We start from the raw sequence: 55,565 nt of genomic DNA, 5'->3' as shown, positions 1-55,565 counted from the left end.
GCGTTTCCAGCAGATCGCCGCGAAAAAAACCTTCGCGACGCAGGCGTGTCAGCTTGCCCGCCATCGCTTCGTCGAGATGGCGCAGCCCGCCGGTGAGACCCGCGTTCATCTCATGGGTGAACATGCAGGCGAAGGACAGGTCGACATTGGCCATGACACTGTCCCAGGCGACGGCCTCGATGGACACTCCGCGCCATGTCCCGATTGTCTGTTGCTTGCGCATCGATAGGCTCCACGTTGCATCCGGGCTTGATCATGTCACGTGCGCAGGCGAGCCCGATGCCATGCACGCCGGCGCAGACCTCGGTCGGCACCCCGGAAATCGGCAACTTCCTGCGGCCCGTGCCAGCGATCGCCGCGCGGGCATCATCGGTCCGCGGTACACCTTGCTCGCCGAGGTCGATGCCACGATGGGCAACGAACAGGACCGCGCGGCGCGAGCCAGCGCAACGGTGTTGTTCAACCGGGGCTGGCGGTCTTCCGAGCCGACGCCAGACGCAAGGCCGGGCTGCCGGTCGACGAGGGCAGGCGCCCAGTTGGCGGGGTCCGGTAGCGGGAAGCTCATGGTGGATTCTCCGATGGAGCGACATGGCGCCGGGCCACTTGAAGGGCCTGCCGCGCTTCATCAGGCCGTGCCGCTCTGCGGACTGCTGGCCTGGATGTCGGGGAGGAAGATCAATATCGCCACCACCGGCGGCAGCACGAAAACCGCCGTGCCGAAACGCATGTAGACCAGCGCCGCCACGCCGCAACCGACGGCGAAGACGCACACGCTCGTGAAAAGCGTGGCGCATCGTTTGCGTGCCGTGAGCCGTGCTTCCGGGGGCAAGTTGCGCCGGAGCAGGTCCGCGAGGTCCAGCATGATCTGGGTGGTGCTTCCCGTCATGAGCGTGGTGGGCGGATCCTTCGGGAAAAAGATGCGATGGATCGCGTTCTGGATGGCCATGCCGGCCACCAGCGTCATGCCGGTGAGGATGGCCATGGCGCTGTCGCCGTCGCGGAACGGGCCGAATCGGATCGCCAGCACCGCCGCCACGATGAAGAGGCCGATCTTCATGGCCGCCAGCACGTTGAGGGACGTGGAGCCCAGCCGCGAAAGGCGGTCGCTGGACAAGCGCACCAGCCCCACCACGATGCAGAACATCGGCAAGGCCAACAGCTTCGCCACGATGCCGGAGGTCCCATGCGTGAGGCTGGCGCCGATGGTGACGAAGTTGCCGGTGACGTGGGCGGTGAAGAGGCCCTGCAGGGCAAGGAAGCCTGCCGTATCGACATAGCCGCCGTTGAACGTCAGCACTTTCGGGATGGAAATCTTCATGCGGGTTCCTTGCTTCGATGGTCGATCCGGGAACGCTTACCAGCCCAGGGATACCTGGAGTCCGATGTAGTTGCTGTCATGCCCGCCTGCCCGGCGTATGACGTCCGAGGCGTCGAAGTGCACCGCTTCGAGCGCGAAGGAGACGGCGCGCGACCAGGCCCAGTCGATGCGCAGTTGCTCGTAGGTCCCGGTATATCTTCCGGGCCGGCCCGCCGTATCCGCCACGGGTATCGCTGGCTGCGCATAGACGGCGTCGCGGGTGGTCTGCCGCCACTGCGGGGCAATGCCGAACATGATCTTGAGCGACCCCGACGGACGCACCGTCAACGACGACTTGACCTGGATGAAGTTCGTGTAGCCGGTGTAGCCGGCCAGTGCGAGGTATGCGCCGTTGGGGAACAACGGGTTGAACGTGCCGAGCGTGTGGCCGTCCGGATGGCGGTTTCCCGAGGCGGCGTCGAACTGGATGCCGATGCGCGGCGTCCATGCCGCATCCGCGAAGGTGTAGCCGGCCAATGAGCCGAATCCCCAGGCCTTCACGTGCTTGCCGCCGACACGCCCGGTCTGCGCCATCCCTTCGATATCCCAGTCCACGGAACCCGCCGTGCCGGTGAAATGGGTGTCGAGGACGTTCCGTCGTTCGTCCCCGTCCACGGTGAGGTAGTGCGCATCCGCCTGGGTGAAGCGCGCATAGTAGGCCGCGAGACTGGTTTTCTCCGTCAGTTGGCGCTCGACACGAAAGCCGCTCAGCGTGCGATTCCCGCTGCTGCCGTCGTCGAAAACGTGCTCGTCCTTCGTCTGCACGGGCTGGCTGTAGAACGTGATGAAACGCCACACGCCTTTCTCGTAGTTCGCCCAGATCGCGTCGTACGACTGGCGCACGTTCGGCCCGTCGCGCACCGACACGAAGCGCTGCATGTCGAACGCGAACTGCTGGCGCCCCAGCCTGACCTTCAACCTGCCGCCGCCCACCGGCTCGGTCAGCGCGACGAAGGCCTGCTCCAGGTCCAGGCGGTTGCGGTCGGCCGGACCCGGCCGTGCCTTCCCCGGCGCGAAGTCGCTTTGCAGCTGCAGGAACATCTGCAGCCGCGGGCCGACATGGAGATCCGCATGCACCTCGGCCCGACTGATCACATAACCTTGGGATTCGTTCCTGCCCGTGCCGAACAGCGCAGCGTCGTTGGATTCGTACCGTTCGCGCAGATTGGCGCCCAGCGACAGATAGGCATCGGTATCGTCCGGGGACAACGGGATGTACTTGAGGCTGTCGAGGGGTCGGCGCGGTACGCGCGGATCGGCGAGCACGGACCAGTCCTCCTGCCAACGGTTGAACATGATCGCGGGGCGCGCGGGCACCGCATCGCCGTCCGCATTGGCCGCGGTTTGCGCCACGCCTTCCAGGGATGCGAGCGCGAGAACCGCGCCGAACCCGATCTTCCGGAGAAGCGGCCCGGCAACCCACGGTTTCGCCCGGCACGTGGCAGACGGCACATCGGCATGTCCTGCCACGCGCCAGTGTGTCATGGTCATCGGACGCGGGCGTGGATCTCGGCGATGTAGCCTCCGGGGAATTGCACGACCGCCGCTTCGCGCTGGTCGGAGGTGAACGGCTGCACCAGTACCTGCACCCCGGCAGCCTTCGCCTTCTGCAGGGTATCGGCGAGGCTCGCCACCTCATAGCCGGTCATCTCGCGGCCGAACGGGTATGGCAGGTGTCCATCCGTCGCCAGCACCGTCACCTTGCCGAACTTCGACTCGATGCGAATGCGGCGATAGGTTTCGTTCGGCCGGCCGATCTCCAGCCCGGGCGCATGGCGGTCGTCGGAAACGACCTTGCCGTGGGCGAAGGCCGTGAAGTCGCGCACCAGGGCATCGGCGCGACCGGGCGACACGTAGACGCGGTTCTCCGGCACGGTCTGCAGGGCATCGTAATGCGGCGCCTGGGTATGCCAGTACAGCTGCATGTGGACGCCGCCCGGCCATTCGATGATGGCGTCGCGACCGATCGGATCGGGGAAAGGCGCCACGGTCACGTCGGCACCGTGCTCCCGGGCGGATTTCACGGCTGCATCCAGGTCGGTGACCAGGTATCCCGTGCGCTCGATGCCGAAGGGATACGGAACCGGCGTCTTGAAGCCGAATACCGACACCGTGCCGACCGGCGTGAAGACCAGCTGGGACATCGTCTGGCTGGGAGTCGGCGTCACCTGGAAAACGCCCTGCTTCGACTTGTGCCCCCCGAACGTCGCCACGAAGCTGTCGGTGAAGCGGTCGAAGTCTTCGGGCGCCACGTAGACATGGGTTGTGTCGTACTGCGGCGCCACGGCCACGTCGGGGCTCGAGGCGACGGTCTGCCTGGCCGAAGCGCCCGAAGCGGCGATCGCGCCACCCAGCAGCAACGCGAGCAGGAACACAGAACCGGGGTTGCGCATGATGACGAAGCTCCTATCAATGAGCGATCAGGGGAAGGTCTTGTTGCCGTTGCTTGTTTTCTTGTCGGCAAGCCGGGTCGCCATCGCCAGTGCGGCGATCAATCCCAGGTGCTCGAAGAAGCTGTTGTAGGCCATGAAGCGGGCCTGGCCGGTGAGGTTCCAGAAGTCGTTGGCGACGACCATCGCCACCGCCGTCAGCACGCCGAGTCCGCCCGCACCCAGCCATACCCAACGATTGACGATGACGCAGAGCGAGCCCGCCAGCTCCACGACGATGGTGACGGCAGCCCACAGCGCCCCCGGATGGAGACCGAAGTGTTCCTGCTCCGCGATGGCGTCCTGGAAATGCGCCAGCTTGTCCACGCCGCCGACGAGATAGGCGGATACCAGCGCGATCCGCAGCGCCGGCGCCACCCACGGACGGGAAAGCAGCATGGCGATCCAGGCAGGGTTTTCGGACTGGGTCGCTGCCATGTCACACCATCCAGCAGGCGCAACCGAGCGCGCCCCAGAAGGAGCGCAGATCGGCGACCGGCGCATCGCTTGCCCACGCCTGCGCGTGGTCATGGCCATGTACCGCGCAGGCCGACGCGCAACCACAGGCGGAGCCCGCGACACGATGCTGGGGCGACGACGCATGGCGGCTGTCCTTCCACGCGCCGAAACCACCGAACTGCCGTACCGGCGACCAGTCCGGCATGGCCGCGGGCGGCTCGTGGTCGTCGTGGCGGCTAAACTCCCCGGCGCCGTAGACCACGCGGCCGCCCACGACAGTCAGGTCGGATGTGGTGTGGGCGATCTCGTCGCTCGGGCAGGCGAAGAAATCGCGGTCAGGGACGATCAGGTCGGCAAGCTGACCTGCAGCGATGTGGCCGCGCTTTCCTTCCTCGTTGGAAAACCACGCGACCTTTTCGGTCCACATGCGCAGCGCGGTTTCGCGATCGAGGCAGTTGCGCTGCGGATAGATGCGCAGACCGGCCACGGTCTTGCCGTTGATGAGCCACGCAAGCGACACCCACGGGTTGTAGGACGCCACCCGCGTCGCATCGGTGCCGGCGGAAACGTGGATGCCCTTGCCCAGCATCCTGGCGATGGGAGGCGTCGCCTCGGCGGCCGCGGCGCCATACCGGTCGACGAAGTATTCGCCCTGGTAGGCCATGCGATGCTGCACGGCGACGCCGCCGCCCAGGGCGGCGATGCGATCCATCGAACGCTCGGAGATGGTCTCCGCGTGATCGAAGAACCAGTGGATGCCGTCGAGGGGAATGTCGCGATTCACTTTCTCGAAGACGCCCAGCGCGCGGCTGATGGTCTCGTCATAGGTCGCATGCAATCGCCAGGGCCAGCGGTTCTCGGCGAGGATGCGCACGACCTCTTCGAGTTCGCCTTCCATCTGGGGCGGCATGTCGGGACGCGGTTGGCGGAAGTCCTCGAAGTCGGCGGCCGAATAGACCAGCATCTCGCCGGCGCCGTTGTGGCGGAAGTAGTCGTCGCCCTGCTTGTATTTGACCGTCCTGGTCCAGTTGAGGAAGTCGTCCTTCTCCGCCTTCGGCTTCTGGGTGAAGAGGTTGTAGGCAAGGCGTACCGTCAACTGGCCCTCGTCGGCCAGCTTCTGCACGACCTGATAGTCCTCCGGGTAGTTCTGCGAGCCGCCACCTGCATCGATGACCCCGGTCACGCCGAGCCGGTTCAACTCGCGCATGAAGTGGCGCGTCGAGTTGACCTGGTAGTCGAAGGGAAGCTTCGGCCCCTTGGCCAGGGTCGCGTAGAGGATCGTCGCGTTGGGCTTGGCGAGCAGCAGGCCCGTCGGATTGCCTTGCGCGTCGCGGGTGATCTCGCCGCCCGGCGGATTCGGCGTGTCCTTCGTGTAGCCGACGACGCGCAATGCGGCGGCGTTGAGCAGGGCCCGGTCATACAGGTGCAGGATGAACACCGGCGTATCCGGCGCCGCGGCATTCAGCTCTTCGATGGTGGGCAGCCGCTTCTCGGCGAACTGCTGGTCGGTAAAGCCGCCGACGACGCGCACCCATTGCGGTGGCGGCGTGATGGCGACCTGCCGCCTGAGCATGTCCATCGCGTCCGCCAGCGAAGGCACGCCGTCCCAGCGCAGCTCCATGTTGTAGTTCAGGCCGCCGCGGATGACGTGGGTGTGGTTGTCGACGAGACCGGGCAGGACCGCACGCCCCTTCAAATCGATCAGCTTCGTGGTCGCCGCCGCCAGGCCCATGACGTCGGCATCGCTTCCGACGGCGACGAACTTGCCGTCCTTGATGGCGACGGCGGTCGCGGTCGGGTTCGACCGGTCCAGGGTGGTGATGCGGCCGCCATGCAGGATGAGGTCGGGGGCTCGGGACGCGGCGGTCATGATCGACCCTCCTCGCGATCGGTTTTGTCGCTGGACGGCTGGTCCACCGTGAGGCGTCCCGGCAATTCGCCGAAGATGTGCTTGTTGCAATGGGCGCGTTGCCATGCCGTCGCCACCGCCGTGCCGGAAAGCATCTGCTTGGCGACCGGGATCATCTGTTCGCCGATCAAGATGCCCAGCAGGCCCACCAGCGCCACCAGCGGCGGCGCCGGCGAACGCACGTTGAGCAGGCTGTAGACGACGCCGACGAGCATGCCCGCCCCCAACGACAACAGATAGAATTTCATGCGTATTGGCCTCGCTTGGTGGTGACGGCAGGAAGGCGACCGGAACCTTGTCCCGCTCCGGTCGCGTGGTCCGTCCTGCGCCGGTCAGTGCCCTTCGGCGCCGCCGAACATGGTCTTGGCATAGACCAGGCCCAGGCCATAGCCGCCGCCATGCTCGACGGAGGTCGCGACGGTCTGGCTGTAGGTTTCGCCGCGGGCCCAGTCGCGCTGCAGTTCCAGCAGGTACTGCAGCGAGGTCATCGGGCGCACGCCGGCCTGGATCATGCGTTCCATCGCGCGCTCGTGGGCTTCGTCGGTAACGTCGCCGCAGGCATCGGCGATCACGTACACCTCGAAGCCCTGATCGAGCGCCGAGAGGGTCGGCCCGACGATGCACACGCTGGTCCACAGCCCGGCGAACACGAGGCGGCCCTTGCCGATCCCGTTCACGCGATCGGCGATGCGCGCGTCTTCCCACGTGTTCATCGTGGTGCGGTCGATGATCTCGTCGTCGGGGAACACCGATTTGATCTCGTCGAAGATCGGGCCGGAGAACGTCTTGGACGCCACCGTGGTGAGGATGGTGGAAACGTTGAATTCCCTGGCGGCCTTGGCGACCAGCGCGGTGTTGTTCCGCAGCAGCACCGGGTCGATCGACTTGGTGGCGAAGGCCATCTGCGACTGGTGGTCGATGAGAACCAGCGTGTGGTCGGCGGGCGAAAGCAGCAGCTTCCCGGGTTTGGCTTGTGCTTGAGGCATCGTCGTTTCTCGCTTGGTGGGAAAGGCGATGGACGCCGACGGCGCCCATCGGGCTGGCGGTCGGCTATCGGGGTGGCTCGAAGGCGGCGGCAAGAGCCGTGGCACGGCGAGAGGGCGCCGGTTGCATGGGCGCAGCCGCATGCCGGGAGCCTTTGTGGGGCGGCGTCCGGGGAATGTCCTTCCCCGTTCCGTTTCCGGCGCCCACCCGGGACCACGTCTTGAGGCGAGCAGCGAAGGAAGATTCCAGCGACATGGCCACATCCCGCATCCGTGATGGCGTGGGCGGAATCGTAGTGACGCAGGAAGAACCAAGGAATAGAATAAATCGAATGTTATCTATTCATATTTTTCATGAATACACTGCCCGACTTTGAAGCCTGGGCCGTCTTCGCACGGGTCGTGGAAACCGGATCCTTTGCCAAGGCAGCCAACGCGCTCGGCATGTCCCAGCCCACCGTGTCCAAGGTCGTGGCGCGCCTGGAGCAGCGTCTCGGCACCGTGCTGCTTTACCGCACATCGCGACGACTCTCGCTTACGCCAACCGGCCAGGTCGCTTTTGAGTCGGCCATGCGCCTGCTCATTGAAGGCGAGACCATGGAAGCGGAGCTATCCGCGCAAGTAACCACGGCACGCGGGGCCATTCGGGTCACCGCACCGATGTCGTTCGGCGAGAAATACCTGGCGCCGCTGCTTCCGGAATTCCTCGACCGCTATCCGGAGATCCAGGTCGATCTTTCCCTGGGCGACCAGGTCGTCGATCTGCTGGCCGGCGGCTTCGACCTGGCAATCCGCATAGCGGAGCTCCCCGATTCCTCCCTGCGTTCACGCATGTTATGCACGGTACGGCGGCCGCTGGTGGCTTCGCCAGGCTACCTGGCCCGCCATGGACGTCCTCGGCACCCGCAGGAACTGGTGCATCACGCATGCCTGATGTACACGAACGTTGCGTCGCCGGAGGTGTGGGTTTTCCATCACGACGACACAAAGGAAGAATGCATCGTGCAGGTTCGGGGGCCCATCAAGAGCAACAACGCGGGCGTGATCGTCCCGGCGCTCCTGTCCGGCCATGGCCTGGCGCTGCAGCCGGAATTCCTCGTCTGGGATGCGCTGTGCCGCGGCGAGCTGGTGGAGGTGTTTCCTCGATGGCACATCGCCCGGATCGATCTGAACCTCGTGACCCCCCTGGGTCGAACAAGGCCCGCGCGAGTGACGATGCTGATGGACTTCCTGGGCGAAAAGCTCGCGGCAGCTCCATGGTTCCAGAGTCCCGCGCAAGACGCGATGCCGCACAGAAACTATCGGCGTTGAAAGACAACTGCACCCGCCTCCGCCATCCGGCTTGCATCTCCACGCTTGCACCGGGCGTTGCGAGTGCTTTTGGCAGCAAGTGCGTCGTGCATGTCGGAAGCGGGACCCTACCCATGCCCCCCGTGCGACTCAACCGCCACCCGCATTGAGAGCGCCCGCAAGCAGGGCTTCCTGGCGGGCTCCCCATTCGGCCAGCCAACCATCGACCTCGGGGCCGGGCATCGGCCTCGCGACAAAGTAGCCTTGGACCATGTCGCAGCCGGCCAGGCGCAGGAGATCCCAATCCTCGCGCTCCTCCACGCCTTCGGCGACCGTGCGCAAGCCCAGCTCGCGAGCCATCCCGATGCTGGATTCGAGGATCACGCGCAGGGACGGCGTGCGGCTCGCGCGGTGGACGAAACTGCGGTCGATCTTCAGCTCGTCGAACGGCAGGTCGCGCAACTGCGCAAGGGACGAGTAGCCGGTACCGAAGTCGTCGATGGAAAGCTTCACCTGCTTGAGCCGCAACCTGGCAAGGACGTCCAGTTGCACCTGTGGATTGTCCATCAGGCGGCTTTCGGTGATCTCCAGTACGAGGTGGCGCAGCGGCACGCCGGCCACCCGCGCCTGCTCGACCAGAACGTCGGGATAATCAAGCGAGGAAACGTCGCCCAGCGGGACGTTCACGGCCAGGTCGATCTCGTGCCCGGCGTCCAGCCAACGGCGCAGGTCGTGCAGGGCTTCGCTCACCACTTCCACGCCCAGGGCGCCGACCAGCCCGTGTTCCTCGGACATCGGCACGAAATGGTCGGGCATGACCAGGCCATCCTGCGGATGCTGCCAGCGCACCAGCGCCTCCAGCCCCACCACCTTGCCCGTCGCCAGATCCACCTTCGGCTGGTAGTGGTTGCACAACTGGCCTTGCCAGATGGCCAGTTCCAGGTCATCCGGCGCATAGCTTGCGGCCGACGGGACCGGGGCTGGCGGCCGGTGCGCGGTAACCGCCTCGTCGAGTACACGGCGCAACGACTCGATGGCTACCGGCTTGCCCAACGTGCCCACTATCTGCAGGCCGTGCGCGTGCGCCAGTTGCTTGACCGCCTGCCGCGTCCGGGATGATTCGCCACTGACCAGCACCAGGCCGCCCGCGTACCTCAGGCGTACGAGATGGCGGACGAACTCCACCCCGTCCATCCCGGGCATCTGCAGGTCGCAGAAGACCAGCCTGATGTCCTGGTCCTGCTCCAGCACATTCAGGGCAGCCTGGCCGTCGGTATGGCAAACCACCTCGACCTGCCCCGACCCCAGGTTGCGCAACTGGATGGAAAGCACCTTCAGGGCGACAGGGTCATCGTCCAGCAACAGGATTTTCATCGTTCCCCCTTCCGATACGTTGGAGTCCGCTTCCAAACGCAGGACCTCGATCGACCACTTTCGGGCCTCTTGGCCCGTCGCGGGCAGTCATGGTGGCCTGGCTTCCAGATAGCTCGCCAGAAAGGCCTTGACGGCATCCGATTCGCGCTCGAGTTCCGGCAGCAATCGGGCCAGCATGTCGGCCGCCCCCGCCTTGCCGGCGCTCTCGATCTGCTCGCAGAGTTCGCCCAGCCCCAGGGCGCCCACCGTGCGCGCGGAGGACTTCAGCCGGTGCGCCTGGCCGACGACGGTGGCCATGTCGCCGATGCCGCACGCAGCCTTCAGCAGTTCGATGGTGCTGCCCGCACTGTCGCGAAAACTCTGCAACAGATCGGCGATGACCATGGGGTCGCTGCCGACCAGATCCTCGAGCACGCCAAGGTTCACAGCGGCGGCGTTCGATCCATCGGGCGCCATACCCCTTCGCGGCCCGAACGGCCACGGAAGGGATGGAAGCAGCTCGGTCAACGCTGCGCGCAGGTCGGCCAACTGCAGGGGCTTGGTCAGATACTTGTCCATGCCGGCGGCGCGACAGCGTTCCGATTCGCCCTTGAGCGCCGTGGCCGTGAGCGCAGCGATGGGTATGCGCCGCTTGCCCCGCTCCTGCGCGCGAATTGCCCTGGCGAGTTCGTAGCCGTCCATCGACGGCATGTGCAGATCGGTCAGCAGCAGCCCGTAATCGCCGCTGCGCCAAAGTTCCAGGGCCTGCTTTCCGTTGGATGCCATCTCGGCGGCAACGCCGAGCAGCGCGAGCTGGCGCAGTATCACTTTCTGGTTGGTTTCGTCGTCCTCGGCCACGAGGACGAGCCGACCGGCCTGGCGGGCCTCCTCGCGCGAGGGCACGTCGAGCTTTCCCGGGTATCTGGCCGCCGGCGCCGGCGCCGCGGCGCGACCGGCAGCCAGGTTGACGGCACGGCAGAGACGGCGACGAGTGAGGACATTGCCGTCCACCCAGACGGCGTCCTGATCCAGCGCCAGGCCCTCGGGGCTTGAACCGCGGCCGATGGCGACGAGCCGCCAGCCATGTTCCGCAGCGCGCTGCCCGAGCGCCCGCAGGGAGGCACCGTCGATGTCGGGATCGCTCGCGCCGATCACGCCGATCCATGGCCCCGGAGGCGACGCTTCCATGAGCAGGCACGCCTGCGCCATGTCGGCGGCTTGCTCCGTCTGCGCACCCTCTGCGGCGAGATAAGCGGCCAGATCGGCGGCGAGCCCGTCCACGCCACCGAGAACGATGCAGCGAACTCCGGCCAGTTCCGGCGCCGACCCGGCGGACGCCTCCTGCCGCGCCGAAGGCAGCGACACGCGCACGCTGAAGGTCGAGCCCTGCCCCACTTCGCTTTCCAGCTCCAGCGTGCCCTCCATCAAGTCCACCAATCGACGCGAGATGGCCAGGCCGAGACCCGTTCCCCCGAAACGCCGCGTGGTGGAGGTGTCTGCCTGGCTGAACGCGGCGAACAGTCGCGCGCGCGTGGGTTCATCGATGCCGATGCCGTTGTCGATGACTTCCAGCACCACGGCGGCGCGGCCGTCCGTACAGCGATGGTCCAACCGGACGCGTACGGCGACCCGACCCGGTCGTTCGCCGCCGCTGGAAAACTTGATCGCGTTGCTTGCCAGGTTGATCAGCACCTGGCGCAGGCGCAGGGCGTCGCCGACGACCGCGGCGGGAATCGCCGGCTCGACGAAGACCGTGAGACGGACGTCTTTCTTCACGGCAAGGTTGGCGAGCATCCCGCAGGCGTTCTCGGTCATCTCGCGCAACGAGAACGGCGCCTGCTCGAGTTCCAGCCGACCGGATTCGATCTTGGAGAAATCCAGAATGTCGTCGATCACGGTCAGCAGCGAGAACGCCGATTCGCGGATCAGGTCGAGCATCTCGACCTGATGGCCTTTGAGGTCGGTCTGCTGCAGGACGTCGATCATGCCGATCACGCCGTTCATCGGAGTGCGGATCTCGTGGCTCATGGTGGCCAGGAAACTCGACTTCGCGCGGCTGGCTTCGTCGGCCGCGGCCTTCGCCGCCGTCAACTCGCGGTTTGCCTGCTGCAGGTCCGAGGTACGCGCGTGCACGCGATGTTCGAGGGTGGCATTGAGCCGCATGATCTCCTGCCGGGCGAACTGACGCTCCTCGGCCTCGCGACGCACGTCCAGGTAGGATGCCTGCAGCGCTTCCGTGCGACGCTCCACCTCGGCGAGCATGTCGTTGAACGAGTCGACCAACTCGCCGACCTCGTCCTGGGTGGTCTTGGCAACGCGCCGCGAGTAGTCCTGCTGCCCGACCACCTCGCGCGCGGTGAACACCACCGCCGCGATGGGCGCGGTGACCAGCCGCTCCATGCGCCGGATCAGGACCAATGCGATCCCGATGGAAAGCAGACCCACCAGCACCGCCACGCCGATGGCTCGCGCGACGATGCCGACGAGGTTGTAGCCGACCTTCAGGTAGACCGTGCCGAGCGGCGTGCCATCGTGGACGATCTGCCGGGTAACCACCAGGGCGCCGCCGTCGATGCGGGTGCTGTCGCGCTTGACTTTCGCGGGAATGGTGTCGTGCTGGCCCTCGGCGACGTAGCTGGCGAAGAGCTTGTCGTCATCGGTGTAGATCGCCGCCGAGCGGACGCTTGGCCGCGCAGCCAGCAGGGCGAGGTTGCCGTGGGCCAGTTGCCGGTCGTCGAACTGGAGCGCGGGCGCGGTCATGCGGCCCAGCAGTTCCGCCGTGGTGCCTACATCGTTCACATGGCGGTAGTGGTACGCAACCACGTTGCCGACGATGTTGCCGAGGGTGGCGCAGACCAGCGCAGCCACCGTGGCGATGACCACGATGGCCTGCAGCTTTTCGCGGATCGAGCCGAAGGTGCTTTTCATGGCGCGCCGCGTACCACGCGCCGGGCAGCGGTGAGCATCAGAGCCCGCAGTTCGAGGCCACTGCTTGCGACGGGTTTGAGCGCCACGTCGAAGCGCAGGTGCCGGTCGATCAGGTCGAAGCTGATCATGCTGTCCAGCGTCCGCTCCTGCCCCGCATCGGAAACCACCAGCACGGGCTTGCCCCTGACGGCATCGCCGATCGCTTGCAGTGTGCGCGTGTCCATGGCGCCCACAAACAACATGTGCACGCCTTGCAGCGGGTCCTGGGCCTCCATCCGCCGCGTCACCAGGGGACGGCGGCCGGCCGTCTTGCCGACGACCATGCGGGAGAGAATCGCCTCGAGCTCGTCGTTTCCGATCACGCCGATGACGATGGGGCTGTCTTCGCTGGCAAAGACCCCTGACGGCCATTCCACGTAACCGGCGAACTTGTACAGGTAGGCCGCCTTGACCTGCAGCGCGGGGTCGCTGGCTTCAACCGCCGACGGCTGCGCGGCGTTGGCCCCTACGGCAACGGTCGCGGGCATGGCCAGGATCGCGCACGCCAGCAGGCAGCTGGCCCGGCGCACCGCGAAGGCGATCGCGGGAGCGGCGGTCACATCGTCCACGCCAGCGCAAATATCACGGTGCGGCCGATTTCGCGTCGCAGTGCGCGTGTCCGGTACTCGCCATGACCACCGGACAAGTTGCGTCCGGTCAGCGAGATCTCGGTGCCGGGCGCCAATTTCCACCCAAGCCGCGCATCGACGGCCAGGTACGCCGGCACATCGTCCCTGGCCAGTTTGCCGACGTGGCGCAAGCCGACATCGAGTTCAGCGTTGCCGCCCAGGTTCCAGCTCGATCGCAGTTGCCAGGTGTGGGTAGGATCGAAGCCCTTCCTGCCGGGTGCGGCCGCGTCGTTGCTGCCTGGCTTCAACCTGAAACGCTCGTTCAGCACCGTGAAGCCGCCGCTCAGGCGCCAGTTTTCGGCGGCCTGGAAGCTTCCCCAGCCCTCGATGCCATCGGCGTGCCCTTCCATCAGGCTGCCGAAAAAGAGGTAGGTGAAGCTGGGCGCGATTTCCTGGGTGCGCAGGTGGTCATAGTCGTTGTGGAATATCGTCGCGGACCATGAAAGCCGCGGCGTCGGCTGCCCGCGGTATCCAAGTTCGTAGACCTTTGCCACTTCCGAGCGCACCTGATCGCCACCGTCGAGCAGATAAGGCGGTGCGGCCGGAACATGGGCATCGCGATCCAGCCGCGACGGGGCCCGCACGGTGCGCGACGCGGCCATCCAGAACAGATGGTTCGGCGTCGCCTTCCAGGCCAGGCGTGCATTGGGCAGGAATTCGGTGCCGGTGTAGTCGTTGCGCTCCAGCCGTGCGCCCAGCGTCAGGCGCAGCCGGGGGGTCAGCGCCAACTCGTCCTGCGCAAACAGGCTGGTCCAGTGCTGGCGCACCCGCGCCGGAAGAAAGGCGAAATAGGGGCTGGTGTTCTCCACCTTGTCCCGGCTTTGCCTGGCGTTCATTCCCCACACCAGCGAATGCACGCCCAGCGGCCGCAGCGAATGCTGCAGCTGGAAGTCGAGGATATCCAGCCGCTCGCCGAACAGCGGCGGTACGGTGCGCCGGGTATGGTCGTAGTAGGCCTGCAGGTCGAGGCTGCCGCCTTCGGCGAGCGCGCGATTCCAGCGTGCGGTCAGGTTGGCGCCCGAGTTGGAGACGTCGCCCAGTATCAGGTCGACGCCGCTGATCGCCAGCGCACCGGGCGCCGGTTGCTGTTCGGAGCCGTCGTAGACATTGCCCTCCACCGTGAGGCCGTCGTTGCCACGCTGCCAATCGGTGCGAAAACCCACCTGGGTCCGATGGCCGGCGTCATCGACCGTGGTCCCGTCCGCGGTTTCGCCCCGATCCCAGCGCGTATGCCTGGCATACACCCGGTAGTTGCCACCCGCGCCGAGCGATCCGCCGTAGCGGAAGCCGATGTCGGAACCGTCGTTGCCCACCGCGGTGGTCAGCAGCGCACCGCGGGTATCTGCGGCCGATCGGGTGATGATGTTGATCACGCCATTGACCGCGTTGACGCCCCACAGGGTGCCCCCTGGACCGCTGATCACCTCGATGCGTTCGACGTCCTCCAGCATCACCTCCTGTGCGTCCCAGAACACGCCGGAAAACAGCGGCGAGTAGACCGAGCGTCCGTCGATCAGGACCAGCAGCTTGTTCGGCGCGCTGCTGTTGCTTCCATTCATGCCGCGCGCCGAGATGGCATGACCCGTGGCGCTGGCCTCGGCCACCTGCAGATTGGGCGCCAGGCGCAGCGCCTCGGGCAGGCTGCGCGCGCCGGAGCGGCGGATGTCCTCCGCGGTAATGACGAACACCGACGCGGCGGCGTCCGCCAGGCGCTCGGGCTTCTTGGAAACCGAGGTGATCTGGATGTTGCCCAGTTCCTCCAGCGACAGCGAGGTCAGGTCAGTGGGCTGCCCGGACAGCTGGGGAATGGAGGCCTGTGCCGACAACGCCGGCAAGCCCAGCATCACGGCAGCGCACAGGGCCTGCCGCAACGGATGTCGACGAATGCCAAGAACCCTGTCATCCGGACTGGCCGGCACATGCATGGCTGGAACCCCCGTCGAGCCACACGCCATCCTTGTCGGCGGAACCCGATGGTCGACGCGCAGGGCTGGCACGATTTGCCGGCCCGTGGCGCACGCAACCCTGAGTCACCACCTGAATGGCTTCCGGCGCCCTTGCGGACGCCGCCCCTGGAGCTCTTCACTCGAAACTTCTTGCGGGAGTTATAAATGCTGCAGCACGGCACTGTCCAGAGGCGGCATCCGTGCTAGCTGCCGACAGCCATCGATTCCGCACCCGTGCGGCGACAACCATGTTCAGATGGCAACGGGACGGCCCCGGAAATGCCTGACCCAAAAACCAAAACCCCCGACACCTCGGGGGTTTTGGATCAAAACCGTACAACAGCGCTCCAAGGCATGTCCTAGAACGGGATGTCGTCGTCCTCGAAACCGCCGCTGCTGGCGGGTGCAGCCGGCGCAGGCGCGCCGCCGCGGGACTGGTTGCCGTAGCCGCCGCCCTGGGAGCGCTGGCCGCCCTGCGGGCGCTCGCGCTGGAAGCCGCCGCCCGAACCGCCGCCCTCGCCGCCGGGGCCGCCCAGCATCTGCATGTCGCTGGCGACGATGTCGGTGGAGTACTTCTCCACGCCGTTCTTGTCGGTGTACTTGTCGGTGCGCAGCGAACCTTCGATGTAGACCTGCCGGCCCTTCTTCAGGTATTCGCCGGCGATCTCCGCCAGCTTGCCGAACATCTTCACGCGGTGCCACTCGGTGCGTTCCTGGCGCTCGCCGCTCTGCTTGTCGGTCCAGCTCTCCGACGTGGCCACGCTCAGCGTCGCGATCGCGGAACCGCTGGTGGTGTAGCGCACCTCCGGATCGTTGCCCAGGTTGCCGACCAGGATGACCTTGTTGACGCCACGTGCCATGGGAATGTCCTCGTTGAGCCAGCCGTACGTTCGGGAGTGGTTACGGCTGGAGTGGTGTTTCGGGCTGGTTATCATACCCGCGCCCCCGTCCCTGTACAGGCACCGGCAACCCGGCGGGCCGCGGGTCCCGGCCATGGGTCGCCGTACGCGTTCAGCGACAGCGGGGTTCATTCCACGAGAAAGCGGTAGCCCACGCCCGGCTCGGTCTTCAGCCAGCGCGGCTGGGCCGGGTCGTCGCCCAGCTTCTGGCGCAGCTTGCCGACCACGATGCGCAGGTACTGGCTGTCGGCCACGTGGCTCGGGCCCCAGATCTCGCGCAACAGTTGCGGCTGGGTGACCACGCGGCCGGCGTGGCGCAGCAGCATCGCGAGCACGGCGTATTCCTTGCGGGTCAGCGCGAGTTCGGCACCGTCCAGCCGCACTTCGCGGCGGCCGAGATCCACGCTGAGCCGGCCATCGTCCCAGCGCGGCGGCGCCGCGGGTTCGCCGGCCGGGCGCTGGCGCAGCAGCGCGCGCAGGCGCGCCATCAGTTCCTGGATGCCGAAGGGCTTGGTCACGTAGTCGTTGGCGCCGGCGTCCAGCGCGCGCACCTTCTCGGTCTCGGCGTCGCGCACCGACAGCATCAGCACCGGCACGCGACTCCACTGGCGGAGTTCGGCCAGCACCTCGTGGCCGTCGCGGTCGGGCAGGCCGAGGTCGAGGATCACCAGGTCCGGGTTGCCGGTGGCGGCCTGCGCGAGGCCTTCGGCGGCGGTGGCCGCGAGCAGCACCCGGTAGCCCTCGGCGCGCAGGCCGATGTCGAGGAAGCGGCGGATCTGCGCCTCGTCGTCGATCACCAGCACGCGGGGAGAAGTGTTCATGCGGGGCTGGCGGGCGCTTCGGGCAGGGACAGGGTGATGCGGATGGTGGTGCCGCCGCCTTCGCGCGGCAAGGCCTCCACGCTGCCGCCGTGCGCGCCGATCATGCCGCGGCAGATCGCCAGCCCCAGCCCCGTGCCCTGCGCAGCGCGATCGCCGCGCGACACCGAATAGAACATGTCGAAGATGCGCGCACGCTCCTCCTCGGGTATGCCGGGGCCGCGGTCGCCCACTTCCAGCAGCAGGCGTTCGCCCTCGACGCGGGCGGCGACCGTCACCGGCTGTTCCGGCGGCGAGAAGCGCGCGGCGTTCTCCAGGATGTTGAACAGCGCCTGCTCGATCAGCGCGGGATGCACATAGAGCAGCACGGTGTCGCGCGGCAGGTCGGTGTCCACGCGCATGGCGGGAAACAGCTTGCGCAGGCGCGTGACCGCGGCGGCCACGATCTCGGCCACGTCCACCCAGTCGCGGTTGAGCTTGAGCGTGCCGTGGCCGAGCCGCGTCATGTCCAGCAGGTTCTGGATGTAGCGGTCCAGCCGCTGGCCTTCGCCGAGGATCGCCTCCAGCAGTTCGCGGCGCTCGGCCGGCGGCAGCTTGTCCTCGTAGTCGATCAGGGTGCCGGCGGCGCCGATCATCGAGGACAGCGGCGAGCGCAGGTCGTGCGATACCGAGGAAAGCAAGGCGCTGCGCAGGCGTTCGGTTTCGCCCTGCACGCGCGCACCTTCCAGTTCCTCGGCGAGGCGGGCGCGGGCCAGCGCCTGGCCGATGTCCTGCACCATCGCGAGCGCGAGGCTGCGGCGATCCGGATCGGGCTCGCCCGCCTCGCCCGGAAAGCGCAGTGCGGCCACGCCGAGCCGCTGCTCCTCGCCGCCCAGCGGCAGCAGCCAGCAGGGCGCGGCGTTCAAGGTGTCGGTGTAGCGGCCCGCCGGCGTGGCATGGCGTTCGCACCAGTCGGCGGCGGCCAGGTCCTGCGGCTGAAGATGCAGGTCGTGCGGCGACGACGCCATCGGCTGCAGGACGCCAGCCGCATCGCGCGCCAGCAGCGCCGCCTCGCACGGCAACGCCTGAGCGAGCGCCGCGGCGCCCACCGTGCGGATGCCGGCGGCATCGGTGCTCGCGGCCAGGCGCTGGCCCAGCAGCAGCAGCGCGCGCGCCTGCACGTGCGTGGCGCGCAACGACTCCACCTGCTGCGCCAGCCGCGTGGCGAGCCGGCTGCACACCAGGGCGGCAAGCAGGAACAGGCAGACGGCCAGCACGTCGTCGGGGCTGGAGATTTCCAGCGAGTACACCGGCGGCGCGAAGAAGAAGTTGTAGGCGACGAAACTGAGTATGGCCGTATAGACGGCCACCGCCATCCGCGTGCGCACCGCCACCACCAGCACGGCGGTGAGGAAGATCAGCGAGAGACTGGCCACCGACAGGTAGCGCTGCCCGACGAAGGCGAGCGCCAGCGCGACCAGTGTGGCCAGGCTGGCATAGATGTATTCGCCGCGCCGCCCGAAGCCGCCCGGCGGCCTCAGCCGCAGGCGCCGGCGCGAGGCTGCGCGCTCGGCCGGCGTGGCGACGATGGTGAGTTCCAGGTGCGCGCCGCGGCGCAGCAGCTGCTGGGTGAGCGAACGACCCACCATGCGGGCGAACAGGCGCTCGCGGGTGCGGCCGAGGATGATCTGCCCGGCCCCTTCGCGCTCGGTGTACGCCAGCAACTCGTCGGCCACGGCGTGGCCGCGCAGCATCACCGCGTCGCCGCCGAGGCGCCGCGCCAGCCGCATCGCGGCGTCCACCCGTTCGCGTCGCGCGTCGTCCATGCCCGCGCCGGTGTCCACGAAGGCCACGCTCCAGGGCACGCCTCGGCGTTCGGCGATGCGCCGCGCCACGCGCACCAGGTATTCGCTCTGCGCGTGGCCGTCGATCGCCGCGAGCACGCGGCGGCGCACCGGCATCGCCACGCCGCGCGCCAGCATGCTGCCGCGCAGGTCGCTCTCCACGTGGGCGGCCACGGTGTCCACCGACAGCTCGCGCAACGCGGCGAGGTTGGTGGGCGAGAAGAACGCATCCAGCGCCGCCGCCGCGGTTTCCGGCACGTAGACCTTGCCCTGCCGCAGCCGCTGGATCAGCTCGCGCGGCGGCAGGTCCACCAGCACGATGTCGCGCGCGCGGTCGAGGAAGGCGTCGGGCACGCGTTCGCGCACGGTGACGCCGGTGATGCGGCGCACCTGGTCGTTGAGGCTTTCCAGGTGCTGCACGTTGAGCGTGGTGTAGACCTCGATGCCGGCGTCGAGCAGCTCGGCGATATCCTGCCAGCGCCGCTCGTGGCGGCCGCCGGGGAGATTGGTGTGCGCCAGCTCGTCCACCAGCAGCACCGCCGGCTTGCGCGCCAGCGCGGCGTCGAGATCGAACTCCCCGAACTCACGACCGTGCAGGTTCACCCGCCGCCGCGGCAGCAGTTCCAGGCCTTCCAGCAGAGCCTCGGTTTCCGCGCGGCCGTGGGTTTCCACCAGGCCTACCACCACATCGACGCCCTGCCGACGCAGTTCGCGGGCGGCGGAGAGCATGGCGCAGGTCTTGCCCACGCCCGGCGCGGCGCCGAGGAAGACCTTCAGGCGGCGCTCGTCCGTGGCCGTCTCCAGCAAGGCGTTCGCGCGGGCCTGACGGGAATCCATGTCAGGGAGTGGCCGGGGTTTTCATGGGCGCATCATCGCCGTTTCGCCTGGCCGGGGGAACGCGTCGCACGAGGGCGCGCAACCGGTTCAATGCGCGACTATCCGGTCCAGCGCCAGGTTCAGCAGCAGCACGTTGACCCTGGGCTCGCCCAGCAGGCCGAACTGGCGGCCCGTGGTGTTCGCCGCGATCAGTTCGCGCACGCGCTGCGGCGACAGCCCGCGGCTGCGCGCCACGCGATCGAGCTGGTAGTCCGCCGCGGCGGGCGAAATTTCCGGATCGAGCCCGCTGCCGGAAGCGCTGACCAGATCCACCGGCACCGGCTGCGTGTTGCCCGGATCGGCGGCGTGCAAGGCGGCGATGCGCTGTCGCGCCGCATCCGTCAGCGCGGGATTGGAAGGACCAAGGTTGGAACCGCCGGAGGCGGTTCCGTTGTCGGGCATCGGCGCGGTAGCCGAGGGTCGCGCCCAGAAGTATTTCGCGTCGCTGAAGTCCTGCCCGATCAGGCTGGAACCGACCGGCTTGCCGGCACGCTCCACCAGACTGCCGTTCGCCTGGCGGGGGAACAGGGCCTGGGCCAGCCCGGTGACCGCGAGCGGATAGGCCACCCCGGTCACCACGGTCAGCAGGATCAACAGGCTCAGTGCAGGACGGACAAGTGCGAACGTGCGCATCACTGGAAACTCCCTTGCAACATCACGAAGCCGCGCGTGCCGCCCACGTCCAGCGTGTCGGCGGCGTTCTGGAAGCTGGCGGTGTGGCGGTAGAAACGGCCGTTGGTGGCGCGGGTGACGACGCCCAGCACGGTCCAGTGCGGATTGATCGTGTACTTGGCGCCCACGCCGATATCGGCGTAGTCGGGATTGCGCGCGCCATCGGCGTTCGGCACGGTCAATCGGGTGCTGTAGTGCGTGTAGCCCAGGTGCAGGGTGAGGCTCCACTGCGGATCCAGCGGCCACGCGCCTTCCAGCATCAGGTAGCTGGTGCCCTTTGAGTTGCCCTGGTAGCCCTGCTCGCGATCCGCCCCGAAGTAATCGGTGAGCGCGTAGTTGTATTTCAGCGTCCACAGCTTCCAGCTCAGCGCCACGTTCGCCTCGCCGGTGTTGAGCGAGCGCGACGGCAGGCCGGCATGGTCGAGATTGGCGCCGGGATAGATATAGCCGTAGAGGCCCGCACGCCACGACCAGTCGTCGTTGATCTGCTTTCCGTAGCTGGCGTAGACATCCCACTCCACCGAACCGCCCGGAAAGCTGCGGTCGCTGATGCTGGACATCCAGGTGCCGACGGCAAAGCCGCTGGCGGTGGCGAGGTCCACGCCGCCCTGCACCGCGGGTTTGCCCCAGCTCTGGGTGAGCCCGCGGAACACGTAGTCGGAGGTGAGTTCCAGGTTGCCGGTGACCGTGGTGGCCGGTGCGTCGTCTGCGCGTGCCGGCGTCGCACCGAATATCGCGACCAGCCCCAGCGTTGCAACGAAATGGTGCATTCGTAGGTTGAGCATGGTGCCCTCTGGTGAGTTCGTGGTGGTCAGATGCCCGCGTAACCGCCGAGAACACAGGCTTCGGCGCCCGTTGGCTCTTCCGGCGTTGCACGGGGCATGCCAGCACGCGCCGGCGGCATCGCGATCGCCACGTCGCATCCGGTGTCGTCGGTCGACACGCGCAGTTCCGTGTCCGGATGCGCGTCGTCGGGTAGCGAAAGCGAGGGCTTGAGCATCCGCACGTTGGAAACCCCGCTCAGGCCAGTCCGCACAGGACCAGCAGCATGTCGATGAGCTTGATGCCGACGAACGGCACGACGATGCCGCCGAGGCCGTACACCAGCAGGTTGCGCCGCAGCAGCGCGCCGGCGCCCAGCGCGCGGTACTTCACGCCTTTCAGCGCCAGCGGAATCAGGAAGACGATGATCAGCGCGTTGAAGATCACCGCCGACAGGATCGCGCTCTGCGGCGTGGCCAGCTGCATCACGTTGAGCGCGTTCAGCGCGGGATAGGTGGTGGCGAACGCGGCCGGGATGATCGCGAAGTACTTGGCGATGTCGTTGGCGATCGAGAAGGTGGTCAGCGAACCGCGCGTGATCAGCATCTGCTTGCCGATCTCCACCACCTCGATCAGCTTGGTCGGATTGGAATCCAGGTCGACCATGTTGCCGGCTTCCTTGGCCGCCTGGGTGCCGGTGTTCATCGCCACCGCCACGTCGGCCTGCGCCAGCGCCGGCGCGTCGTTGGTGCCGTCGCCGCACATCGCCACCAGGCGGTTCTCGGCCTGGATGCTGCGGATCAGCTTGAGCTTGGCTTCGGGCGTGGCCTCGGCGAGGAAGTCGTCGACGCCGGCCTCGGCGGCGATGGCCGCGGCCGTGAGCGGATTGTCGCCGGTGATCATGATGGTCTTGATGCCCATCCGGCGCATCTCGGCGAAACGCTCCTTGATGCCGCCCTTGACGATGTCCTTCAGCTCGATCACGCCCAGCGCGGCGAAACCTTCGGCCACGATCAGCGGCGTGGCGCCGCGGCGCGCGACCTCCTCGGCCATCTGCTTCACGCGCGGCGGCAGCTGGCCGCCGATCGATGCCAGGTGCTTCTCCACCGCGTCGAGCGCGCCCTTGCGGATCGAGCGGCCGTCCACGTCCACACCGCTCATGCGGGTCTGCGCGGTGAACGGCACGAACGCCGCATGTCCCTCCGCCAGCTGGCGCTCGCGCAGGCCGAAGCGCTCCTTGGCCAGCACCACCACGCTGCGGCCCTCGGGCGTTTCGTCGGCCAGCGAGGCGAGCTGGGCGGCATCGGCGAGCGCCTTTTCCTCCACGCACGGCGCCGAATGGAAGGCCACCGCCTGGCGGTTGCCGAGCGTGATCGTGCCGGTCTTGTCGAGCAGCAGCACGTCGACGTCGCCCGCCGCCTCCACCGCGCGGCCGGAAGTGGCGATCACGTTGGCGCGGATCATCCGGTCCATGCCGGCGATGCCGATGGCCGACAGCAGCGCGCCGATGGTGGTGGGGATCAGGCAGACCAGCAGGGCCACCAGCACGGTCAGCGTGATCGGGTGGCCGGCGCCCGCGGCCTGCACGCTGTAGATCGAATACGGCAGCAGGGTGGCGCAGGCGAGCAGGAAGATCAGGGTGAACTTCGCCAGCAGGATGGTCAGCGCGATCTCGTTCGGCGTCTTGCGACGCGCGGCGCCTTCCACCATCGCGATCATGCGGTCCAGGAAGCTCTCGCCCGGATTGCTGGTGATGCGCACCACCAGCCAGTCCGACAGCACGCGGGTGCCGCCGGTGACCGCGCTGCGGTCGCCGCCGGATTCGCGGATCACCGGCGCGGATTCGCCGGTGATCGCGCTCTCGTCCACGCTGGCCGCGCCGACCACCACCTCGCCGTCGCCGGGAACCTGCTCGCCCGCCTCCACCAGCACGTGGTGCCCGTTGCGCAGCTCGCTGGACGGCACGAAGGTGATCGCCGCATCGCGCGCGGGGCCGGCCAGCTTCTTCGCGATCACGTCCTTGCGCGAACCGCGCAGCGCGGCGGCCTGCGCCTTGCCGCGCCCTTCCGCCAGCGCCTCGGCGAAGTTCGCGAACAGCAGGGTGAACCACAGCCACGCGGCGACCCAGAAGATGAAGCCGGTGGGCGCCTCGCCGTGCCCGGCCAGCGCCTGCACCCACAGCAGCGTGGTCAGCACGCTGCACACGAACACCACGAACATCACCGGGTTCCTGAACTGCAGCCGCGGCGACAATTTGCGGAACGAGTCCGCGACGGCGTTGAGGACCAGTTCGCGGTCGAAACTGCGAACTGCATGAGTCGTCGAAGTCATGGTTCAGTGCCCCGTTGCGGACATCAGGTATTCGGCGATCGGGCCAAGCGCCAGCGCCGGAAGAAAGGTCAGCGCGCCGACCACGATCACCACGCAGGCCAGCAGCGCGACGAACAGCGGCGTGTGCGTGGGCAGCGTGCCGGCGGATTCCGGCACGTGCCGCTTGGCCGCCAGCGCGCCGGCCATCGCCAGCATCGCGATCGCCAGCGGGAAGCGCGCGAGGAACATGCACACGCCCAGCAGCACGTTCCAGAACGGCGTGTTCGCGGAGAGGCCGCCGAACGCGCTGCCGTTGTTGTTCGAGGCCGAGCTGACCGCGTAGAGGATCTCGCTGAAGCCGTGTGCGCCGGGGTTGGCGATGCCCGCCACGCCCGCCGGCAGCAGCACCGCGATCGCCGTGCAGATCACCACCAGCGCGCAGGGCAGCAGCACCGCGAGGCTGGCCATCTTCATCTCGAAGGCCTCGATCTTCTTGCCGAGGTATTCCGGCGTGCGGCCCACCATCAGGCCGGCGATGAACACCGCCACCACGGCGAAGGCCAGCATGCCGTACAGGCCCGAACCGACGCCGCCGAAGATCACCTCGCCCAGCTGCATCAGCCACATCGGGATCAGGCCGCCCAGCGGCGTCAGCGAATCGTGCATCGCGTTCACCGCGCCGCAGGAGGCGGCCGTGGTGATCGCGGCGAACAGGCCGCTGGCGGCGACGCCGAAGCGCGTTTCCTTGCCTTCCATGTTGCCGCCGGCCTGCAACGCGGAGGCATGCTGGTCCACCGCCTGCTGCGCCACCAGGCTGTGCAGCGCCGGGTTGCCGGCCTGCTCGGCGGCGACCAACCCCACCGTCAGCGGGACGAAGATCACCAGCATCGTGGCGAGGATCGCCCAGCCCTGGCGGCGGTCGCCGACCATCTGGCCGAACATCACGCACAGGCCGCCGGGAATCAGGAAGATCGCCAGCATCTCGATGAAGTTGGAAAACGGCGTCGGGTTCTCGTAGGGATGCGCCGAGTTCGCGTTGAAGAAACCGCCGCCGTTGGTGCCGAGCATCTTGATCGCCACCTGCGAGGCCGCCGGCCCCATCGGCAGGGTCTGCGTGGTGAGCTGCGCCGGCCTGGTCTCGGGATTGCCGGAAGCATCCTTGACGGGATTGCCGGCCGCATCGGTCACCGGGTTGGCGTAGGTGGTGGTCTGCACCACCGGCACGTCGACGTAGGGCTTGAAGTTCTGCACCACGCCCTGCGAAACCAGCAGCAACGCGATCACCAGCGAGATCGGCAGCAGCACGTAGAGCGTGGCACGGGTCAGGTCGACCCAGAAATTGCCGAGCGCGCCCGCGCCGCGCCGCACGAAGCCGCGCACCACCGCCACCAGCACCGCGATGCCGGTCGCCGCGGAGAGGAAGTTCTGCACCGCCAGCCCCAGCATCTGGGTCAGGTAGCTCATCGTGGTTTCGCCGCTGTAGCCCTGCCAGTTGGTGTTGGTGGCGAAGCTGATCGCGGTGTTCATCGCCGAGTCCGGCGACACGTTGCCGAAGTGCTGCGGGTTCAGCGGCAGCCACTGCTGCACGCGCTGCAGCAGGTACACCAGCAGCAGGCCGAACAGATTGAACAGCAGCATGGCCAGCGCATAGCGCTTCCAGCCCATGTCCTCGTCGCTGCGGACTCCGCCGAGGCGGTACAAGAGGCGCTCGATGCCGCCGCCGAGGCGCGTCACGCGGTTCGGTGTTTCGGCGAACACCAGGCTCATGTAGCTGCCCATCGGCTTGAGCAGCAGCAACAGCACGGCCAGGAACACGCCGATCTGGATGAAGTCGTTGGCGGTCATTCGAACCACTCCGGCTTGAGCAGGGCCACGCACAGGTAGGCGATCAGCAGCACCGCGATCACCGCGGCGATGGCGTAGGCGAAATGCATGCGGACACTCCCGTCAGGCGATGCGGACAAGGTCGGGACGGCGGGCGCGACTCACTTGCGCGGCCCCAGCCGGTCGCAGACCAGCAGGAAACCGAGCACCGCCGCGCTCAGCACGAACAGGAACAGCAGGTAGACCAGGTCCATGGGCGCCGACTCGTGGAAACGACGGCGCGCACTGTAGGAAGTGCCGTATATGAAAGGGGTAGCGATCCGGGGCCGGCGCATATAGAACGCGTAAATTTTCAGTCCGGCGGGACCCTGCACCCGGGCCAGGTGCGACCCCGCGCCCCGGGTCGAGCGGGAACGGACGCACATTCCCGTGCGGTGGTCCGCGTCCGCTGCCCCTATAATCATGCGACCCGGACCGTGAGCGCCCATGAACTCGATCCCCGCCGCCGACGCCAACCGCCCCGCCGACTTCGCCGCCGTGCGCGCGCTCGCCGATGCCGACATGCGGCGCATCGACATGCTGATACGGGCGCGGCTGGCCTCGGACGTGGTGCTGATCAACCAGATCGCCGACCACATCATCGCCGGCGGCGGCAAACGGCTGCGCCCGATGCTGCACGCGCTGGCCGCGCGCGCCGCGGGCTACCACGGCGAGCAGCACGTCAAGCTGGCCGCGGTGATCGAATTCATCCACACCTCCACCCTGCTGCACGACGACGTGGTGGACGAGTCCGGCCTGCGCCGCGGCCGCCAGACCGCCAACGCGCTGTGGGGCAACGCCGCCAGCGTGCTGGTGGGCGACTTCCTCTACTCGCGCTCGTTCCAGCTGATGGTGGAGCTGGACGACATGCGCGTGATGCGCATACTCGCCGACACCACCAACACCATCGCCGAGGGCGAGGTGCTGCAACTGCTCAACATCGGCAACGCCGACGTGGACGAGGCCGCCTACCTCGCGGTGATCGAGCGCAAGACCGCGGTGCTGTTCGCCGCCGCCACCGAACTCGGCGGCCTGCTGGGCGGCCTGCCCGCGGAACAGGTGGCCGCGCTGCGCCGCTACGGCATGGAGCTTGGCTACGCGTTCCAGATCGCCGACGACCTGCTGGACTACACCAGCGACGCCGATACCCTGGGCAAGAACATCGGCGACGACCTCGCCGAGGGCAAGCCCACGCTGCCGCTGATCTACGCGCTGCAGAAGGCCACGCCGGAACAGGTCGCGTCGCTGCGCCACGCGATCGAGCACGGCGGGCTGGATTCGCTGGACCGCATCGTCGCCGCGATCCGCGACTCCGGCGCGCTGGAGCGCACCCGCGAGCGCGCCGTGGCGCATGCCGACGCCGCGCACGAGGCGCTGGCCGCGCTGCCCGCCTCGCCGTATCGCGACGCGCTGGCGACGCTGGCGGACTACTCGGTGCAGCGCACGTTCTGAACCTCGCCGCGCTTGTGGACGATCCGTCGCCGCGGCACCATGCCGCGACCACTCCAGCGACGCGATGCCGATGAACCCACTCGACCACTCCCTGCCCGCCGATGCCGACGCGCCGGAGGAAACCCTGTACCAGGGCCGCTGGCTCAGCCTGCGCAAGCGCGGGCGCTGGGAGTATGTCGAGCGCAACAACCCCGGCGGCGCGGCGATCGTGATCGCGGTGACGCCGGACGACCGCGTGCTGTTCGTGGAGCAGTACCGCGTGGCGATAAGGGCGCGCACCATCGAGATGCCGGCCGGCCTGGTGGGCGACCTCGCGGGACAGGAGGACGAGGGCATCCTGCTGGCCGCGCAGCGCGAACTGGAGGAGGAAACCGGCTGGCGCTGCGGGCGCGTGACGTTCCTGCACCAGGGCCCGTCCTCCGCCGGCATGAGCACCGAGATGATCGCCTATGTGCGCGCCCACGACCTGGTGAAGGTGGGCGCGGGCGGCGGCGACGCCAGCGAGGACATCGTGGTGCACGAGGTGCCGCGCCGCGAGGCGGGCGGCTGGCTGTTCGCGCGCGCCGCCGAGGGTTATTCCATCGACCCGAAGCTGTTCGCGGGCCTGTGGCTGCTGGAGCACGCCGCCACGGATTGATGGTCGCGGAGACGCGGCCTCGCCCGGCTCACTTCGCGCCGGCACGCTCCTTCGCCAGCTGCGCGTCCAGGTTCTTCGCCGCACCGGCCGCGTAGTTGCGACAGGCCTGCGAGTCGACCAGCGGAGCCACGTCCGTCGGCGACTTGCGTTGCGCCACCTTTTCCCAGAAGCCGCTGGCGTCCGGATGCGGGGTCACGAGGATGTCGCAGGGCAGCGCGGCCACGGTGGCAAGCCCCTTGCGGAAGGCGGCCACGTAGGCGGGATGGTCGATGAAGCGGTAGCCCGGCGCGGCGATGGCGCTGAGGCTGTCGGCATAGGCCATGTGCAGGCAGCGCCCGCCCTCGCAGGCGTCCCAGGTCCACGAGGTGCTGCCCGGCGTGTGGCCGGGGGTGTAGTGCGCGGTGATCGCCACCCGCCCGAGTTGCAGGACTTCCCCGTCGCGCACCACGCGCACCTGCTTCACGGGCTTGTACTGCGGCGCCGAACCGTATTGGGGATCGCCGGGATCGGCGCCGCCCAGTTCCAGTTCATGCGCGCCGGCCGCGCTTGCGAGCACCTGTGCGCCGCTGGCGGCCCGCAACGCGGCGATGCCGCCGGCATGGTCGCTGTGCGCGTGCGAATTGAGTATCCATTTCACGTCGCGCACCCGGAAACCGAGTGCGCGGATGTGCGCCTCGATCTGCGTCGCGGATTCGGGCAAGCCGCCGTCGAACAAGGCCAGCCCCTGCCCGGTATCCACCAGGACCGAGGAGAGGCCGTACGGCCCCACGTACCAGGTGTTGCCGTAGATGCGGAACGGCTTTTGCGGCGCGTTCCACTCGCTGTGGGGGATGTCGCGTACGGCCTGTGCCGCGCGGGCTCCGGGCAGGATCAGGCCCAGCGCCAGGATGGCGCCGGCAAGAAGACGCAGATGCATGGAGGGACTCCGTGGTGGCGGCTGTGCAGCATCGCCGCCACGACAGGCTGGCCGCTGGCGCGATCCTGACATTTTTCCGACGGATTCAGCGCACGGGCGCACGACGGCGCCACACCAGCAGCCCCACGCCGGCCAGCGCGGCGACCAGCCACAGCACGGCCGCCAGCGTGCTGCTGCCCAGCCACGGCAGCGCGGCGAACACGCCCACCACCAGCAGGCCGCCACCCAGCGCCGCCGTCGGATCGATGCGCGGCGTGCCGCGCCACTGCAGCAACAAGCCAGCGCCCGCCGCGGCCAGCAGCACGGCGAGGATGCGCCGCAGCCACGCCATGCCCGGCTGCGCCGCCATGTCGGGGCGCATGTCCAGCAGCGCGCTGTCGCCGACGTTGACGCCGTAGTCGCCGCCATCGGCCGCGTTCGGCGCCGCCACCAGGCGGTCGCCGGCCACGCGGGCGATCATTGTCACTTCCTGCAGCGGCACCGCGCGCCAGCTCACCCGCAGGTCGCCCAGGCGCGGGGAGCCCGGCTTCGCGCTGGTCACCAGCGCCTTGTCGTGCAGCGAGAAACTCGCGGCCAGGTTGGCCGGCAGCGCCTTCATGTCGGGCGCCACGGCTTCGCTGCCCGGCAGCGAGCGCACCAGCGCAGCGTCCAGCATGTAGCCGCCCAGTTGCACCTGGCCTGCCTCGAAACGCTTGCCGGCGATGGCGAACGGCCCCGGGTTGGCGTGGCCGTTCGGCTGCGCGAAGCGGCTGGAATCCTGCGGCTTGTCCGCCCAGTCCAGCTCGTAGGTCACGCTGTTGCCCAGGCGCAGTTCGCGCCACTGGAACATCTCGACGTGGCGCGCCAGCAGCGGCGTGTCCGCGTGCTGGCCGAAATCCGCATCCAGCGGGGGCACCACCACGCGCGGCGTGCCGCTGATGCGCACCAGTTTCCCCTGCAGCTCGGGCTGCGGTTCCGCGTCGGCGCCCAGGTCGGTCACCGCGCCGCCGTGCTGCTGCAGCGCAGCCCGGTAATTCGCCAGGCTGCGCTCGGTCCACACCGCCAGCGCGATGCCCAGCACGAGCAGGAGCAGGCCGGCTGCCACGGCCGGCGCGCCGCGCAACGCCGCGATGCGGCGGGCGGGCATCAGGCCAGGCTCCCGCGCAGTTCGGCCTGTTCGTCCGCGCAGCCGTAGCGGCCGCGCTCGTCGCGCTGCACGCGCGCCGCGGCGCAGGCGTGGTCGTGGGTGAAGAACAGCCGCACGCCGCGCGCCAGCTTGTCGTCGAGGAACGCGCGCTTCTCGTCGATCAGTTTCTCGGGGTAGCGGTCGTAGCCCATCGTGATCGGCAGGTGCACCCAGGCGCGGCCCGGAATCAGGTCGGCGCAGAACACCACGTCGCCCACCTCGGCCAGCATCAGCCCCGGCGTATGGCCGTCCGAATAGCTGAAGCGCACCGCATCGCCCAGCGCCTGCGCATGCTCGCCCTCGACCAGTTCCAGCCGCCCGCTGTCCGTGAGCAGTTGCGGCAGCTCGGGGATGAACGAGGCGCGGTCGCGCGGATGCGGCTGCAGCGCACGCCGCCAGTGCGCGGCGCCCACGATGTAGGTGGCGTTGGGGAACAGCAGGCGCGGCGGATGGCCTTCGCGCCACGTCGCCAGCAGGCCGCCGGCGTGGTCGAAGTGCAGGTGCGACAGCACCACCGCGTGGATGTCCTCGTGCAGCAGGCCGATCGCGGCGAGCGAGTCCAGCAGCACGTGGCGATCCTCCACCACGCCGTAGCGCTCGCGCAGCGAGGGTTCGAAGAACGCGCCTATGCCGGTCTCGAACAGCACGTTGCGGCCCGGCACGCCGTTCACCGTCACGCCCTTCGCCAGCAGGCAGCGGCAGGCCAGCGGGATGCGGTTCTGTTCGTCCGGCGCGATCCAGCGCGACCACACCGCTTTGGGAGCGTTGCCGAACATCGCGCCGCCATCCAACTGCTGGGAATTTCCGGCAAGCGAGAAGAGTTCCATGTCAGTCACCTCGCGTTGCCACGGATTCGCCGGGAGCGAATCCGGACGCCATCGGCGGCCCCGCGCGACGCGCGGGGCGAGGCCCATGGATGGGCCGAGCCAACATGGCGCCGCCGTCGAGCTGCTGCGAATTGCCGATCAGCGAAAAGAGTCCCATGCAAAACACCTCATTGCCGCGCGCCCACCGTACGCGACCCCGGGCGCCGCATCCACGCCCCGGTCACCCGTTCTTGCCCGCCATTCCGGCACAGGCCGGAATGGCGAACCTCATCACTCCACCTTGCCCAGCCCCGACGGCCGGCGCGGATCGCTGGCGGCGTCGAGCTTGTTGTCGCGATGGTCCCAGGTGACCACGTTCATGTAGCCCCAGGGCTCGCGCGGCTTGAGCGTGTAGCCCATCTTCTTCAGTTCCGCGCTGGTGGCGGCGTCGAACACGCCGTCTTCCACGTAGACCACGTCGGGCAGGAACTGGTGGTGGAAGCGCTTGGCGGCGGCGACCTGCTGCGCGCTGTCGCCGTCGATGAAGTGCAGGATGCCTTCCAGCACCTGGGTGATGATGGTGGAGCCGCCGGGCGAACCGATCACCGCGCTGCGGTCCTTGCCGACCACGATGCTGGGCGACATCGAGGACAGCATGCGCTTGCCGCCCTGCGGCGCGTTCGCCTTGCTGCCGAGCAGGCCGTAGACGTTGGGCTGGTCCGGCACCAGCGCGAAGTCGTCCATCTCGTCGTTGAGCAGCACGCCGGTGCCCTTGGCGACGAAGGTGGAGCCGAGGACGTAGTTCACGGTGGAGGTGATCCCCACCATGTTGCCGTCCTTGTCGATGATCGAGAAATGCGTGGTGTGCATGCCTGGATCGTGCGCGGGCCCGTGCGGCAGCATGGACGAGGGCGTGGCCTGGTCGGGCAGGATGTTCTGGCGCAGGCCGTCGGCGTAGAACGGCGACAGCAGCATGTCCAGAGGCATCTTCACGAAGTCGGGATCGCCGAGGTAGTCGTTGTGGTCGCGGAACGCGCGGCGCATCGCCTCGATGATGTAGTGCGCGCGATGCGCCTGGTCCATCTTCGCGAGGTCGTAGCCGCGCAGGATGTTGAGGATCTCAGCGATCGCCACGCCGCCGGAGGACGGCGGCGGCGCGGTGACGATCCTGTAGCCCCGGTAGTCGACCACGATGGGCGCGCGCTCCTTGGCGCGGTAGTTCGCCAGGTCCTGCAGCGACCAGTTGCCGCCGGCGGCATGCACGGCATCCACCAGCTTCTGCGCCGTTTCGCCGTGGTAGAAGCCGGCATCGCCCTTCTCGGCGATCAGCTCCCAGGTGCGCGCCTGTTCCGGGTCGCGCCAGATTTCGCCATCCGCGGGCGGCTGGCCGTTCGGCAGGAACTTGGCCGCGGAGGCGGGCCAGCGTTCCAGGTTCTTCTGTTCTTCCCGGATCGCGCCCAGCAGGCGCGAGTCGGGCTTGAAGCCGTCGCGGGCGGTGCGGATCGCGGGCGCCAGCGACACGCTGAGCGGCAGCCTGCCGTAGCGCTTCGCCAGCAGCACCAGGCCGGCCGGCTCGCCGGGAATGCCCGCCGAGAGCGGCCCCTTCAGCGCCGCGTCGCGGTTCGGCGTGCCGTCGGGGTTGAGGTAATCCCTGGGGTTCACCGCCATCGGCGCGGTCTCGCGCGCGTCGATGAACACGTCGCGGTTGTCCTTCGCGATGTGCAGCGTGGCCATGAAGCCGCCGCCGATGCCGGAACTCTCCGGCTCCACCACCGACAGCGTGGAGGCCACCGCCACCGCCGCGTCGAATGCGTTGCCGCCCTTGGCCAGCACCTCGAAGCCCGCGTTGGTGGCAAGGAAGTTCGCGCTGGCGATGCCGGCATGGCCGGGACGCACGGCCGGGGCCGTGCTGGCCGGCGCGGTCTTGGGCGCGCCATCGGCGGCGAAGGCTGCGCTGCCCGTCAACATCAGGGCCAGCAGCAGGGCGCGGCTGTGCAGGGGGAAGTTCATGCGGCGGATTCCTTGCTCATCAAGTGCCGGTACTTGAGCTCGAGCGCTTCGCGCGACTCGGTGTGTTCGGGGTCGACGATGATGCATTCGACCGGACACACCTCCACGCACTGCGGCTCGTCGTGGTGACCCACGCATTCGGTGCACAGGGCGGGGTCGATCACGTAGTACTCCTCGCCCAGCGAGATGGCCTTGTTCGGGCAGACCGGTTCGCAGACGTCGCAGTTGACGCAGGTGTCGAGGATCTTCAGGGACATCGGTACATGCGGCGGGCCGGGAGGCGGGCGTTGCACCCGCGCAGCCCGGCCTGCCGTTCGATCACATCTGCACGAAGCGGAACGTGGCGCCGCTGGGATTGACCACGTCGGCGACGCGCTGCTGGTCGGCCTGGTCGCCGATGAACACCACGATCACGCCCTTGAACGTGCCGGGCTTGGCGTCCTTGAACGCGGCCACGACCAGGTCGGCGGTGGTGGCCGACACCGGGCCGGCGAACGCCATCAGGTTGCCCGGCAGCACGCCGCGGGCCACCGCATCCTGCACGTTCTGCAGTTGGCGGTCGTTCTGCGCCTTGTCGTCGTCGGTCTGGCCCGGGGTCACCAGGTAGGCGTACGGCTGCTGCGCGGCCATGCCCTGCAGGTTCTTCTGCACCAGCTGGCCGAGGTAGGCGTTCCAGCCTTTGGCGTCGGTGATGCTGGTGGGCTTGGTGGCCGCCTGGGTCTTCTGCGCCGCCTGCTGGTCCTGTTCCTGACCCTTCGAGCAACCGCCCAGCACGAGGCCGGCGGTCAGCGCGATGGCGGCGATGAGTACGAACTTACGCATGATGGTCACCTTCTGTTTCGGGTTGCTTGGGTTGGCCGCCGTAGCGGCCCTGGTGCCAGCGCTGACGCATGGCCTGTTGCACCGCCGGATGCACGAAACCGGAGATGTCGCCGCCGAGACGGCCGATCTCCCGCACCAGCGACGAGGAAATGAAACTGTATTGCTCCGCCGGGGTGAGAAACAGCGTCTCCGCCTGCGGAATCAGATGCCGGTTCATGCTGGCCAGCTGGAATTCGTATTCGAAATCCGACACGGCGCGCAGGCCGCGGATGATCACGCCCGCGCCGGTCTCGGCCACGAAGTCGGCCAGCAGGCTGTCGAAACCGCGCACCTCCACGTTGCGCAGGTCGGCCAGCGCGAGCCGCGCCAGCGCGATGCGCTCGTTGAGGCTGAAGCCCGGCCCCTTGCTGGAGCTGTCGGCCACCGCCACCACCACGCGGTCGAACAGGGGCGCGGCGCGCGCCACCAGGTCGGCATGGCCGTTGGTGATCGGATCGAAGGTGCCCGGATAGACGGCCAGGCGGGGATTGCCGGAAGGTTTGTTCACGAGCCGGGAATGCGCAACGGGATCAAGCCCTAGCTTAGAGCCTGTGCAAGGCCCGCGCATAGCTTGCGTCGCGCCGCCCCGCCTGTCAGGGAGCGCCGGCCGCCCCGCGCCGGTACAGCGCGAACCGCACTTCGCCGGCCCGCCCTTCCCGGTGCAGCGACCAGTTCGCGGGCACGGCCGGCGCCGCCGCGCGCGGCGACTCCACGTAGACCCATGCCCCGGCAGCCAGCCAGCCGCCCTGCTCCAGTTGCCGGGCCAGCGCGCTCCACAGCTCCAGCGCGAACGGCGGGTCGAGGAAGACCAGGTCGAACGGCCGCGCCGTGCCGCGCAGGAACGCCTGCGCCTCCAGCGCAGCCACCGCGCCGCCCGCCGCCTTGAGCCGGGCGAGGTTGTCGCGCAGCGCCTGCGCCGCCCGCGGGTCGGGCTCGACGAAGCAGGCCTCGGCGGCGCCCCGCGACAGCGCCTCGATACCCAGCGCGCCGGTGCCGGCGCACAGGTCCAGCACCCGGGCGCCCGCGATCATGGGCGCCAGCCAGTTGAACAAGGTCTCGCGCACCCGCTCGGGCGTGGGCCGCAGGCCGGGCAGCCCGGGCACCTCCAGCCGCGAGTTGCGCAGGCTGCCGCCGATGATGCGGATGCGTCCGGGGCGCGGGCTCACGCGGCCTGCCATGGCTCAGCGGCCGGTACGGGTGGGGGTGTTAGCATGCCGCCCATTGTCTTTGAATCGCCCCCGCAATGCTCAAGTTCTGGAAGAAGAAGCCCGCCGAACCCGCGCCCGCGCCGCCCGCCGAGGCGCCGTCCGCGGACGTGCCGCCGCCGCTGCCGCCCGCGCCCGCGGCCACGACGATGGATGCGCCGGCGCCCGCGCCGGAGATTGAATCCCCCGGGGCCGACGAAACCGGAGCCGCTGCCGCCGAAACCGAGGCTCTCCCGGCCAAACGCGGCTGGCGCGAACGCCTGGCCGGCAGCTCGCTGGGGCGTGGCCTGGGCGCGTTGTTCCAACGCAACCCCAAGCTCGACGACGATCTGCTGGACGAGCTGGAAACCACCTTGATCAGCGCCGACGTGGGCGTGGAGGCCAGCACCGCGCTGGTGGAAGACCTGCGCAAGCGCATGCACAAGCGCGAGTTCGCCGACGCCGCCGCACTGCGCAAGGCCTTGCGCGAGGCGCTGGTCGCCCTGCTCAAGCCGGTGGAACGGCCGCTGGACATCGCCGGCCGCAAGCCGTTCGTGGTGCTCACCGTGGGCATCAACGGCGTGGGCAAGACCACCACGATAGGCAAACTGGCCCGCCGCTGGCGCGACGAGGGCCGCAGCGTGCTGCTGGCCGCCGGCGACACGTTCCGCGCCGCCGCGGTGGAACAGCTCAAGACCTGGGGCGACCGCAACGGCGTGCCGGTGATCTCGCAGGGCCAGGACGCCGACGCCGCCAGCGTGATCTTCGACGCGCTGCAGGCCGCCCGTTCGCGCGGCGCCGACGTGCTGGTGGCCGACACCGCCGGCCGCCTGCACACCCAGGGCGGCCTGATGGACGAGCTGGGCAAGATCGCCCGCGTGCTGAAGAAGCTCGACCCGGACGCGCCGCACGAAGTGCTGATGGTGATCGACGGCACCACCGGCCAGAACGCGGTGAACCAGGTGCGCCAGTTCCGCCAGGTCGCGGGCGTCACCGGCCTGGTGGTCACCAAGCTGGACGGCACTGCCAAGGGCGGCGTGGTGTTCGCGCTGGCGCGCGAGTTCGGCCTGCCGATCCGCTTCGTGGGCCTGGGCGAAACCGCCACCGACCTGCGCGCGTTCGATGCCGCGGCGTTCGTCGACGGCGTGCTTCCGGCGACCGGCCATGGCTGAGCGCCGCCCGGTGCGAAGCTGACATGACACGCGGATGGCGGCGGCTGCTGATAGGCGCGGGCGCGCTGGCGCTGGGCGCACTGGCGGCGGCGGTGGTCTCGGTCTACCTGCTGCTGCAGCCCGACCGTTTCACCGCAATGCTGCAGGAGCAGGCGCACGGCGCCGGCCTCGAACTGAACCTGGCCAGCCCCGCCAGCCCCACGCTGTTTCCGCGCCCCGCGCTGGGCCTCAGCGGCATCACGCTGAATGCCGAGGGCGACGACAGCCCCATCCTGTTCGCCACCAGCGGCCGGCTGGTGCTGCCATGGAGCACCTTGCTCGGCGGCCCCACCGCGATCACCCAGATGGAAGTCGATTCGCCGCGGGTCGACCTGGACGCGCTGCAAAGCTGGATCGCGGCCCGACCGGCGCAGTCCCCTGACGCCACCCCCACCATTCCGCGCATCGACGCCGGCGTCATCATCGAGCACGGCAGCGTGGTGCGCGGCGACCAGTTGCTGCTCAACAACGTGATGCTGACCACGGGCTCGCTCGCCGCCGACCAGGTGTTCCCGCTCAGCATGTCGGCCACCGCGCCCGCGGGCGCGCCGCTGCAACTGCGCTTCGCCGCCACGCCGCACATGCAGGGCGATGCGCTGCAGCTCAACGCCATCCAGCTGCACCTGTCGCAAGGCCCGGGCACCACGCTCACGCTGACCGGCAACGCCCGCTGGCACGGCGCGGCGGACGCATCCGCGCAACTCGGCGGCAAGCTGGACCAGGCGAACGCCGGCAACTACGACATCGCGCTGACGCTCACCCCCGCGAACCAGACCGACCCCCTGCTGATGCGCATCCAGCTCACCGGCCCCGACAACGAGGCCGACCTGCGCCTGCCGCCGCTGGCGCTGGCGGCCTGGTGGAATACGCTGAATTCCCCGGTCGCCCCGCATGCCGGTCCCCAGCCCGACCTGCCGCCCGGCAGCGGCACGCTGCAGCTGGCGAAGCTGCAGCTGGGCAGCCTCAGCATCGAAGGCCTGAGCGTGCAGGCCGGCGACGCCGCACCCGCCGCCGCCGCGACCACCGCAAAGCCCGCTGCCGCCCCGGCCAAGCCGCGCGCCGGCAAGTCGAAGTGAATCCGTTCGCCGCCGCCCTGCTGGCCTGGTTCGACCGCCATGGCCGCCACGACCTGCCGTGGCAGCGCGCGCAGGACCACGGCCAGCGCGACGCCTACCGCGTGTGGCTGTCGGAAATCATGCTGCAGCAGACCCAGGTGGTCACCGTGGTTGGCTACTTCGAGCGCTTCGTCGCCGCGCTGCCCAGCCTGCCCGCGCTGGCCGACGCCAGCGAGGACCAGGTGCTCGCGCTGTGGTCGGGCCTGGGCTACTACCGCCGCGCGCGCTTCCTGCAACGCGCTGCCCGGCTCTGCGTGGAACGCCACGACGGCGAACTGCCGCGCGACTTCGACGCGCTGGCCGCGCTGCCCGGCATCGGCCGTTCCACCGCGGGCGCCATCCTCGCCCAGGCGCACGGCCTGCGCTTCCCCATCCTCGACGGCAACGTGAAACGCGTGCTCGCGCGCTACCACGGCATCCACGGATACCCTGGCGAAAGCGCGGTGGAGAAGCAGCTCTGGCGCCACGCGGAAGCGCACACGCCGGCCACGCGCACCGCCGACTACACGCAGGCCATCATGGATCTTGGCGCCACCGTGTGCACGCGCGCACGGCCGCGCTGCGACGCCTGTCCGCTCGCCCCGGATTGCGCCGCGCGGCGCGACGACCTCACCGCCGCGCTGCCCTCGCCCCGACCCGCCAAGGCATTGCCCGAACGCGAAACCGTGATGCTGGTGCTGCGCGACGCCAGCGGCCGCGTGCTGCTCGAACGGCGCGGCCCGCAAGGCGTGTGGTCCGGCCTGTGGAGCCTGCCCGAAGCCGCCGACCACGACGCGGCCTGGCGCAGCGCGCGCCGGCACGCGGACATCGACGACGCGCGGTCGCTCGCCCCGTTCACCCACGTGTTCAGCCACTACCGGCTGCGCATCGCGCCGCTGCTGTTCGAAGGCGCGACAGCGCGGCGCGGCATCGCCGATAATCCCGACCTGCGCTGGTGCGTCGCCGGCGAACTGGCCCGGCTGGGCCTGCCCGCGCCCGTGCGCAAGCTGTTGCAGCAACTCGAGGAACCCACCGCATGAGCCGCATCGTCCACTGCGCCAAGCTGGGCACAGACGCCGAAGGCCTGGACTTCGCGCCATGGCCCGGCCCGCTGGGCCAACGCATCTACGCCCATGTCTCCAAGGCCGCGTGGCAGCAATGGCTGGCCCACCAGACCATGCTGATCAACGAGAACCGGCTCAATCCGCTGGACCCCAAGGCGCGCCAGTACCTCGCCGGACAGATGGAGAAATTCCTGTTCGGCGGCGAGGTCGACGAGGCCGTCGGCTTCACCCCGCCCGAACGGGAATCCTGACCGCAGGCCAGGCATCGGGCGTGATTTGCCGCCGCCCCGTTCGCGCAGCGCAGACATGAACGCCGAAGACCTCGCGGCGACGCGAAGTCGGTGAGCGCCGCCGTGTCGGAATTTCACGCGCTCCCATGCCGTCGGGAGCCGCCTTCGTCACGTCCATACAACACACGGTCTTCGACACTCGCGAGATTCCGTCAATGATCGAAAAGGTGTACCCATGGACAGCGATTCGACGATGGAAACCCACACCCTGGATGCCCTTTCCGCGCAGAAATTCCGTTCGCTGGTGGAGGCGATCGCGGACATCGCGATCTACATGCTGGACCCCGACGGCTACATCATCAGCTGGAACGCGGGCGCCGAACGCTTCAAGGGCCACGCCAGGGAGGAAGTGCTGGGCAAGCACTTCGGGATGTTCTACACCGATGACGACCGCGCGGCGGGCATGCCGGACCGGACCTTGTCCATCGCCCGCAACGAGGGGCGCTTCGAAGGCGAAGGCTGGCGCCTGCGCAAGGACGGACAGCGCTTCTGGGCGCACGTGATCATGGACTGCATCACCGACGAGGAAGGCACGGTGATCGGCTACGCCAAGATCACCCGCGACGTCACCTCGCAACGCATCGCCAGCGAGCAGCTGGAACAGGCGCGCCGGGAGCTGTCCCAGGCGCAGAAGCTCGAAGCGATCGGCCAGCTCACCGGCGGCGTGGCGCACGATTTCAACAACCTGCTGATGGTCATGCAAAGCACGCTGGACATGATCCGGCTCAAGAGCGCCGATCCGGACCAGGTGGTGAACCTGGTGGGCCTTGCCCAGGCGGCGGTCAAGCGCGGCGCGACGCTGACCCAGCGCATGCTGGCGTTTGCGCGCAAACAGGAACTGCACACCGAGGTCATCGACGTCTACGACCTGGTCAACGGCATGGGCGACATGCTGCAGTGGGTGCTGGGCCAGCGCATCCACCTCATCATGACGCTGTCGAAGGAAACCGACAAAGTCCTGATCGACGCGAACCAGCTCGAGCTGGCCTTGATGAACCTGACGGTGAATGCGCGCGATGCGATGCCGATGACCGGCACCGTGACGTTTTCCGCGCGCAACGTGAGGGTCGCCCAGGCCCATCCCACCGAACTGCCCCCCGGCGACTACGTGTGCCTGTCGGTGGTCGACGACGGCACCGGCATGGATGCGGACACCCTCGCCAAGGCGGCGGATCCGTTTTTCACCACCAAGGGAGTCGACCGGGGCACGGGCCTGGGCTTGTCGATGGTGCACGGCCTGATGGAGCAATCCGGCGGCCGCATGGTGATCAGGAGCACGCAGGGGGCGGGCACCCGCATCGAACTGTGGCTGCCCACCGCCTCCGCCCAGGCGGACGCCGCTACGTCGCCGGCGCCCGCCAGGCGGCCTGCGCCGTCCCCGGGCGCAGGCTCGCAGCGCATCCTGGTGGTGGACGACAACCCGCTGGTGCGCTCCACCACCAGCGCGGCGCTGGAGAGCATGGGGCACAGCACCCTGGAGGCGGCTTCGGCGGAAGAGGCGCTTGCCACCATCGAACGCGACGGAGCGGTGGACATCCTCCTCACCGACCACGTGATGGCGGGCATGACCGGCGCCCAACTGACGAACCTGGTCAAAAGCCGCTGGCCCGGGATGCCCATCGTGCTCGCCAGCGCGTTCGCGGACATCCACGACAACCTCCCCGACGGCGTGGTGCGGCTGGCCAAACCCTACGGACGCGACGACCTCGTCCAGGCGATCAACGCCGTGCTCGGCAAACAGGCCAGGCAAGCCCGCGGTTGAACCCCGCCCGAAACAGACCGCGGCACCGACAGGCGCGGCGCGCGCCTTTTCATCGCCGGCTGCCCGGGTCGCATGCAGCAGGCGGATAGCCTCACGCAGCGATTCCGCTGCACGCCGCCGCGACGCCAATGCCGGTTCCCGAACACGCCCCGGGCTTGACGCCCAAGCCTTCATCCGCTTAAATGCCCGGCTCAACCGCTTCATCCGGCCGGGTAGCTCAGTTGGTAGAGCAGGGGATTGAAAATCCCCGTGTCGGCGGTTCGATTCCGTCCCCGGCCACCACGCAATTCAAGAACATGGCTCGCCATCGTGGCGAGCCATGTTTTTTTGTGCCGCAAGCCCTCCCACCAGGCGGACGCTTCAAAACTCCCCTCCAGGCGGACACTTCAAAACTTCCCTCCAGGCAGACACTTCAAAAGCGGAACCGCGGCGGCCTGCCGATGGTTCCCGGCTGGCGTCAGGTTGCCGGGCGGCTGGACCGAATCAACGGAATCCCATGATCCCTGGCAAGGCGCGACCGTGCCTGCGTGCGGCCTCCTACCCTCTGTCCCCGGCCGTGACCACGACGACACCCGCTACACTTGGCTGCTGCAGGACAACCACGTGGACACAGGCAAGATGAGCAAGCAGACGATCGCACTGGTGGGGGCGCCCACCGACATCGGCGCAGGGCATCGCGGCGCCTCGATGGGGCCGGAGGCGCTGCGCGTGGCGCAGATCGCCGAGAAGCTGCGTGCGCGCGGGCTCGACGTGGTCGACCGCGGCAACCTGCACGGTCCGCACAATCCGTGGCTGCCGCCGGTGAACGGCTATCGCCACCTCGCCGAAGTGACGGCGTGGAACCAGGCGGTGCATGCGGCGATCCACGACGAACTGGCGCAGGGCAACCTGCCGCTGATGCTGGGCGGCGACCACTGCCTGGCGATCGGCTCGATCAGCGCGGTGGCGCGCCATTGCCGCGAACAGAACCGGAAGCTGCGCGTGCTGTGGCTGGACGCGCACGCCGATTTCAACACTGCCGGCATCACGCCCTCGGGCAACATCCACGGCATGCCGGTGGCCTGCCTGTGCGGCAACGGACCGGCCGAGCTGGTGGAGATCGGCGGCCAGGTGCCGGCGACCCCGCCCGAGGTGTTCCGCCAGATCGGCATACGCTCGGTGGACGCGGGCGAGAAGCGGCTGCTGCGCGAGGCGCAGATGGCGGTGTACGACATGCGCCGCATCGACGAGGGCGGCATGCGGGGAGCGATGGAGGCGGCGCTGGCCGGCATGGACGGCGACACCCACCTGCACGTGAGCTTCGACGTGGACTTCCTCGACCCGGCCATCGCCCCCGGCGTGGGCACCACGGTGCGCGGCGGCCCGAACTACCGCGAGGCGCAGCTGTGCATGGAAATGATCGCCGACAGCGGCAAGCTGGGCTCGCTCGACATCGTCGAGCTGAACCCCGCGTTCGACAAGCGCAACCAGACCGCGAAGCTGGCGGTGGACCTGGTCGAAAGCCTGTTCGGCAAATCCACCCTGCTGCGCTGATCCGCGCACCATCACACAAGCTCACGACATGCAGACCCGAGTCCTCACCGGCATCACCACCACCGGCACCCCGCACCTTGGCAACTACGTGGGCGCGATCCGCCCCGCCATCGCCGCCAGCCGTCGTGCGGACGTGGATGCGTTCTTCTTCCTCGCCGACTACCACGCGCTGATCAAGAGCGACGACGCCGCGCGCATCGAGCGTTCGCGGCTGGAGATCGCGGCGACCTGGCTGGCCGCGGGCCTCGATCCGGCGCGCGTCACGTTCTACCGGCAGTCGGACATCCCCGAGATTCCCGAGCTCACCTGGTTCCTCACCTGCGTCACCGCCAAGGGCCTGCTCAACCGCGCGCACGCCTACAAGGCCGCGGTGGACAAGAACGCCGAAGGCGGCGAGGACCCGGACGCCGGCATCACCGCCGGCCTGTACATGTACCCGGTGCTGATGGCCGCCGACATCCTCGCCTTCGACGCGCACCAGGTGCCGGTGGGCCGCGACCAGATCCAGCACCTGGAGATGGCGCGCGACATCGCGCAGCGCTTCAACCACATCCATGGCCGCGACTTCTTCGTACTGCCCGAGGTGGTGATCGAGGAACAGGTGGCCACGCTGCCGGGCCTGGACGGCCGCAAGATGTCCAAGAGCTACGACAACACCATCCCGCTGTTCGCCGGCGGCGCGAAGGCGCTGCGCGAGGCGATCATGCGCATCGTCACCGACTCGCGCGCGCCGGGCGAGCCCAAGGACCCGGACAGCTCCTCGCTGTACACGATCTTCCGCGCCTTCGCCGACGCGACGGAAAGCGCGGCGTTCCGCCAGTCGCTGGTCGACGGCATCGGCTGGGGCGAGGCCAAGCAGCGCCTGTTCGAGCGCATCGAGGCCGACGTGGCGCCGATGCGCGAACGCTACGAGACGCTGATCGCCAAGCCCGGCGAGATCGAGGAAACCCTGCGCGAAGGTGCGGCCAAGGCGCGTGCCATCGCCACGCCCAAGCTCGCGGCGATCCGCGACGCGATCGGCCTGCGCGCGATGGGCGCGACGGCCGCCGCCAAGGCGACGAAACCGACTGCCGCGAAGGCCGGCAAGGGGCCGCGCTTCGCCAGCTTCCGCGACGGCGACGCCGGCTTCCGCTTCCGCCTGCTGTCCGCCGACGGCGAGGAACTGCTGCTGTCGATGCCGTTCGCCGATCCCAAGGCGGCGGGCGCGCTGCAGCAGCGCGTGCGCCAGTTGGGCCAGGCCGCGGTGCTGCGCGAGGACGGCGATGCGCTGCTGCTGGAACTGGACGGCGAGGCCGTGGCGCGCACCCCGCAGGCCGGCGACGAACTGCTGGGCCGCCTGCGCGAAGCGCTGGAACAGCTGGCCGCGCAGGACTGAGGCCACTCCGCCGGAGCCGCTACCGATGCGCTATCTCGCCCTGCTGCTGCTCGCGCCCTGGCTGCTGATCCTCGGCTGGGCCTATGCGAACTATCCGAAGTCGCTGACGCGCACGCCGGCGCGACGCCTGTTCGATGCGCTGGCGCTGCTGCTGGCCTTCGGCGCAGCGATCTGGGCCGGCCTGCTCGGCTTCGATGCAGTGCAACTGCCCGTGCCCGACGAAACCGGCCGGCGCGCGAGCGGCGCGATCTGGCAACAGGTATTGCCGGCGCTGTGCGGCTACGGCGCGTTCGCCGCCGTGCTGGTGCTGGCCTTGCCGCTGCGCGCGCGGCTGTGGCGGCGCCGCGGCTGAATCGCGGACGCCGCGGCATCAATCCCAGCGATTGAGGTGCGGGCCGAATTCGTCGCGCTGTTTGCGCACGACACAGAAACGCTGCCCGCTGGGCGCCTCCATCACCCACCAGCGCTGGCGCACGAAGGCGATGCGCTTCGCACCCAGCTGCTCCAGCCGTGCGGCCTCGGCTTCGATGTCGTCGGTCTCGACGTCCAGGTGCACGCGGCTCTCGTGGTCGACCTTCTGCAGCAGGATCAGCGGCTCGTCGGTGGCGGTGCGCAATTCGGCGTAGCGGCCGTCGCCATCCTGGTCGAGCGCGGCAATCGGCTTGCCCAGCGCCGCGCTCCAGAATCTCGCGGCATCGCCCAGGTCGTCGACCTTGCAGTCCAGTACCAAGGCGCACAAGCGGCTGTGATGCATGGGACACCTCGCGGCAAACGGGGAAGCCAGTGTGCGCCGGCAGGCAAGCCGGCGCATCCCTCGTGCCGCGATGAGCGAGCCGGCAAACAGCAGGCAGCACGATCCACGCCTGGCGCTTGCCGCGATGCGGCCCCTGGGATACGCGCCGTTCGATCAGCACGGCCGCCGACGCTGCGACGTCGCGCCCCATCGTTCGCTGCTGGAGCGCCGACTAGACTGCGAGCCGCAATTCGCACCAGGGAACAGGGACCCATGGCCGAGAACTACGACGACCTGCAAGCCAGTTTCGGCCGCTGCCTGCGCAACGGGCAATTCATCGCGCACTTCTACGACATCTTCATGGCGAGCCATCCGGACATCGCGCCGATGTTCGCCAGGACGGATTTCGGCAAGCAGCACCTGGCACTGCGGCGCGGCATCAGCTCGGCCATCTCGCATGCCGCAGGCAGCCGGCTGGCCGAGCACACCATGGTCGACATGGCGAAGGTGCATTCGCACGCCGGCCATGCGCCGGTACCGCCGGAACTCTATCCGTACTGGGTGGAAAGCCTGCTGACCGCGGTGGCCGAACACGACCCGCAATACACGCCCGCGCTGGGCGCGCGCTGGCGCCAGGCGATGAACGCCACCACGACGTTCTTCGCCGGCCACTACTGAGCACGGCCTGATCCTGCTCGTCATCCCGGCGAAGGCCGGACCAGCGCAAAGCGCGCAGGATGCCCGCAGGGCGGCCCCGAAGGAGCGAGCGCAGCGAGTCATCCAGTGCCTGCAGCCACGGAACACGACGGCGCCGGATGACCGGCCTCGCTGTCGTGAAGCGCCTCCTGCCTGCGCAGGAAGGACGAGCAGGCAGTCGATCGACAGACCTTCCCTGACCGCCGATGACGTTCAGCGCACCAGCGGCGCGATGCGCTGCTCGATCGCGCCGAAGATCGACGCGCCGTGCGCGTCGGTGACCTCGATGCGCAGCGTGTCGCCGTACTTCAGGAACGGCGTGCCGGGCTTGCCGTCGCGCAGCGTCTCCACCGTGCGCTGCTCGGCAAGGCACGAAGCACCCTTGCCGGTGTCCTCGTTGGCGATGGTGCCGGAGCCGACGATGGTGCCGGCGGTGAGCGGCCGCGTCTTCGCCGCGTGCGCCACCAGTTCGGCGAAGCTGAACTGCATGTCCACGCCGCATTCGGCCGCGCCGAACCACTGGCCGTTGAGCCAGGTGCGCATCGGCAGGTGCAGCTTGTCGCCCTGCCAGGCGTCGCCCAGCTCGTCCGGCGTCACCAGCACCGGCGACAGCGCCGAGCGCGGCTTGGACTGCAGGAAGCCGAAGCCCTTGGCCAGTTCGCCGGGAATCAGCCCGCGCAGCGAGACGTCGTTGACCAGGCCGACGAGCTGGATGTGTTCCGCCGCTTCGGCCGGCGTGGCCGCCATCGGCACGTCGTCGGTGACCACCACGACCTCGGCTTCCAGGTCGATGCCGTAATCCTCGCTGGGCACCACCACCGGATCGCGCGGACCCAGGAAGCCGGCGCTGGTGGCCTGGTACATCAGCGGGTCGGTGTAGAACGAGGCCGGCACCTCGGCGCCGCGCGCCTTGCGCACGCGCTCCACGTGCGGCAGGTAAGCGCTGCCGTCCACGAACTCGTAGGCGCGCGGCAACGGCGAGGCCAGCGCAGTCATGTCCAGCGCGAACGCGCCCGCCGCGTGGCCTGCGTCGAGGTCGGCGGACAGCGCATTGAGGCGCGGCGCCACGTTCGCCCAGTCGTCCAGCGCGGCCTGCAGGGTGGCGGCGATGCCGGTGGCCTTCACCGCGTGCTTCAGGTCTCGGCTGACCACGACCAGCGTGCCGTCGCGGCCGCCTTCCTTCAGGGAACCCAGTTTCATCGATCGCTCCACGGACCGCGCGATGGCGCGTATCCCTTCATTCTCGGTTGATGTGGTGCCCGGTGCCCAGGAGCCTGTCGGGCTTTGATGGTCGAGGCGAGGATCAGGCTGTGTGAGGACAGATTTTCGACAATTCGCCGCCCCATAGTGGTTCTATGGGGCAAGAAATGGCGGAAATATGGACCACACAGCCGGATTCGCAGACCGGCCAATCAAAGTCCGGCAGGCTCCTTGTTGCCGGTGAAATGCTTCTGCAGCCCCTGCCAGCATTCGTGGTAGTTGCGCTGCAGCTCCTTCGACTCCAGCGCCTGCCGGGTCGGATGGAGCACGCGGCGCGCCTCGAACATGAAGGCCATGGTGTCGGCGATCACGTCCGGCTGCGACAGGTCGCGGGTGGAGGCCTTCTCGTAGGTCGCCGCGTCCGGGCCGTGGCCGGTCATGCAGTTGTGCAGCGAGGCGCCGCCCGGCACGAAGCCTTCGGCCTTGGCGTCGTAGGCGCCGGTGATCAGGCCCATGAACTCGCTGGCGATGTTGCGGTGGAACCACGGCGGCCGGAACGTATGCTGCGCCACCAGCCAGCGCGGCGGGAAGATCGCGAAATCCATGTTGCTCACACCCGCGGTGTCGCTGGGCGAATGCAGCACCAGGAAGATGCTGGGGTCCGGGTGGTCGTAGCTGATCGAGCCTATGGTGTTGAAGCGGCGCAGGTCGTACTTGTACGGCGCGTAGTTGCCGTGCCATGCCACCACGTCCAGCGGCGAATGGCCGATCTTCGCGCGCCACAGCGCACCCTGGAACTTCGCCACCAGCTCGAACTCGCCCTCGATGTCCTCGTACGCCGCCACCGGGGTGAGGAAGTCGCGCGGATTGGCCAGGCCGTTGCTGCCGATCGGACCGAGGTCCGGCAGGCGCAGCAGCGCGCCGAAGTTCTCCGCGATGTAGCCGCGCGCGGTCCCGTCCAGCAACTCCACGCGGAAGCGCACGCCGCGCGGGATCACCGCGATCTCCTGCGGCTCCAGCCCGATCACGCCAAGCTCGGTGGCGATGCGCAGGCGGCCCTGCTGCGGCAGTATCAGCAGCTCGCCGTCGGCGTCGTAGAAGTAGCGGCCCTGCATCGACCGGTTCGCCGCATACACGTGGATGCCGATGCCCGACTGCTCCCCCGCGCCGCCATTGCCGGCCATGGTGACGATGCCGTCGACGAAGTCGGTGGGCGCGGCCGGCAGCGGCAGCGGATCCCAGCGCAACTGGTCGGGGCTGGTCGGCACTTCGCCGAAACGGTTGTGGAACGCACTCGGCGCCATCGCCTCGAACGGCTGGTGCATCGCCGCCGGGCGGATGCGGTACAGCCAGCTGCGCCGGTTGCTGTGGCGCGGCGCGGTGAACGCGGTGCCCGACAGCTGCTCGGCATACAGGCCCAGCGGCGCGCTCTGCGGCGAGTTCTGCCCGTCCGGCAACGCGCCGGGGATCGCTTCGGTGGCAAATTCGTTGGCGAAGCCGGATTGGTAGTTCATGCGTCGCTGTCCTGATCGGGTTGACGCGCGCCGGCGACATCACCGTTCGCGCTGAGCGTAGCTCGCGCAGCGAGCGGAGTCGAAGCGCCCTCGCGCGCCAGCTCGTGCCTGTGTCTGCCCTTGGCCAGGGCACTTACCGCGCCCCAGTCTCCGGCGATGTACGCCAACTTCTTCGCGCGGCTCCAGCCTTTGAGCTTCCGCTCCATGGTCAGGGCTTCGAAGCGCGTTTCAAATCCTTCCGCATGGATCAGTTTCACCGGGCGGCGGCTGGCGGTGTACGCACAGCTACTGCCCTGCTTGTGCTGCTCCATCCGCTTGTCCAGATTGTCCGTATGGCCGATGTAGAAACTGCCGTCCGCGCACTCGAGGATGTAGAGGACGAACTCCATTTCCGCCTCCTGACCGGGTCCTTCGACTTCGGCCCTGCGGGCCTACGCTCAGGACGAACGGCTTGCGTTGATCGATCACCCCGAGCGTAGCCGCACAGCGGCGAAGTCGAAGGGCTCAAGAACCTCAAAGCACCCCGCGCTTCATCTGGTCGCGCTCGATCGATTCGAACAGCGCCTGGAAGTTGCCTTCGCCGAAACCTTCGTTGCCCTTGCGCTGGATGATCTCGAAGAAGATCGGGCCGATGTTGTTCTGCGTGAAGATCTGCAGCAGCAGGCGCTTTCCGGTTTCCGCATCGGCGTCGATCAGGATCTTGTTCTTCGCCAGCCGCGGCACGTCCTCGCCGTGGTCGGGGATGCGCAGGTCGACCACCTCGAAGTACGTATCCGGCGTGTCGAGGAATTCCACGCCCTGCGCGCGCATCGCCTCCACCGTGTCGTAGATGTTGTCGGTGAACATCGCGATGTGCTGGATGCCTTCGCCGTGGTAGGCGTCGAGGTATTCGTTGATCTGCGACTTCGGGTCGTTCGACTCGTTGAGCGGGATGCGCACGATGCCGTCCGGCGCGGTCATCGCCTTGGACACCAGGCCGGTCTTCGCGCCCTTGATGTCGAAGTAGCGGATCTCGCGGAAGTTGAACAGGCGCTCGTAGTAGTCCGACCACTTCTGCATGTTGCCGAAGTAGAGGTTGTGCGTGAGGTGGTCGATGAAGGTGAGGCCGAAGCCCTTCGGGTGCTGGTCGGCGCCCGGGATCGGCGCGTAGTCGTCGCCGTAGATGCTGCCGTTGTCGCCGTAGCGGTCGACCAGGTACAGCATGCAGTCGCCGATGCCCTTCACCGCGGGCGCGTTCACCGCCTTGCTGGCCTCGGCCTTCGCGTCCACCGCCTCGCCGCCGTTGCGCAGCACGGTGGCGCGCACTTCCGCGGCCGGCTTGCGGAAGCGGATGGCGAAGCCGGCGGCGCAGGGGCCGTGGGCCTTGGCGAATTCGGCGGCGTGGGAATCCGGGTCCTCGTTCACCAGCAGGTTCACGTCGCCCTGGCGGTATACGGTGATCGGACGGGTCTTGTGCCTGAGCACGGCGGTGAAGCCCATGCTCCCGAACAGCGCGTGCAACTCGCCCGCGCGGCCGGCCGGGGCGGCAAATTCGACGAACTCGAAGCCATTGATCCCCATAGGGTTTTCGAAGGTGGTGACGTGCATGCCGAGGTTGGGCTGGGCGTTCATGGATGATCTCCGCCGGGCTACGATGGAAAAACGGGCCACGCCGCTGGAATGCTTTTGGCACGGCGGGCGCTAAAGTGATGCGTGCTTTTCGTGAGCAGTGCCGCCATGGCTGGCCGCTTCCCTGCCCTCCGCGGCCACCACGGGCCGCGCGAGCCAGCGCCCTTTGTAGTTTCAATTGAAACCATTTGCAAGGAACACCGCAGCATGTCCCCCGGACGCCACCCCGACCACGCGCCGCTGGAGCTGGAGCGCTTCGTCCCCTACCAGCTTTCCATCGTGTCGAACACGGTCAGCCAGACCATCGCCGACGACTACCAGGTGCGCCACGACCTCAGCGTCACCGAGTGGCGGGTGATGGCGGTGCTGGCGCGTTTCGACGGCCTATCGGCGCGCGAGGTGGCCGAGCGCACCGCGATGGACAAGGTGGCGGTGAGCCGGGCGCTGGCGCGCCTGGTGGCGGCCGGCCGCGTGCGCCGCCACACCCACGCGAACGACAAGCGCCGCTCGGTGCTGGGGCTCACCGCCAAGGGCTGGGCGATCCACGACGAAGTGGCGCCGATGGCACGGCAGCGGGAACGGGAATTGCTGGCGCGGCTGGACAGCGACGAGCAGGCGTGGCTGGCGCGGATACTGGACAAGCTGATGCCCGGGGACCAGGCCAGAGGCTGACTGGCGCCTTCGTCAATGTCCCGGGCGGGCTTCCTGGCCTCCCGGCCCTCGCCACGCCCGGAACGCGGCCGCGCCGCTCACCCGCCGCAGCGGCGGTACTCGAACGGGATCCTCATCTCCTTGCCGTCGCGGCCCGGCCCGGCGATCCAGGCGTGCAGCACATCGCCCTCGCGCCGGTATTCGATGCGGTTCGGGAAATCATGCGCGGCATTCTCGAAGCGGACGCGCTGCTCCCCGCGCTCGGCGATCGCGAACCGCGTCGGCGGCACGCCGTTCGGCTGGACGTGGAAACCCGCCTGCTTGCCGGCCGCCACGATGCGCATGAACTCGAACGACTCGGTGCGGCCATCGCGCAGCGTGCGCGACATGCCCAGCAACATGCCGCCGCCCTCGGGCAGCCACACCTCCTCGATCTGGCGGTTGGCGGTGCCGCCGCACCAGTGGCCGGCCAGCCAGTCCAGTTCCGGCGCCGCGGCAGCCGCCGTACCCGCGCCCAGCGCCAGCCCCGCGGCCAGCATCCTCTTCATGCATCGCATATCCGCCTCCCCTTCGATGGTCGGGCGCAAGCTAGCATCGCCTCGTCCGGGACCGCTTGTAAAAACACGCAACGCGAGGTTCCATACCGCGATGGACTACGTCGAGCACGCACCCCCGGACGATCTGCGCAGGTACGTGCAGTGCCTGTGGATGCTGCGCGACGACGCGCCGGACGAAGCGGTCCAGACGATCTACCCCGACGGCCGCTGCGAACTGCTGGCCGAACTGGGCGTGCCGCTGCACTTCCGGGGCGCCGACGGTGCGGTCCGTGCCGACAAGGCGCTGTGCTTCGCGGGCCAGCAGCTGGGCCCGATCCGCCTGCAGGCGGTGGGGCCGGTGCATTGCATCGGCATCCGCCTGCAGGCGGCCTGCGGCGGACTGGTCGCGGGCGCGCGGCTGCCGGAACTGCGCGACCAGGCACCCGACCTGCACACGCTGGACACGGCGTTCGCCCGCGCCTTCCACGCGGCCGCACGGGCCAGCATCGACAGCGCGTCGCCGGAACCCCTGTGGGCGCTGCTGCGCAAGCGTTGCAGCGGTTTTGCGCCGGACCCGCTGGTGGAAGACGCGGCCGGCATGCTGGACGCCGCGGATGGCGACCTGCGCATCGCCGACCTCGCGAAACGCCTCGGCGTCGCCTTGCGCACGCTGCAGGCACGCTTCCTCGAATGCGTCGGCATGACGCCGAAGGAGTACGCCCGCGTGCGCCGCCTGCAGGCGCTGCTGCGCACGCTGGACGCCGAACGCAGCGCGATTGCCGATGCCGCCGCGCGCCACGGCTACAGCGACCAGGCGCACGCCACCCGCGACCTGCAACGCTGGACCGGCACCACGCCGGCCCGGCTGGTGCGCGCGTTGCGCGGCGATGCCGGCGGCGCGGAAGCGCTGCGGCTGGCCGTCGCGTTCGTGCGCGGCGCCTCCTGTCGCTGACCGCCGGACGCCCCGTCGCTTATTTCACCCCGTGCATCAGCCGGTTCACCAGCGGCGCGATCAGCAGCAGCAGCACGCCCGCGCCCAGCAGCAGCCAGAATCCGAACGTGAAGCCCGACAGCGCCGAGGCGGCGGTCATGCCGCTCTCGCCGGCGATGCGGCTGGCGAGCAGGCCGGACAGGTTGCCGCCGGCCGCGGTGGACAGGAACCAGCCGCCCATCGCCAGGCCCACCAGCCGCGGCGGCGCCAGCTTGGTCACCATCGACAGGCCGATCGGCGACAGGCACAGCTCGCCCACGGTCTGCAGCACGTAACACGCCGCCAGCGGCCAGAACGGGATCTGCCCCTGCGTGTCGATCAGGCGGCTGAGCGCATACATCAGCACCAGGAAGCCCAGCCCGTTGAAGATCAGGCCGAAACCGAACTTGCGCGGGATCGACGGCTCCGCGCGCCGCCGCTGCAACCCGGCCCAGACCAGGCTGACCACCGGCGCCAGCAGGATGATGGTGAGCGGGCTCACCGACTGGAACCAGCTGGTGGGAAACACCCAGCCGAACATCTTGCGGTCGACCAGGTTCTCAGCGAGGAAGTTGAACGAGCTGCCGAGCTGGTAATAGAACATCCAGAACAGAACGTTGAAGCCGAAGATGATCAGCATCGCCCACACGCGGTCCAACTGGATGCGGTCGTGGCGCAGCGCCTCGCCGATCAGCAGCGCCGAGACGCCCACCGCCAGCAGGCCGATCACCCACTGCAGGCCGATGGTGCCCATGCGGGACAGCAGCAGGTACACCACGGGCGCCGCCAGCAACGAGCCCGCCAGCACCAGCAACACGCGGCCGCGGCCTTCCATGCCGGGCAGCGGCCGGCCCACGGCGCCCAACTGGCGCCGGCCGAACCAGAACCACACCAGGCTCAGCAGCATGCCCACGCCTGCGGCGAGGAACACCACGCGGTAGTTCTGCTGCGCGGGCGTGCCGGTGAAATGGCCGGCCATCCAGCCGGTAAGCAACGGCGCGACAAAGGCGCCGGCGTTGATGCCCATGTAGAACAGGGTGAAGCCGCGGTCGCGGCGCGGGTCGTCGCGGCCGTAGAGCTGGCCCACCATCGAGGAGATGTTCGGCTTGAACAGGCCGTCGCCCACGATGACCAGCGACAGGCCCAGCAGGAACACCGGCTTGGTCGGCACCATCAGGGCGAACAACCCCACCGCCATCACCAGCGCGCCGACCAGGATCGCGCGCTGGTAGCCGATCACCTTGTCGGCCACGTAGCCGCCGAAGATGCCGGTGCCGAAGATCAGCGCGGTGTAGGTGCCGAAGATCGTGCCGGCCCAGCCCTGGCCCGCGGGGTCGCCGTGGTAGAACTGCGCCACCACGTACAACGCCACCGCCCAGCTCACGCTGTAGAACGCGAAACGTTCCCAGAACTCGGTCATGAACAGCATCCACAGCGGGCGCGGATGGCCGAACAGTTGCGGGTAGTCCGGCGCGGCGCCGGCCTCGATGGTCTGGCTCATGGGTTCCCCGGTGGTTCCTGGCGCGTGGGTGGATGTCGTGAAGAGTGCGGCCATGCACGGCCGCCGGTTTGACCCTCGCGATCAGGAAGATCGCAAAGACCGGGCCATCAGGTGCCCAGCACCGTGCGCACGTCCAGCAGTTCCGGGAAGAAGCTGAGGTCCAGCGCCTTCCGCAGGAAGCCCACGCCGGAGGAGCCGCCGGTGCCGCGGCGATGGCCGATGATGCGCTCCACCGCCTTCATGTGGCGGAAGCGCCAGAGCTGGAAGCTCTCCTCGATGTCCACCAGGGTCTCGCACAGGTGGAACTCGGCCCAGAACCGCTCCGGCGCCTCGTAGATGCGCCGGAACACCGGCAGCAGCGCCTCGCTGTGCTGCCACGGCCGGGTCACGTCGCGCTCCAGCAGCGCCGCCGGCACCGCGTGGCCGCGCCGGGCCAGCCAGCGCAGCACCTCGTCGTACAGGCTGGGCGCCTCCAGCGTGGCGCGCAGGCCGGCCTGGATCGCGGGATCGTGCGCGAACACCGCGAGCATGCCGGCGTTCTTGTTGCCGAGCAGGAACTCCACCGTGCGGTACTGCGCCGACTGGAAGCCGGACGACGGCCCCAGCGCGTCGCGGAACGCCAGGTATTCGTGCGGCGTCATCGTCTCCAGCACCGCCCACTGCTCGAACAGCTGGCGCTGGATCTGCTTCACCCGCGCCAGCACCTTGAGGCAGGGGTCGATGCGGTCGCCGCGGATGGATTCCAGCGCCGCGTGCAGCTCGTGCACCAGCAGCTTCAGCCACAGCTCGGCCACGTGGTGCTGCACGATGAACAGCATCTCGTCGTGGTACGGCGGGTCGGACACCGGCCGCTGCGCGGACAGCAAGGTATCCAGGTGCAGGTAGCCGGCGTAGGTCATGCGCCCCGAGAGGTCGCGCTCGATGCCCGCCTCGAGCTCGCGCTGGTTGTCCGTCATGGTCTGCCGCGGTGGCCGAAAGGACGCATGGTACCCGCTCCGCGCGGCGCACCGAAGCCGCAGGCGCACCGCCATTTTTTGCGGCCTCCCGTACCCGCCCGCATGCTGCGGCGTGCCTTGCGACGCAACATGCCCGCCTGTTATTTATGTACGGCTTTCCCCGGCCGTTTTGACCGCCCCGGCGGTCGCCGGCGGGGAATCCCCAGCGCGTCAGGCCCCACTGGATGGGCCGCCGCCCCCACCCATTCGTCCAAACGGGAGCGAGTCGTGTCCATCGCCGCCAAGTTCGAAATCGAGTACCTGCAATACCTCGATGCCGAAGGCAAGCAGGTCCGCAAGGATCTCCCCGCCTTCGCCAAGGACCTCGACCACATGGTCGAGCTGTACAAGCTGATGATGTCCACCCGCGTGTTCGACGCGAAGTCGGTGGCGCTGCAGCGCACCGGCAAGCTGGGCACCTACGCCAGCTGCCTGGGCCACGAGGCCGCCCACGTCGGCATCGGCAGCGCGATGAAGCCGGAAGACGTGCTGGCGGTCAGCTACCGCGAATACGGCGCCCAGCTGTACCGCGGCGTGCAGCCGCGCGAGGTGTACATGTACTGGGGCGGCGACGAGCGCGGCAACGACTACCAGAACGAGCCCGCCCGCCACGACTTCGCCTGGAGCGTGCCGATCGCCACGCAGTGCCTGCACGCCGCCGGCTCCGCGCTGGCGTTCAAGATCCGCGGCGAGAAGCGCGTGGCCGTGTGCACGATAGGCGACGGCGGCTCGTCCAAGGGCGACTTCTACGGCGCCATCAACATCGCCGGCGCGCAGAACCTGCCGATGGTGGCGGTGATCGTGAACAACCAGTGGGCGATCTCGGTGCCGCGCAAGATCCAGTCCGGCGCGCCCACGCTGGCGCAGAAGGGCATCGCCGCGGGCCTGCACTGCATCCAGGTGGACGGCAACGACATCATCGCCGTGCGCAAGGCGATGGAGGACGCGCTGGAGCGCGCCCGCAACGGCGAGGGCGGCAGCGTGATCGAGGCGGTGACCTACCGCCTCGGCGACCACACCACGGCCGACGACGCCCGCCGCTACCGCGGCGAGCAGGAAGTGAAGGACGCCTGGGCGAAGGAGCCGATGAAGCGCCTGCGCGCGTGGCTGGTCGACAAGGGCGTGTGGGACGACGCCAAGGAAGAGGCCTGGAAGGCCGAGTGCGACGAGTGGATGGACAACGAGGTGAACGCCTACCTCGAAACCAAGACGCAGCCGGTGACGGCGATGTTCGACTACATCTTCGCCGAAGTCCCCGCCGATCTCGCGAAGCAGCGCGAGTACGTCCTCTCGCTCGAAAAGAAAGGTCACTGAGCCATGGCACAGATCACCCTCATCGAAGCCGTCACCCAGGCGCTCGCCTACGAGATGAAGCACGACGACAGCGTCGTGGTGCTGGGCGAGGACGTGGGCGTCAACGGCGGCGTGTTCCGCGCCACCCAGGGCCTGCAGGAAAAGTTCGGCGAACTGCGCGTGCTCGACACGCCGCTGGACGAAACCACCATCGCCGGCGTCACCGTGGGCCTCGCCGTGCAGGGCATGAAGCCGGTGGCCGAGGCGCAGTTCGAAGGCTTCATCTACCCGATGATGGAGCAGATCGCCTGCCACGCCGCGCGCATGCGCAACCGCACCCGCGGCCGCCTCACCGTGCCGGCCGTGTGGCGCGCGCCGTGGGGCGGCGGCATCCGCGCGCCGGAGCACCACTCCGAGGCGAACGAGCACCTGTTCACCAACATCCCCGGCCTGCGCGTGGTGCTGCCCTCCTCGCCCGCGCGCGCCTACGGCCTGCTGCTGGCGGCGATCCGCGATCCCGATCCGGTGATCTTCCTCGAACCCAAGCGCATCTACCGCCAGTACAAGGAAGAAGTGCCCGACGACGGCGAGGCGCTGCCGCTGGATGTGTGCTTCGTGCTGCGCGACGGCACCGACGTGACCCTGGTGACCTGGGGCGCGCAGGTGAAGGAGACGCTGGAAGCCGCCGACGAACTCGCCAAGCAAGGCGTCAGCGCCGAAGTCATCGACGTCGCCACGCTCACCCCGCTGGACTTCGACACCATCGCCGAATCGGTGCAGAAGACCGGCCGCTGCGTGATCGTGCACGAAGCCCCGAAGACCGCCGGCTTCGGCGCCGAGATCGCCGCCCGCGTGGCCGAGGAATGCCTGTACGACCTGCTCGCCCCGGTCGAGCGCGTCACCGGCCCCGACACCCACATCCCGCTGTTCCGCCTGGAAATGAAGTACCTGCCCAGCACCGAACGCATCGTCGAAGCGGCAGAGCGCGCGCTGGCTGCCAGCTGACCCCCTTCTCCCCGCCGGGGAGAAGGTGCCCCGAAGGGGCGGATGAGGGGACAAGGCTTGCGGCAAGACTCATCGAAAAAGGTTCGATAAAGTTCAAGGCAAGCCCCGCTCCCCCCCCCCCCCCCCCCCCCCCCCCAAAAAGGGGGGGGAAAAAACAA

The 55,565-nt window shown here is 68.7% G+C and carries 53 protein-coding genes and 1 tRNA gene (1 of these 54 cut by a window edge); 17 read left to right on the top strand and 37 right to left on the bottom strand.

Annotation, left to right across the window (positions count from 1 at the left end; translation table 11 throughout):
- The 8 genes from PCA_RS02365 to PCA_RS02330 form a co-directional block, all read right to left on the bottom strand.
- Positions 1–223: the 5' portion of a M17 family peptidase N-terminal domain-containing protein gene (locus tag PCA_RS02365; RefSeq protein ID WP_181300596.1), read on the bottom strand. Its footprint begins 389 nt before the window's first position; the window shows 223 of its 612 coding nt (coding positions 1–223); the start codon lies at positions 221–223; its stop codon lies off the left edge, out of view.
- Positions 224–625: 402 nt separating this feature from the next.
- Entirely contained in the window at positions 626–1,318 is a 693-nt protein-coding gene (locus PCA_RS02360) for a YoaK family protein (protein ID WP_181300594.1), read from the bottom strand.
- Positions 1,319–1,354: 36 nt separating this feature from the next.
- Positions 1,355–2,842 carry an alginate export family protein gene (locus PCA_RS02355; RefSeq protein WP_219918479.1) on the bottom strand — a complete coding sequence of 496 codons (1,488 nt, stop codon included), beginning with the start codon at positions 2,840–2,842 and terminating at the stop codon, positions 1,355–1,357.
- 2 nt (positions 2,843–2,844) lie between these two features.
- Positions 2,845–3,750, bottom strand: a complete 906-nt coding sequence (locus PCA_RS02350) for a glyoxalase (RefSeq protein WP_181300592.1) — start codon at positions 3,748–3,750, stop codon at positions 2,845–2,847.
- Between the two features lie 27 nt (positions 3,751–3,777).
- Positions 3,778–4,224, bottom strand: a complete 447-nt coding sequence (locus PCA_RS02345) for a DoxX family protein (protein ID WP_181300590.1) — start codon at positions 4,222–4,224, stop codon at positions 3,778–3,780.
- A 1-nt stretch (position 4,225) separates the two neighbouring features.
- Positions 4,226–6,115 (bottom strand): amidohydrolase, encoded by a 1,890-nt coding sequence (locus PCA_RS02340; protein WP_181300588.1) that lies wholly within the window; start codon positions 6,113–6,115, stop codon positions 4,226–4,228.
- Positions 6,112–6,402 carry a XapX domain-containing protein gene (locus tag PCA_RS02335; protein WP_181300586.1) on the bottom strand — a complete coding sequence of 97 codons (291 nt, stop codon included), beginning with the start codon at positions 6,400–6,402 and terminating at the stop codon, positions 6,112–6,114. The genes PCA_RS02340 and PCA_RS02335 overlap by 4 nt, the downstream gene beginning before the upstream one ends.
- Positions 6,403–6,486: 84 nt before the next feature.
- On the bottom strand, positions 6,487–7,140 hold the full coding sequence (locus tag PCA_RS02330) for a hydrolase (protein WP_181300584.1): 654 nt from the start codon (positions 7,138–7,140) through the stop codon (positions 6,487–6,489).
- A 351-nt stretch (positions 7,141–7,491) separates the two neighbouring features.
- Between PCA_RS02330 and PCA_RS02325 the strand changes: the two genes are divergently transcribed.
- The gene (locus PCA_RS02325; RefSeq protein WP_181300582.1) at positions 7,492–8,448 is read left to right on the top strand and encodes a LysR family transcriptional regulator; all 957 of its coding nucleotides are present in this window, start codon (positions 7,492–7,494) and stop codon (positions 8,446–8,448) included.
- A gap of 129 nt (positions 8,449–8,577) precedes the next feature.
- On the opposite strand, the gene PCA_RS02320 is transcribed toward PCA_RS02325, so the two are convergent.
- From PCA_RS02320 to kdpF, 13 genes are all read right to left on the bottom strand, one after another.
- Entirely contained in the window at positions 8,578–9,801 is a 1,224-nt protein-coding gene (locus PCA_RS02320; RefSeq protein WP_181300579.1) for an EAL domain-containing response regulator, read from the bottom strand.
- A gap of 87 nt (positions 9,802–9,888) precedes the next feature.
- Positions 9,889–12,708, bottom strand: a complete 2,820-nt coding sequence (locus tag PCA_RS02315) for an ATP-binding protein (protein ID WP_181300577.1) — start codon at positions 12,706–12,708, stop codon at positions 9,889–9,891.
- Positions 12,705–13,316, bottom strand: coding sequence for a YfiR family protein (locus PCA_RS02310; protein WP_181300576.1), 612 nt, complete (start codon positions 13,314–13,316; stop codon positions 12,705–12,707). Before PCA_RS02310 ends, PCA_RS02315 begins: the two co-directional genes overlap by 4 nt.
- Complete coding sequence (locus PCA_RS02305; RefSeq protein WP_219918478.1) at positions 13,304–15,301, bottom strand: TonB-dependent receptor; 1,998 nt, start codon at positions 15,299–15,301, stop codon at positions 13,304–13,306. The genes PCA_RS02310 and PCA_RS02305 overlap by 13 nt, the downstream gene beginning before the upstream one ends.
- 380 nt (positions 15,302–15,681) lie before the next feature.
- A complete protein-coding gene (ssb, locus tag PCA_RS02300; protein ID WP_181300573.1) occupies positions 15,682–16,182 on the bottom strand; it encodes a single-stranded DNA-binding protein in 501 nt (166 codons plus the stop codon).
- 167 nt (positions 16,183–16,349) lie between these two features.
- Positions 16,350–17,042 (bottom strand): response regulator, encoded by a 693-nt coding sequence (locus PCA_RS02295; protein ID WP_181300572.1) that lies wholly within the window; start codon positions 17,040–17,042, stop codon positions 16,350–16,352.
- Positions 17,039–19,699, bottom strand: coding sequence for a sensor histidine kinase KdpD (locus tag PCA_RS02290; protein WP_181300570.1), 2,661 nt, complete (start codon positions 19,697–19,699; stop codon positions 17,039–17,041). Before PCA_RS02290 ends, PCA_RS02295 begins: the two co-directional genes overlap by 4 nt.
- An 87-nt stretch (positions 19,700–19,786) precedes the next feature.
- Positions 19,787–20,371: a potassium-transporting ATPase subunit KdpC gene (gene kdpC, locus PCA_RS02285; protein WP_181300568.1), complete on the bottom strand. Its 585-nt coding sequence runs from the start codon at positions 20,369–20,371 to the stop codon at positions 19,787–19,789.
- Complete coding sequence (locus PCA_RS02280) at positions 20,371–21,195, bottom strand: TorF family putative porin (protein ID WP_255436607.1); 825 nt, start codon at positions 21,193–21,195, stop codon at positions 20,371–20,373. Before PCA_RS02280 ends, kdpC begins: the two co-directional genes overlap by 1 nt.
- Before the next feature lie 26 nt (positions 21,196–21,221).
- Positions 21,222–21,410: a hypothetical protein gene (locus tag PCA_RS02275; RefSeq protein ID WP_255436625.1), complete on the bottom strand. Its 189-nt coding sequence runs from the start codon at positions 21,408–21,410 to the stop codon at positions 21,222–21,224.
- 20 nt (positions 21,411–21,430) lie between these two features.
- Entirely contained in the window at positions 21,431–23,503 is a 2,073-nt protein-coding gene (gene kdpB, locus PCA_RS02270) for a potassium-transporting ATPase subunit KdpB (RefSeq protein WP_181300564.1), read from the bottom strand.
- A 3-nt stretch (positions 23,504–23,506) separates the two neighbouring features.
- On the bottom strand, positions 23,507–25,327 hold the full coding sequence (gene kdpA / locus PCA_RS02265; RefSeq protein ID WP_181300562.1) for a potassium-transporting ATPase subunit KdpA: 1,821 nt from the start codon (positions 25,325–25,327) through the stop codon (positions 23,507–23,509).
- Complete coding sequence (kdpF, locus tag PCA_RS02260; protein WP_181300560.1) at positions 25,324–25,416, bottom strand: K(+)-transporting ATPase subunit F; 93 nt, start codon at positions 25,414–25,416, stop codon at positions 25,324–25,326. The genes kdpA and kdpF overlap by 4 nt, the downstream gene beginning before the upstream one ends.
- 376 nt (positions 25,417–25,792) lie before the next feature.
- On the opposite strand from kdpF, the gene PCA_RS02255 reads away from it, so the two are divergent.
- On the top strand, positions 25,793–26,797 hold the full coding sequence (locus PCA_RS02255; RefSeq protein ID WP_181300558.1) for a polyprenyl synthetase family protein: 1,005 nt from the start codon (positions 25,793–25,795) through the stop codon (positions 26,795–26,797).
- A gap of 70 nt (positions 26,798–26,867) precedes the next feature.
- Positions 26,868–27,434, top strand: a complete 567-nt coding sequence (locus tag PCA_RS02250) for an NUDIX hydrolase (RefSeq protein ID WP_181300556.1) — start codon at positions 26,868–26,870, stop codon at positions 27,432–27,434.
- 28 nt (positions 27,435–27,462) lie between these two features.
- On the opposite strand, the gene bla is transcribed toward PCA_RS02250, so the two are convergent.
- The 8 genes from bla to rsmD form a co-directional block, all read right to left on the bottom strand.
- Complete coding sequence (gene bla / locus PCA_RS02245; RefSeq protein ID WP_181300554.1) at positions 27,463–28,350, bottom strand: subclass B3 metallo-beta-lactamase; 888 nt, start codon at positions 28,348–28,350, stop codon at positions 27,463–27,465.
- Positions 28,351–28,435: 85 nt separating this feature from the next.
- On the bottom strand, positions 28,436–29,476 hold the full coding sequence (locus tag PCA_RS02240) for a TMEM43 family protein (RefSeq protein ID WP_181300552.1): 1,041 nt from the start codon (positions 29,474–29,476) through the stop codon (positions 28,436–28,438).
- Positions 29,476–30,342, bottom strand: coding sequence for an MBL fold metallo-hydrolase (locus PCA_RS02235; protein ID WP_181300550.1), 867 nt, complete (start codon positions 30,340–30,342; stop codon positions 29,476–29,478). Before PCA_RS02235 ends, PCA_RS02240 begins: the two co-directional genes overlap by 1 nt.
- A gap of 270 nt (positions 30,343–30,612) precedes the next feature.
- Positions 30,613–32,331, bottom strand: a complete 1,719-nt coding sequence (gene ggt / locus PCA_RS02230; RefSeq protein ID WP_181300549.1) for a gamma-glutamyltransferase — start codon at positions 32,329–32,331, stop codon at positions 30,613–30,615.
- Complete coding sequence (locus tag PCA_RS02225) at positions 32,328–32,588, bottom strand: YfhL family 4Fe-4S dicluster ferredoxin (RefSeq protein ID WP_181300548.1); 261 nt, start codon at positions 32,586–32,588, stop codon at positions 32,328–32,330. The genes ggt and PCA_RS02225 overlap by 4 nt, the downstream gene beginning before the upstream one ends.
- Before the next feature lie 61 nt (positions 32,589–32,649).
- Positions 32,650–33,153 carry a hypothetical protein gene (locus tag PCA_RS02220; protein WP_181300547.1) on the bottom strand — a complete coding sequence of 168 codons (504 nt, stop codon included), beginning with the start codon at positions 33,151–33,153 and terminating at the stop codon, positions 32,650–32,652.
- A complete protein-coding gene (gene coaD / locus PCA_RS02215) occupies positions 33,146–33,700 on the bottom strand; it encodes a pantetheine-phosphate adenylyltransferase (RefSeq protein ID WP_181300546.1) in 555 nt (184 codons plus the stop codon). The genes PCA_RS02220 and coaD overlap by 8 nt, the downstream gene beginning before the upstream one ends.
- Positions 33,701–33,785: 85 nt before the next feature.
- Positions 33,786–34,370: a 16S rRNA (guanine(966)-N(2))-methyltransferase RsmD gene (gene rsmD / locus PCA_RS02210; RefSeq protein WP_181300545.1), complete on the bottom strand. Its 585-nt coding sequence runs from the start codon at positions 34,368–34,370 to the stop codon at positions 33,786–33,788.
- A 65-nt stretch (positions 34,371–34,435) separates the two neighbouring features.
- On the opposite strand from rsmD, the gene ftsY reads away from it, so the two are divergent.
- The 9 genes from ftsY (at position 34,436) to PCA_RS02165 (ending at position 43,057) form a co-directional block, all read left to right on the top strand.
- Positions 34,436–35,548, top strand: a complete 1,113-nt coding sequence (gene ftsY / locus PCA_RS02205; RefSeq protein WP_181300544.1) for a signal recognition particle-docking protein FtsY — start codon at positions 34,436–34,438, stop codon at positions 35,546–35,548.
- Positions 35,549–35,571: 23 nt separating this feature from the next.
- Complete coding sequence (locus PCA_RS02200) at positions 35,572–36,663, top strand: membrane assembly protein AsmA (RefSeq protein WP_181300543.1); 1,092 nt, start codon at positions 35,572–35,574, stop codon at positions 36,661–36,663.
- Positions 36,660–37,721, top strand: a complete 1,062-nt coding sequence (gene mutY, locus PCA_RS02195; RefSeq protein WP_181300542.1) for an A/G-specific adenine glycosylase — start codon at positions 36,660–36,662, stop codon at positions 37,719–37,721. Before PCA_RS02200 ends, mutY begins: the two co-directional genes overlap by 4 nt.
- Positions 37,718–37,996: an oxidative damage protection protein gene (locus tag PCA_RS02190; RefSeq protein ID WP_181300541.1), complete on the top strand. Its 279-nt coding sequence runs from the start codon at positions 37,718–37,720 to the stop codon at positions 37,994–37,996. Before mutY ends, PCA_RS02190 begins: the two co-directional genes overlap by 4 nt.
- A 214-nt stretch (positions 37,997–38,210) precedes the next feature.
- Positions 38,211–39,797, top strand: coding sequence for an ATP-binding protein (locus tag PCA_RS02185; protein ID WP_181300540.1), 1,587 nt, complete (start codon positions 38,211–38,213; stop codon positions 39,795–39,797).
- Positions 39,798–40,003: 206 nt separating this feature from the next.
- Positions 40,004–40,079, top strand: a tRNA-Phe gene (locus PCA_RS02180).
- A 336-nt stretch (positions 40,080–40,415) separates the two neighbouring features.
- Positions 40,416–41,330, top strand: coding sequence for an arginase (rocF, locus tag PCA_RS02175; protein WP_181301110.1), 915 nt, complete (start codon positions 40,416–40,418; stop codon positions 41,328–41,330).
- 28 nt (positions 41,331–41,358) lie between these two features.
- Entirely contained in the window at positions 41,359–42,705 is a 1,347-nt protein-coding gene (locus tag PCA_RS02170; RefSeq protein ID WP_181300539.1) for a tryptophan--tRNA ligase, read from the top strand.
- A gap of 25 nt (positions 42,706–42,730) precedes the next feature.
- Complete coding sequence (locus tag PCA_RS02165) at positions 42,731–43,057, top strand: hypothetical protein (RefSeq protein WP_181300538.1); 327 nt, start codon at positions 42,731–42,733, stop codon at positions 43,055–43,057.
- A gap of 18 nt (positions 43,058–43,075) precedes the next feature.
- On the opposite strand, the gene PCA_RS02160 is transcribed toward PCA_RS02165, so the two are convergent.
- Entirely contained in the window at positions 43,076–43,459 is a 384-nt protein-coding gene (locus tag PCA_RS02160; RefSeq protein ID WP_181300537.1) for a VOC family protein, read from the bottom strand.
- 252 nt (positions 43,460–43,711) lie between these two features.
- Between PCA_RS02160 and PCA_RS02155 the strand changes: the two genes are divergently transcribed.
- Positions 43,712–44,116, top strand: coding sequence for a globin (locus PCA_RS02155; RefSeq protein WP_181300536.1), 405 nt, complete (start codon positions 43,712–43,714; stop codon positions 44,114–44,116).
- A gap of 231 nt (positions 44,117–44,347) precedes the next feature.
- Here the strand turns inward: PCA_RS02155 and PCA_RS02150 are convergent, their stop codons facing one another.
- From PCA_RS02150 to hppD, 4 genes are all read right to left on the bottom strand, one after another.
- Entirely contained in the window at positions 44,348–45,334 is a 987-nt protein-coding gene (locus PCA_RS02150) for a fumarylacetoacetate hydrolase family protein (protein WP_181300535.1), read from the bottom strand.
- Between the two features lie 212 nt (positions 45,335–45,546).
- Complete coding sequence (gene hmgA, locus PCA_RS02145) at positions 45,547–46,848, bottom strand: homogentisate 1,2-dioxygenase (protein WP_181300534.1); 1,302 nt, start codon at positions 46,846–46,848, stop codon at positions 45,547–45,549.
- A complete protein-coding gene (locus tag PCA_RS02140; protein WP_181300533.1) occupies positions 46,845–47,237 on the bottom strand; it encodes a GIY-YIG nuclease family protein in 393 nt (130 codons plus the stop codon). Before PCA_RS02140 ends, hmgA begins: the two co-directional genes overlap by 4 nt.
- A gap of 124 nt (positions 47,238–47,361) precedes the next feature.
- Positions 47,362–48,459, bottom strand: coding sequence for a 4-hydroxyphenylpyruvate dioxygenase (gene hppD, locus PCA_RS02135; RefSeq protein ID WP_181300532.1), 1,098 nt, complete (start codon positions 48,457–48,459; stop codon positions 47,362–47,364).
- A 204-nt stretch (positions 48,460–48,663) separates the two neighbouring features.
- Here hppD and PCA_RS02130 point away from each other — a divergent pair, with 204 nt between their 5' ends.
- Positions 48,664–49,128, top strand: coding sequence for a MarR family winged helix-turn-helix transcriptional regulator (locus PCA_RS02130; RefSeq protein WP_181300531.1), 465 nt, complete (start codon positions 48,664–48,666; stop codon positions 49,126–49,128).
- 77 nt (positions 49,129–49,205) lie between these two features.
- On the opposite strand, the gene PCA_RS02125 is transcribed toward PCA_RS02130, so the two are convergent.
- Positions 49,206–49,655 carry a DUF6265 family protein gene (locus PCA_RS02125; RefSeq protein WP_255436605.1) on the bottom strand — a complete coding sequence of 150 codons (450 nt, stop codon included), beginning with the start codon at positions 49,653–49,655 and terminating at the stop codon, positions 49,206–49,208.
- Between the two features lie 100 nt (positions 49,656–49,755).
- Between PCA_RS02125 and PCA_RS02120 the strand changes: the two genes are divergently transcribed.
- The gene (locus tag PCA_RS02120; RefSeq protein WP_181300529.1) at positions 49,756–50,595 is read left to right on the top strand and encodes a helix-turn-helix transcriptional regulator; all 840 of its coding nucleotides are present in this window, start codon (positions 49,756–49,758) and stop codon (positions 50,593–50,595) included.
- Between the two features lie 19 nt (positions 50,596–50,614).
- Here PCA_RS02120 and PCA_RS02115 read toward each other — a convergent pair whose 3' ends face one another.
- Positions 50,615–52,114 carry a peptide MFS transporter gene (locus PCA_RS02115; protein ID WP_181300528.1) on the bottom strand — a complete coding sequence of 500 codons (1,500 nt, stop codon included), beginning with the start codon at positions 52,112–52,114 and terminating at the stop codon, positions 50,615–50,617.
- A gap of 107 nt (positions 52,115–52,221) precedes the next feature.
- Positions 52,222–53,070 (bottom strand): tryptophan 2,3-dioxygenase family protein, encoded by an 849-nt coding sequence (locus tag PCA_RS02110; RefSeq protein ID WP_181300527.1) that lies wholly within the window; start codon positions 53,068–53,070, stop codon positions 52,222–52,224.
- Between the two features lie 267 nt (positions 53,071–53,337).
- Between PCA_RS02110 and pdhA the strand changes: the two genes are divergently transcribed.
- Entirely contained in the window at positions 53,338–54,423 is a 1,086-nt protein-coding gene (gene pdhA / locus PCA_RS02105) for a pyruvate dehydrogenase (acetyl-transferring) E1 component subunit alpha (RefSeq protein ID WP_181300526.1), read from the top strand.
- A 3-nt stretch (positions 54,424–54,426) separates the two neighbouring features.
- A complete protein-coding gene (locus PCA_RS02100; protein ID WP_181300525.1) occupies positions 54,427–55,407 on the top strand; it encodes an alpha-ketoacid dehydrogenase subunit beta in 981 nt (326 codons plus the stop codon).
- Positions 55,408–55,565: the final 158 nt, after the last annotated feature.

Origin of the sequence: Rhodanobacter sp. PCA2 (genome assembly GCF_013620825.1) — a bacterium.
Taxonomy (GTDB): Bacteria; Pseudomonadota; Gammaproteobacteria; order Xanthomonadales; family Rhodanobacteraceae; genus Rhodanobacter_A.
This window is presented reverse-complemented; position numbering and strand designations above follow the sequence as displayed.

Excerpts from the sequence above, each read along its gene's own strand:
- PCA_RS02360 (WP_181300594.1), bottom strand. The coding sequence starts at position 1,318 with ATGAAGATTTCCATCCCGAAAGTGCTGACGTTCAACGGCGGCTATGTC.
- PCA_RS02355 (WP_219918479.1), bottom strand. The coding sequence starts at position 2,842 with ATGACACACTGGCGCGTGGCAGGACATGCCGATGTGCCGTCTGCCACG.
- PCA_RS02350 (WP_181300592.1), bottom strand. The coding sequence starts at position 3,750 with ATGCGCAACCCCGGTTCTGTGTTCCTGCTCGCGTTGCTGCTGGGTGGC.
- PCA_RS02345 (WP_181300590.1), bottom strand. The coding sequence starts at position 4,224 with ATGGCAGCGACCCAGTCCGAAAACCCTGCCTGGATCGCCATGCTGCTT.
- PCA_RS02340 (WP_181300588.1), bottom strand. The coding sequence starts at position 6,115 with ATGACCGCCGCGTCCCGAGCCCCCGACCTCATCCTGCATGGCGGCCGC.
- PCA_RS02335 (WP_181300586.1), bottom strand. The coding sequence starts at position 6,402 with ATGAAATTCTATCTGTTGTCGTTGGGGGCGGGCATGCTCGTCGGCGTC.
- PCA_RS02330 (WP_181300584.1), bottom strand. The coding sequence starts at position 7,140 with ATGCCTCAAGCACAAGCCAAACCCGGGAAGCTGCTGCTTTCGCCCGCC.
- PCA_RS02325 (WP_181300582.1), top strand. The coding sequence starts at position 7,492 with ATGAATACACTGCCCGACTTTGAAGCCTGGGCCGTCTTCGCACGGGTC.
- PCA_RS02320 (WP_181300579.1), bottom strand. The coding sequence starts at position 9,801 with ATGAAAATCCTGTTGCTGGACGATGACCCTGTCGCCCTGAAGGTGCTT.
- PCA_RS02315 (WP_181300577.1), bottom strand. The coding sequence starts at position 12,708 with ATGAAAAGCACCTTCGGCTCGATCCGCGAAAAGCTGCAGGCCATCGTG.
- PCA_RS02305 (WP_219918478.1), bottom strand. The coding sequence starts at position 15,301 with ATGCATGTGCCGGCCAGTCCGGATGACAGGGTTCTTGGCATTCGTCGA.
- ssb (WP_181300573.1), bottom strand. The coding sequence starts at position 16,182 with ATGGCACGTGGCGTCAACAAGGTCATCCTGGTCGGCAACCTGGGCAAC.
- PCA_RS02295 (WP_181300572.1), bottom strand. The coding sequence starts at position 17,042 with ATGAACACTTCTCCCCGCGTGCTGGTGATCGACGACGAGGCGCAGATC.
- PCA_RS02290 (WP_181300570.1), bottom strand. The coding sequence starts at position 19,699 with ATGGATTCCCGTCAGGCCCGCGCGAACGCCTTGCTGGAGACGGCCACG.
- kdpC (WP_181300568.1), bottom strand. The coding sequence starts at position 20,371 with ATGCGCACGTTCGCACTTGTCCGTCCTGCACTGAGCCTGTTGATCCTG.
- PCA_RS02280 (WP_255436607.1), bottom strand. The coding sequence starts at position 21,195 with ATGCTCAACCTACGAATGCACCATTTCGTTGCAACGCTGGGGCTGGTC.
- PCA_RS02275 (WP_255436625.1), bottom strand. The coding sequence starts at position 21,410 with ATGCTCAAGCCCTCGCTTTCGCTACCCGACGACGCGCATCCGGACACG.
- kdpB (WP_181300564.1), bottom strand. The coding sequence starts at position 23,503 with ATGACTTCGACGACTCATGCAGTTCGCAGTTTCGACCGCGAACTGGTC.
- kdpA (WP_181300562.1), bottom strand. The coding sequence starts at position 25,327 with ATGACCGCCAACGACTTCATCCAGATCGGCGTGTTCCTGGCCGTGCTG.
- kdpF (WP_181300560.1), bottom strand. The coding sequence starts at position 25,416 with ATGCATTTCGCCTACGCCATCGCCGCGGTGATCGCGGTGCTGCTGATC.
- PCA_RS02255 (WP_181300558.1), top strand. The coding sequence starts at position 25,793 with ATGAACTCGATCCCCGCCGCCGACGCCAACCGCCCCGCCGACTTCGCC.
- PCA_RS02250 (WP_181300556.1), top strand. The coding sequence starts at position 26,868 with ATGAACCCACTCGACCACTCCCTGCCCGCCGATGCCGACGCGCCGGAG.
- bla (WP_181300554.1), bottom strand. The coding sequence starts at position 28,350 with ATGCATCTGCGTCTTCTTGCCGGCGCCATCCTGGCGCTGGGCCTGATC.
- PCA_RS02240 (WP_181300552.1), bottom strand. The coding sequence starts at position 29,476 with ATGCCCGCCCGCCGCATCGCGGCGTTGCGCGGCGCGCCGGCCGTGGCA.
- PCA_RS02235 (WP_181300550.1), bottom strand. The coding sequence starts at position 30,342 with ATGGAACTCTTCTCGCTTGCCGGAAATTCCCAGCAGTTGGATGGCGGC.
- ggt (WP_181300549.1), bottom strand. The coding sequence starts at position 32,331 with ATGAACTTCCCCCTGCACAGCCGCGCCCTGCTGCTGGCCCTGATGTTG.
- PCA_RS02225 (WP_181300548.1), bottom strand. The coding sequence starts at position 32,588 with ATGTCCCTGAAGATCCTCGACACCTGCGTCAACTGCGACGTCTGCGAA.
- PCA_RS02220 (WP_181300547.1), bottom strand. The coding sequence starts at position 33,153 with ATGCGTAAGTTCGTACTCATCGCCGCCATCGCGCTGACCGCCGGCCTC.
- rsmD (WP_181300545.1), bottom strand. The coding sequence starts at position 34,370 with ATGGCAGGCCGCGTGAGCCCGCGCCCCGGACGCATCCGCATCATCGGC.
- ftsY (WP_181300544.1), top strand. The coding sequence starts at position 34,436 with ATGCTCAAGTTCTGGAAGAAGAAGCCCGCCGAACCCGCGCCCGCGCCG.
- PCA_RS02200 (WP_181300543.1), top strand. The coding sequence starts at position 35,572 with ATGACACGCGGATGGCGGCGGCTGCTGATAGGCGCGGGCGCGCTGGCG.
- PCA_RS02190 (WP_181300541.1), top strand. The coding sequence starts at position 37,718 with ATGAGCCGCATCGTCCACTGCGCCAAGCTGGGCACAGACGCCGAAGGC.
- PCA_RS02185 (WP_181300540.1), top strand. The coding sequence starts at position 38,211 with ATGGACAGCGATTCGACGATGGAAACCCACACCCTGGATGCCCTTTCC.
- rocF (WP_181301110.1), top strand. The coding sequence starts at position 40,416 with ATGAGCAAGCAGACGATCGCACTGGTGGGGGCGCCCACCGACATCGGC.
- PCA_RS02170 (WP_181300539.1), top strand. The coding sequence starts at position 41,359 with ATGCAGACCCGAGTCCTCACCGGCATCACCACCACCGGCACCCCGCAC.
- PCA_RS02165 (WP_181300538.1), top strand. The coding sequence starts at position 42,731 with ATGCGCTATCTCGCCCTGCTGCTGCTCGCGCCCTGGCTGCTGATCCTC.
- PCA_RS02160 (WP_181300537.1), bottom strand. The coding sequence starts at position 43,459 with ATGCATCACAGCCGCTTGTGCGCCTTGGTACTGGACTGCAAGGTCGAC.
- PCA_RS02155 (WP_181300536.1), top strand. The coding sequence starts at position 43,712 with ATGGCCGAGAACTACGACGACCTGCAAGCCAGTTTCGGCCGCTGCCTG.
- PCA_RS02150 (WP_181300535.1), bottom strand. The coding sequence starts at position 45,334 with ATGAAACTGGGTTCCCTGAAGGAAGGCGGCCGCGACGGCACGCTGGTC.
- hmgA (WP_181300534.1), bottom strand. The coding sequence starts at position 46,848 with ATGAACTACCAATCCGGCTTCGCCAACGAATTTGCCACCGAAGCGATC.
- PCA_RS02140 (WP_181300533.1), bottom strand. The coding sequence starts at position 47,237 with ATGGAGTTCGTCCTCTACATCCTCGAGTGCGCGGACGGCAGTTTCTAC.
- hppD (WP_181300532.1), bottom strand. The coding sequence starts at position 48,459 with ATGAACGCCCAGCCCAACCTCGGCATGCACGTCACCACCTTCGAAAAC.
- PCA_RS02130 (WP_181300531.1), top strand. The coding sequence starts at position 48,664 with ATGTCCCCCGGACGCCACCCCGACCACGCGCCGCTGGAGCTGGAGCGC.
- PCA_RS02125 (WP_255436605.1), bottom strand. The coding sequence starts at position 49,655 with ATGAAGAGGATGCTGGCCGCGGGGCTGGCGCTGGGCGCGGGTACGGCG.
- PCA_RS02120 (WP_181300529.1), top strand. The coding sequence starts at position 49,756 with ATGGACTACGTCGAGCACGCACCCCCGGACGATCTGCGCAGGTACGTG.
- PCA_RS02115 (WP_181300528.1), bottom strand. The coding sequence starts at position 52,114 with ATGAGCCAGACCATCGAGGCCGGCGCCGCGCCGGACTACCCGCAACTG.
- PCA_RS02110 (WP_181300527.1), bottom strand. The coding sequence starts at position 53,070 with ATGACGGACAACCAGCGCGAGCTCGAGGCGGGCATCGAGCGCGACCTC.
- PCA_RS02100 (WP_181300525.1), top strand. The coding sequence starts at position 54,427 with ATGGCACAGATCACCCTCATCGAAGCCGTCACCCAGGCGCTCGCCTAC.